General features: G+C 68.6%; 41 protein-coding genes (1 of these 41 running past the window's edge). 17 read left to right on the top strand and 24 right to left on the bottom strand.

Annotation, left to right across the window (positions count from 1 at the left end; genetic code table 11):
* Positions 1-34: 34 nt before the first annotated feature.
* The 5 genes from ACP93_RS07470 to ACP93_RS07450 all read left to right on the top strand — a co-directional run bounded on the left by ACP93_RS07470 (position 35) and on the right by ACP93_RS07450 (position 7,222).
* Positions 35-1,225, top strand: a complete 1,191-nt coding sequence (locus ACP93_RS07470; protein ID WP_048490081.1) for an MFS transporter — start codon at positions 35-37, stop codon at positions 1,223-1,225.
* Positions 1,222-2,520 carry an SGNH/GDSL hydrolase family protein gene (locus ACP93_RS07465; protein WP_048490080.1) on the top strand — a complete coding sequence of 433 codons (1,299 nt, stop codon included), beginning with the start codon at positions 1,222-1,224 and terminating at the stop codon, positions 2,518-2,520. The genes ACP93_RS07470 and ACP93_RS07465 overlap by 4 nt, the downstream gene beginning before the upstream one ends.
* Before the next feature lie 45 nt (positions 2,521-2,565).
* The gene (locus ACP93_RS07460; protein WP_048490079.1) at positions 2,566-3,600 is read left to right on the top strand and encodes an aldo/keto reductase; all 1,035 of its coding nucleotides are present in this window, start codon (positions 2,566-2,568) and stop codon (positions 3,598-3,600) included.
* Between the two features lie 42 nt (positions 3,601-3,642).
* A complete protein-coding gene (locus ACP93_RS07455; protein ID WP_048490078.1) occupies positions 3,643-4,665 on the top strand; it encodes a zinc-binding alcohol dehydrogenase family protein in 1,023 nt (340 codons plus the stop codon).
* Positions 4,666-5,173: 508 nt separating this feature from the next.
* A complete protein-coding gene (locus ACP93_RS07450) occupies positions 5,174-7,222 on the top strand; it encodes an NADPH-dependent 2,4-dienoyl-CoA reductase (protein ID WP_048490077.1) in 2,049 nt (682 codons plus the stop codon).
* A gap of 153 nt (positions 7,223-7,375) precedes the next feature.
* Here the strand turns inward: ACP93_RS07450 and ACP93_RS07445 are convergent, their stop codons facing one another.
* Entirely contained in the window at positions 7,376-7,786 is a 411-nt protein-coding gene (locus ACP93_RS07445; protein WP_157862429.1) for a Rap1a/Tai family immunity protein, read from the bottom strand.
* A gap of 98 nt (positions 7,787-7,884) precedes the next feature.
* On the opposite strand from ACP93_RS07445, the gene ACP93_RS07440 reads away from it, so the two are divergent.
* Positions 7,885-9,216, top strand: a complete 1,332-nt coding sequence (locus ACP93_RS07440) for an MFS transporter (RefSeq protein ID WP_048490075.1) — start codon at positions 7,885-7,887, stop codon at positions 9,214-9,216.
* A 138-nt stretch (positions 9,217-9,354) separates the two neighbouring features.
* Here ACP93_RS07440 and ACP93_RS07435 read toward each other — a convergent pair whose 3' ends face one another.
* Positions 9,355-10,476 carry an ROK family protein gene (locus ACP93_RS07435; RefSeq protein ID WP_048490074.1) on the bottom strand — a complete coding sequence of 374 codons (1,122 nt, stop codon included), beginning with the start codon at positions 10,474-10,476 and terminating at the stop codon, positions 9,355-9,357.
* A 112-nt stretch (positions 10,477-10,588) separates the two neighbouring features.
* Between ACP93_RS07435 and ACP93_RS07430 the strand changes: the two genes are divergently transcribed.
* The 6 genes from ACP93_RS07430 to ACP93_RS07405 all read left to right on the top strand — a co-directional run bounded on the left by ACP93_RS07430 (position 10,589) and on the right by ACP93_RS07405 (position 18,455).
* Complete coding sequence (locus ACP93_RS07430; protein ID WP_048490073.1) at positions 10,589-13,087, top strand: TonB-dependent receptor; 2,499 nt, start codon at positions 10,589-10,591, stop codon at positions 13,085-13,087.
* Between the two features lie 23 nt (positions 13,088-13,110).
* Positions 13,111-14,007, top strand: coding sequence for a glycerophosphodiester phosphodiesterase family protein (locus ACP93_RS07425; RefSeq protein ID WP_048490072.1), 897 nt, complete (start codon positions 13,111-13,113; stop codon positions 14,005-14,007).
* 209 nt (positions 14,008-14,216) lie between these two features.
* Positions 14,217-15,374 (top strand): glycerophosphodiester phosphodiesterase family protein, encoded by a 1,158-nt coding sequence (locus ACP93_RS07420; RefSeq protein ID WP_048490071.1) that lies wholly within the window; start codon positions 14,217-14,219, stop codon positions 15,372-15,374.
* Between the two features lie 291 nt (positions 15,375-15,665).
* On the top strand, positions 15,666-16,961 hold the full coding sequence (locus ACP93_RS07415) for a hypothetical protein (RefSeq protein WP_048490094.1): 1,296 nt from the start codon (positions 15,666-15,668) through the stop codon (positions 16,959-16,961).
* A gap of 300 nt (positions 16,962-17,261) precedes the next feature.
* On the top strand, positions 17,262-17,723 hold the full coding sequence (locus tag ACP93_RS07410) for a cell wall hydrolase (RefSeq protein WP_019797714.1): 462 nt from the start codon (positions 17,262-17,264) through the stop codon (positions 17,721-17,723).
* 123 nt (positions 17,724-17,846) lie between these two features.
* Complete coding sequence (locus tag ACP93_RS07405) at positions 17,847-18,455, top strand: glutathione binding-like protein (protein WP_048490070.1); 609 nt, start codon at positions 17,847-17,849, stop codon at positions 18,453-18,455.
* 48 nt (positions 18,456-18,503) lie between these two features.
* Here the strand turns inward: ACP93_RS07405 and prpE are convergent, their stop codons facing one another.
* The 9 genes from prpE to ACP93_RS07365 form a co-directional block, all read right to left on the bottom strand.
* Positions 18,504-20,375, bottom strand: a complete 1,872-nt coding sequence (gene prpE, locus ACP93_RS07400) for a propionate--CoA ligase (protein ID WP_048490069.1) — start codon at positions 20,373-20,375, stop codon at positions 18,504-18,506.
* A gap of 148 nt (positions 20,376-20,523) precedes the next feature.
* Complete coding sequence (locus ACP93_RS21705) at positions 20,524-21,444, bottom strand: AbiTii domain-containing protein (protein ID WP_131721596.1); 921 nt, start codon at positions 21,442-21,444, stop codon at positions 20,524-20,526.
* Between the two features lie 65 nt (positions 21,445-21,509).
* Positions 21,510-21,818, bottom strand: a complete 309-nt coding sequence (locus ACP93_RS07395) for a hypothetical protein (RefSeq protein WP_048490068.1) — start codon at positions 21,816-21,818, stop codon at positions 21,510-21,512.
* A 22-nt stretch (positions 21,819-21,840) separates the two neighbouring features.
* On the bottom strand, positions 21,841-24,351 hold the full coding sequence (locus ACP93_RS07390; RefSeq protein ID WP_048490067.1) for a S9 family peptidase: 2,511 nt from the start codon (positions 24,349-24,351) through the stop codon (positions 21,841-21,843).
* Positions 24,352-24,447: 96 nt separating this feature from the next.
* Entirely contained in the window at positions 24,448-25,074 is a 627-nt protein-coding gene (gene gstA / locus ACP93_RS07385; RefSeq protein ID WP_048490066.1) for a glutathione transferase GstA, read from the bottom strand.
* Between the two features lie 80 nt (positions 25,075-25,154).
* Positions 25,155-26,033: a LysR family transcriptional regulator gene (locus ACP93_RS07380; protein WP_048490065.1), complete on the bottom strand. Its 879-nt coding sequence runs from the start codon at positions 26,031-26,033 to the stop codon at positions 25,155-25,157.
* Between the two features lie 70 nt (positions 26,034-26,103).
* The gene (locus ACP93_RS07375) at positions 26,104-27,090 is read right to left on the bottom strand and encodes a malate dehydrogenase (protein WP_048490064.1); all 987 of its coding nucleotides are present in this window, start codon (positions 27,088-27,090) and stop codon (positions 26,104-26,106) included.
* A 36-nt stretch (positions 27,091-27,126) separates the two neighbouring features.
* Positions 27,127-27,504, bottom strand: a complete 378-nt coding sequence (locus ACP93_RS07370) for a thioredoxin domain-containing protein (RefSeq protein ID WP_082143392.1) — start codon at positions 27,502-27,504, stop codon at positions 27,127-27,129.
* A gap of 91 nt (positions 27,505-27,595) precedes the next feature.
* Positions 27,596-28,090: a peptidylprolyl isomerase gene (locus ACP93_RS07365; RefSeq protein WP_048490063.1), complete on the bottom strand. Its 495-nt coding sequence runs from the start codon at positions 28,088-28,090 to the stop codon at positions 27,596-27,598.
* 199 nt (positions 28,091-28,289) lie between these two features.
* On the opposite strand from ACP93_RS07365, the gene typA reads away from it, so the two are divergent.
* The 3 genes from typA to ACP93_RS07350 all read left to right on the top strand — a co-directional run bounded on the left by typA (position 28,290) and on the right by ACP93_RS07350 (position 33,120).
* On the top strand, positions 28,290-30,119 hold the full coding sequence (typA, locus tag ACP93_RS07360; protein ID WP_048490062.1) for a translational GTPase TypA: 1,830 nt from the start codon (positions 28,290-28,292) through the stop codon (positions 30,117-30,119).
* Between the two features lie 16 nt (positions 30,120-30,135).
* The gene (locus tag ACP93_RS07355) at positions 30,136-30,618 is read left to right on the top strand and encodes a DUF2127 domain-containing protein (RefSeq protein ID WP_048490061.1); all 483 of its coding nucleotides are present in this window, start codon (positions 30,136-30,138) and stop codon (positions 30,616-30,618) included.
* Between the two features lie 306 nt (positions 30,619-30,924).
* Positions 30,925-33,120 (top strand): ricin-type beta-trefoil lectin domain protein, encoded by a 2,196-nt coding sequence (locus ACP93_RS07350; RefSeq protein ID WP_228135973.1) that lies wholly within the window; start codon positions 30,925-30,927, stop codon positions 33,118-33,120.
* Between the two features lie 87 nt (positions 33,121-33,207).
* Here the strand turns inward: ACP93_RS07350 and ACP93_RS07345 are convergent, their stop codons facing one another.
* Together ACP93_RS07345 and ACP93_RS07340 are read right to left on the bottom strand one after the other, a co-directional pair.
* Positions 33,208-34,365, bottom strand: a complete 1,158-nt coding sequence (locus ACP93_RS07345; RefSeq protein ID WP_048490059.1) for a mechanosensitive ion channel family protein — start codon at positions 34,363-34,365, stop codon at positions 33,208-33,210.
* A gap of 267 nt (positions 34,366-34,632) precedes the next feature.
* Positions 34,633-36,027 carry a class II 3-deoxy-7-phosphoheptulonate synthase gene (locus tag ACP93_RS07340; RefSeq protein ID WP_048490058.1) on the bottom strand — a complete coding sequence of 465 codons (1,395 nt, stop codon included), beginning with the start codon at positions 36,025-36,027 and terminating at the stop codon, positions 34,633-34,635.
* 200 nt (positions 36,028-36,227) lie between these two features.
* Between ACP93_RS07340 and ACP93_RS07335 the strand changes: the two genes are divergently transcribed.
* Entirely contained in the window at positions 36,228-38,369 is a 2,142-nt protein-coding gene (locus tag ACP93_RS07335; RefSeq protein WP_048490057.1) for a TonB-dependent receptor, read from the top strand.
* 440 nt (positions 38,370-38,809) lie between these two features.
* Positions 38,810-39,700, top strand: a complete 891-nt coding sequence (locus ACP93_RS07330) for an alpha/beta hydrolase family protein (RefSeq protein WP_048490056.1) — start codon at positions 38,810-38,812, stop codon at positions 39,698-39,700.
* A gap of 187 nt (positions 39,701-39,887) precedes the next feature.
* Here ACP93_RS07330 and ACP93_RS07325 read toward each other — a convergent pair whose 3' ends face one another.
* The 11 genes from ACP93_RS07325 to rplR form a co-directional block, all read right to left on the bottom strand.
* Positions 39,888-40,400, bottom strand: a complete 513-nt coding sequence (locus tag ACP93_RS07325; RefSeq protein WP_048490055.1) for a disulfide bond formation protein B — start codon at positions 40,398-40,400, stop codon at positions 39,888-39,890.
* 202 nt (positions 40,401-40,602) lie between these two features.
* Complete coding sequence (rplQ, locus tag ACP93_RS07320) at positions 40,603-40,986, bottom strand: 50S ribosomal protein L17 (RefSeq protein WP_010340456.1); 384 nt, start codon at positions 40,984-40,986, stop codon at positions 40,603-40,605.
* A gap of 200 nt (positions 40,987-41,186) precedes the next feature.
* A complete protein-coding gene (rpoA, locus tag ACP93_RS07315) occupies positions 41,187-42,185 on the bottom strand; it encodes a DNA-directed RNA polymerase subunit alpha (RefSeq protein WP_010340455.1) in 999 nt (332 codons plus the stop codon).
* A 51-nt stretch (positions 42,186-42,236) separates the two neighbouring features.
* Positions 42,237-42,866 (bottom strand): 30S ribosomal protein S4, encoded by a 630-nt coding sequence (gene rpsD / locus ACP93_RS07310; RefSeq protein ID WP_010340454.1) that lies wholly within the window; start codon positions 42,864-42,866, stop codon positions 42,237-42,239.
* A gap of 14 nt (positions 42,867-42,880) precedes the next feature.
* On the bottom strand, positions 42,881-43,273 hold the full coding sequence (gene rpsK, locus ACP93_RS07305) for a 30S ribosomal protein S11 (RefSeq protein WP_003470632.1): 393 nt from the start codon (positions 43,271-43,273) through the stop codon (positions 42,881-42,883).
* A 9-nt stretch (positions 43,274-43,282) separates the two neighbouring features.
* On the bottom strand, positions 43,283-43,639 hold the full coding sequence (gene rpsM / locus ACP93_RS07300) for a 30S ribosomal protein S13 (RefSeq protein WP_010340453.1): 357 nt from the start codon (positions 43,637-43,639) through the stop codon (positions 43,283-43,285).
* A 340-nt stretch (positions 43,640-43,979) separates the two neighbouring features.
* Positions 43,980-45,350, bottom strand: coding sequence for a preprotein translocase subunit SecY (gene secY / locus ACP93_RS07295; RefSeq protein WP_048490054.1), 1,371 nt, complete (start codon positions 45,348-45,350; stop codon positions 43,980-43,982).
* 7 nt (positions 45,351-45,357) lie between these two features.
* Entirely contained in the window at positions 45,358-45,801 is a 444-nt protein-coding gene (rplO, locus tag ACP93_RS07290) for a 50S ribosomal protein L15 (RefSeq protein ID WP_048490053.1), read from the bottom strand.
* Between the two features lie 6 nt (positions 45,802-45,807).
* Positions 45,808-45,999 (bottom strand): 50S ribosomal protein L30, encoded by a 192-nt coding sequence (gene rpmD / locus ACP93_RS07285; RefSeq protein ID WP_010340450.1) that lies wholly within the window; start codon positions 45,997-45,999, stop codon positions 45,808-45,810.
* Complete coding sequence (gene rpsE, locus ACP93_RS07280) at positions 45,992-46,537, bottom strand: 30S ribosomal protein S5 (RefSeq protein ID WP_010340449.1); 546 nt, start codon at positions 46,535-46,537, stop codon at positions 45,992-45,994. The genes rpmD and rpsE overlap by 8 nt, the downstream gene beginning before the upstream one ends.
* A 155-nt stretch (positions 46,538-46,692) precedes the next feature.
* Positions 46,693-46,882, bottom strand: partial view of a 50S ribosomal protein L18 gene (gene rplR, locus ACP93_RS07275; RefSeq protein WP_010340448.1) — the 3' portion only. 170 nt of this gene lie beyond the right edge of the window; 190 of the gene's 360 nt are visible here — the last part of the coding sequence; its start codon lies beyond the right edge, outside the window — the gene reads right to left on this strand; it ends in the stop codon at positions 46,693-46,695.

Below are 46,882 nucleotides of genomic sequence, written 5' to 3'. Positions count from 1 at the left end.
CCACCCACCCGCTGCCGGGCGCACGCCGCTCGCATTGTTCGCGCTGACCGCCGGCGCCTTCGGCATCGGCACCACCGAGTTCGTGATCATGGGCCTGCTGCTGCAGGTCGCCGCCGACCTGCGGGTCAGCGTCCCCGCCGCGGGGCTGCTGATCTCCGGCTATGCGCTGGGCGTGTTCCTCGGCGCGCCGCTGCTGACCGTGGCCAGCCGGCGCTGGCCGCGCAAGCGCGTGCTGCTGGCGCTGATGCTGGTGTTCACCGCCGGCAACCTGGCCTGCGCGCTGGCGCCGACCTACGCGGCGCTGATGGCGGCGCGGGTGGTCACCTCGCTGGCGCACGGCACTTTCTTCGGCGTCGGCGCGGTGGTCGCCACCACCCTGGTGCCGCCGCAGCGCCAGGCCTCGGCGATCTCGACCATGTTCACCGGCCTCACCGTCGCCACCCTGCTCGGGGTGCCGGCCGGCGCCTGGCTGGGCCTGCAGTACGGCTGGCGCGCCACGTTCTGGGCGGTGGCGGCGATCGGCGCCCTGGCCACCGTGGTGATCGCCGCGCTGGTGCCGGCCGACCGCGACGCCCCGCCGGCGCCGCCGCTGCGCGAGGAACTGCGCGCGGTCGGTCGCGCCCCGGTGCTGCTGGGTCTGGCGACAACGGTGCTGGGCTATGCGGGCGTGTTCGCCGTGTACACCTACGTGCAGCCGCTGCTGACCCGGGTCACCGGGGTGACCGATAGCGCGGTGTCGCCGCTGCTGCCGGTGTTCGGCGTGGGCATGATCGTCGGCAATGTGCTCGGCGGACGCCTGGCCGACCGCCGCCCGCGGCAGGCGCTGCCGCTGAGCCTGGGCGCACTGGCCGTGGTGCTGGCGGCGCTGACCCTCGCCTTGCCGTCGGCGCCGGCGATGGCGCTGGGCATCGGCCTGCTGGGCGTGGCCGCCTTCGCCACGGTGGCGCCGCTGCAGGTGTGGGTGCTGGGCAAGGCCGGCGAGGCCGGCCGGCATCTGGCCTCGAGCCTGAACATCGGCGCGTTCAACCTGGGCAACGCGCTGGGCGCCTGGCTCGGCGGCCTGGTGCTCGGCCATGGCGGCAGCCTGTCGCAACTGCCGTGGGTGGCGGCGCTGCTGACCCTGGCCGGACTGGCGGTGGCGCTGGGCGCGCTGCGGCTGTCGCCGGCCACCACCCCATCCGCGGCCAGCACCGGCGCGGGCTGCGCCGCCGGCGGTGCGGCATGAGCCGGGCGATGGCAACGGCGGCGCTGGCGACGGCGCTGCTGGGCACCCTCGCGCTGCCGGCCGAGGCGGCGCCGCGCGACTGGGTCGCGACCTGGCAGGCCAGCCCGCAACCGCTGTGGGCCGCTGACTTCCCGTTCCCCACACAGACGCCGTTCCACCTGTGGCGGCAGACCGTGCGCCAGGTGGCGCGGGTCAGCCTGGGCGGCAGCGAGGTGCGGGTGGAGCTTAGCAACGCCTATGGCGACACGCCGCTGCACATCGGCGCCGCGTCGCTGGCACTGGCCGGCGACGGCGCCGCGACCCTGCCCGGCTCGCAACGGCCACTGCGCTTCGGCGGCAAGACCGAGGTGACGGTGCCGCCGGGCGCGCCGGTGCTCAGCGACCCGGTGGCGCTGCCCGTGCCGGACCTGGCCCGGCTCAGCATCAGCCTGTACCTGCCGCAGCCGACCGCGCCGTCCACCTTCCACTGGGAAGGCCTGCAGAGCGCGTGGCTGGCCGAGGGCGAACGCACCGCCGACGCCACGCTGGCCGACGCGACCGCGCTACCGGTGCGGCTGTTCGTCAGCGGCGTCCAGGTGCGCCGCGCCGACGCCGCCGGTGCGGTGGTGGCGCTGGGCGACTCGATCACCGACGGCGCCGCCTCCACGCCGGGGCAGGACCGGCGCTGGCCGGACCAGTTGGCCACGCGGCTGGCGGCGCAGCGGGTGGCGGTGCTCAACGCCGGCATCTCCGGCGGCCGCGTGCTGCGCGACCGCATGGGCCAGAACGCGCTGGCGCGGCTGGACCGCGACGTGCTGGCGCAACCCGGCGTGCACACCCTGATCCTGCTGATGGGCATCAACGACATCAGTTGGTACGCCACGCCGTTCGCGCCGGACGATGCGCCAGTGTCGGCCGAGGAACTGATCGCCGGCTATCGGCAGGTGCTGCAGCGCGCGCAGGCGCGCGGCCTGCGGGTGATCGGCGCCACCCTCACCCCGTTCGAGGGCGCGTTGCCGAACTCGCCGATCCCCGGCTACTACAGCCCGCAGAAAGAGGCCGTGCGCCAGCAGGTCAATGCCTGGCTGCGCGCGGGCAACGGCTTCGACGCGATCCTGGATTTCGACGCGCTGCTGCGCGACCCCGCGCACCCCACGCGGATGCGCGCGGATTTCGACTCGGGCGATCACCTGCATCCCGGCGACGCCGGTTACGCGGCCATGGCCGAGGCCGCCGCGCAGTTGCTCGGTACCGCCGCACCCGCCTCCACCTCCGCTGCGCCCGACGCCGTCGACACCGACGCCGCGGGGCGCTGACGGCTTTCCTCACATCCCTCCCCCTTCCCTCATCAGGAGTTCTCCATGGAATACCGTCATCTCGGCGCGTCCGGCTTCAAGGTCCCCGTACTCAGCTTCGGCACCGGCACCTTCGCCGGTACCGATCCCTTCTTCGCCACCTGGGGCAACTCGGACGTGGACCAGGCGCGGCGCCTGATCGACATCTGCCTGGAGGCCGGCGTCACCCTGTTCGACAGCGCCGACGTCTACTCCGGTGGCGCCGCCGAATCGGTGCTGGGCGCGGCGATCAAGGGCCGCCGCGACCAGGTGCTGCTGTCGACCAAGGCCGGCTTCCGCTTCGACCGCGCCGCAGCCAACAGCGTCGGTTCCTCGCGCTTCCACCTGGTGCGCGCGGTGGAAGCGGCACTGACCCGCCTGGGCACCGACTACCTCGACCTGTTCCAGTTGCACGGCTTCGATGCGCATACGCCGGTGGAGGAAACCCTGTCCACGCTCGACGACCTGGTGCGTGCCGGCAAGATCCGCTACCTGGGCGTGTCCAACTTCTCCGGCTGGCAGTTGATGAAGTCGCTGGCGGTGGCCGACCGTTACGGCTGGTCGCGCTATGTCGCGCACCAGGCCTATTACTCGCTGATCGGGCGCGACTACGAAGAGGAACTGATGCCGCTGGGCCTGGACCAAGGCGTGGGCGCGCTGGTGTGGAGCCCGCTGGGCTGGGGCCGGCTGACCGGCAAGCTGCGCCGCGGCCAGCCGCTGCCGGACAGCAGCCGCCTGCACGACAAGGCGGTCACCGAGGCCGGTCCGCCGGTGCAGGAAGAGCGCCTGTACCGGGTGATCGACGCGCTGGAGGCCATCGCCGTCGAGACCGGCCGCAGCGTGCCGCAGATCGCACTGAACTGGCTGTTGCAGCGACCGACGGTCAGCAGCGTGATCATTGGCGCACGGACCGAAGACCAGTTGCGGCAGAATCTGGGGGCGGTCGGCTGGACCCTCGATGCCGCCCACGTGCAACAGCTGGATGCGGCCAGCGCCGCGGTACCGGCGTATCCGTACTGGCACCAGCGCGGCTTCGCCGAGCGCAACCCGCGGCCGGTCTGAGCCGCGGCCGTGCCCTCCTTTCCTTCACGCCCAGGAGCCTCCATGAAAGCGGTCGCCACCCTCCAACCCCTGCCGATCGACGATCCGCAGTCGCTGCACGACCTCGACCTGCCGACGCCGCCCGCGCCCGCCGGCCACGACCTGCTGGTGCGGGTGGAGGCGGTGTCGGTCAATCCGGTGGACACCAAGGTCCGCGGCAACGCGTCGCGCGACGCCCAGCCCAAGGTGCTGGGCTACGACGCCGCCGGCGTGGTCGAGGCGGTCGGGCCCGAAGTCGACGGCTTCGAACCGGGCGACGAGGTCTACTACGCCGGCGACATCACCCGCGCCGGCAGCAACGCCCAGTACCAGTTGGTGGACGCGCGCATCGTCGCGCGCAAGCCGGCCACGCTGGACTTCGCCCAGGCCGCGGCGCTGCCGCTGACCACCCTGACCGCCTGGGAGCTGCTGTTCCAGCGCATGCCGTTCGACTTCGACGACGCGCGCAACCGCGGCCGCCGCCTGCTGGTGATCGGCGGCGCCGGCGGGGTCGGCTCGATCGCGATCCAGTTGGCGCGGCATGCCGGCTTCGAGGTGATCGCCACCGCCTCACGGCCGCAGACCCGCGACTGGTGCCTGCAGCTCGGCGCGCACCACGTGATCGACCATCGCCAGCCGCTGGCGCCGCAATTGCAGGCGCTGGGCATCGACCAGGTGGAGGCGGCACTGAACCTCGCCGACACCGACCGCTACTGGCAGGCGCTGGGCGAACTGCTGGCACCGCAGGGCCACGTCGGGCTGATCGTCGAGCCGAGCGGCCCGCTGCATATCGGCGACCCGTACAAGGCCAAGTGCATCGGCATCCACTGGGAAATGATGTTCGCACGCGCCCGGTTCCGCACCGAGGACATAATCGAACAGCACCGCATCCTGGCGCGAACCGCCAGCCTGGTGGACGCGGGGGAACTGCGCACCACCCTGACCGAGACGCTGCACCCGATCAACGCCGCCACCCTGCGCGAGGCACACCGGCGCCTGGAGTCGGGCAGCACCATCGGCAAACTGGCCCTGGTCGGCTGGGGCTGAGCGGGGGGCCAGCGTTCGGGACATTGGCGCGATCGCCCCGCTTTGCGTATGGCGGTCGTCGGCTGTGACCGACCCGTGACCGGTAGTTCTGCTGTTGCTGTTGCATCGGCCTTTGCTGTGCTTTTGATCTACCGGGCCCCCTCGGCGCGGCAGACACGGCGGGGAAAAACCCGAAGGGCGGCGCACATGGATGTGCGCCGTTCGCGGCAGGGGCAGGATGCCCCTTCCGCGAATCCCCGTCGTGGCTGCGAACCCGGAGCGCGATAGCGCGGAGGGCGCGCTGCGGGGTGTGCTTTCTTTTGGTTACTTTTCTTTGCACAAGCAAAGAAAAGTAACCCGCGCCAGCGGAAGCTGTTGCCGTTGCTCTGCTTCGAAAGCTCCAAGCTCCAAAAATGCCAGTACCAGAACCAGGGCAAACGTCCCCGTCGACGTAAAAGCAACGCCCCTCTTGCCGCCAGCCAGGTTTCACGGCACCCTGCGCCCTTCCGTACGCCTGCGTATCCACGCCATGTCGCCCGCCCCCGGCCAGCCCGATTCCGCCTCCACCGCCTACCCGCACCTGTTCGCCCCACTGGATCTGGGCTTCACCCAGTTGCGCAACCGCATCCTGATGGGCTCCATGCACACCGGCCTGGAGGACCGCGCCCGCGACTTCCCCAAGCTGGCCGCGTACTTCGCCGAGCGCGCTGCTGGCGGCGTCGGACTGATCGTCACCGGCGGCTTCGCGCCGAACGTGGTCGGCTGGCTGAAGCCGTTCGGCGGCAAGCTATCCTGGCCGTGGGAGGTGCGCCCGCACCGGCAGGTCACCACCGCGGTGCACGCGCACGGCGCCAAGATCTGCCTGCAACTGCTGCACGCCGGGCGCTACGCCTATCACCCCCTGTCGGTGGCGCCATCGAAACTGAAGGCGCCGATCAACCCGTTCACCCCGCGCGCACTGTCGGCGCGCGGCGTCGAACGCCAGATCGATGCCTATGCGCACGCCGCGAAGCTGGCGCGCGAGGCCGGCTACGACGGCGTCGAGGTGATGGGCTCGGAAGGCTATCTGATCAACGAGTTCATCGCCCCGCGCAGCAACCGCCGCAGCGATGCCTGGGGCGGCGATGCCGCCAAGCGCATGCGCTTCGCGGTGGAGATCGTGCGCCGCATCCGCGCCGCCTGCGGGCCGGACTTCATCATCGTCTACCGGCTGTCGCTGGTGGATCTGGTCGAGGACGGCAGCGACTGGCAGGAGATCGTGATGCAGGCGCAGGCGATCGAGGCGGCCGGCGCGACCCTCATCAATTCCGGCATCGGCTGGCACGAAGCACGCGTGCCGACCATCGCCACCTCGGTGCCGCGCGCCGCCTTCGCCGCGGTCACCGCCAAGCTCAAGCCGCACGTGCGGCTGCCGCTGATCGCCACCAACCGCATCAACATGCCCGACGTGGCCGAGCGCATCCTCGCCGGCGGCGGCGCCGACATGGTGTCGCTGGCGCGGCCGTTGCTGGCCGACCCGGAATGGGCGAACAAGGCGCAGCGCGGCCAGGCGCAGGCGATCAACACCTGCATCGCCTGCAACCAGGCCTGCCTGGATCACGTGTTCGAGAACAAGACCGCCAGTTGCCTGGTCAATCCGCGCGCGGCCGCCGAGACCGAACTGAACTACCTGCCGACCCGCGCGCCCAAGCGCATCGCCGTGGTCGGTGCCGGCCCGGCCGGCCTAGCCTGCGCCACCGTGGCCGCGTTGCGCGGCCACCGCGTCACCCTGTTCGACAGCGCCAGCGAGATCGGCGGCCAGTTCAACGTGGCCAAGCGCATTCCCGGCAAGGAGGAATTCCACGAGACGCTGCGCTACTTCCGCCACCAACTCGAGGCCACCGGCGTGGAGCTGCGCCTGCAGACCACCGCCGATGCGGCGCTGCTGGCCGACTTCGACGAGGTGGTGCTGGCCACCGGCATCGTGCCGCGCACGGTGGACTTCCCCGGCGCCGACCATCCCAGCGTGGTCAGCTATCTGGACGTGCTGCAGGGCCGGGTGCAGGCGGCGGACAAGGTCGCGATCATCGGCGCCGGCGGCATCGGTTTCGATGTCGGCGAGTTCTTGGTGCACGCAGGTGAGTCGACCGCGCTGGACCCGGCGCGGTGGATGGCCGAATGGGGCGTGGACCCGCAGTTCGAAGGCCGCGGCGCGCTGTGCAAGCCGCGCCCGGAGCCGTCGGCGCGCAGCGTGTGGCTGCTGCAGCGCAGCCCTGGCCGGCCCGGCGCGCGGCTGGGCAAGACCACCGGCTGGATCCATCGCGCCACGCTCAAGGCCAAGGGCGTGACCATGCTCGGCGGCGTCGAATACCTGGGCGTGGACGACAGCGGCCTGCGCATCCGCGTGGATGGCACCGAGCAACTGTTGCCGGTCGGCACCGTGGTGGTCTGTGCCGGCCAGGAACCGCGCCGCGACCTGCAGGCGGCGCTGCAGGCCGCCGGCCGCAGCGCGCACCTGATCGGCGGCGCAGACGTCGCCGCCGAACTGGACGCCAAGCGCGCCATCGCCCAGGGCAGCAAGCTGGCGGCGCAACTCTAGAGCATGCACTGACCGAGTCGGCATCGGCGACTACCGCGGGCAACGCCGCGTCACGCATGCGGCGTTCTGTCCGGCGCAGTCGGCAATGTCCTCGACCCCAGCATGTGCAAGCAGCCGTCAGGTCCGGCGACGCCAGCGACGCGCCTGCAACGCTCAACGTGCCGCGCAGGGGAACGCCGCGTGCAGCGCCTGCCCCACCGGAATCGCCGCGCGCTGCCGCAACTGCGCCGGCGGCAGCGCGGCCAGCGCGGTGAATACACGATCGACCAGTTCGTGCGCCAGCACGCCCTGGGCGCCGGCGCACCACTGCGTGCCTTCGCTGGCATCGGCGACGCCGGCGATGTACTGCCGCGCCATCGCGCTGGCCTGCGCGCGGCGTTGCTCGGCGCTGCCCGCGAGCGGCGTCGCCGCGGCCTGCGCATCGCCGCGCAGCAGCCGCAGCAGATCGGCGGCGGACAGCTGATACACCGCCTCCGGGCGCGCGGCCACAGACGCGGCGGCAGGCGCGCTGCAGGCGGCCAGACACAGGCACAGCAGCCGGGGCAATGACGATGACAGCGACATCGGCGGACTCCTTGAACGACTGGGACCAGCGCCCTCGATCCTAGCAAGCCGGCGCGGCGGACTTGGTGCTGTCGCATCGTGCGGCTATAAGCCTGGGCATGCCGCGCCCCTCGCCCCTGCCCGCCCTGTCCCGCCTGCCGCAAGCGGCCCTGGCAGCGTATGCCGGCGCGCATTTCGGCAAGAGCCTGCTGTGGTACGCCGGCGAACTGCTGCTGATCTACTCGCTGACCGAACACGCCGGCCTGCACGCGATCACGGCCGGGCTGGTGCTGGCGCTGGGCCTGCTGCTCAGCGCCGCGATCGGCCTCGGCGCCGGCTGGGGCCTGCGCCGGCGCCTGCGCGACGTACGCAGCGCAGGGCGCCTGCAATGGCACGGCCTGGCCGCCGCGGCGCTGGCGCTGCTGCTGGTGTTCGCCACGCCGTTGCTGCCGCCGCCGTGGCGGCTGGGCTACGTGCTGGCGGTGAGCCTGCTGTTCCGGCTGGCCTATGCCGCCTGCGATGTGGCCCAGAACACCTTGCTGAGCCTGGCGCAGTGGCCGTGGCGCGGCCACGACGGCGCCAGCGCGCTGCGCCTGGCCGGCAGTGGCGTCGCGGCGCTGCTGATCAGCAGCGTGGTCGGCGCGGTACTGGCGCGCGGCGCCGATGGCGGCGGCCTGGCGCTGCAGGCCAGCGCGGTGCTGGCGGCGGTGGCGATGCTGTGCGCCTGGCAGTTGCAGCAGGTGCTGCGCCGCCATGCCGCTGCGCACCCGACACCCGTCGGCACCACGGTCGTGGCCGCGACCGACACGGCGCCCTCCTGGCGCGCGATCCCCTGGCAGCCGCTGGCGCTGATCGCAGCGGTCTCGCTGACCCTGCCCGCGTTCACCAAACTCGCCCCATACGTGGCCGCCTACGGCCTGCTCTCGCCCGGCTGGGGCAGTGCGGTCCTGATCGCCTATGCGCTCGGCACAGTGCTGGTGCAGCCGCTGGCCGCGGGCTGGGGCCGGCAGCGCACGCCGACACAACGGCTGGCCTGGCTCGGCAGCGCCCTGCTGTTGTGCGCGCCGCTGTTCGCGCTGGCGCTACCGGGGCAGCCACTGCTGAGCCTGGCGGCGGCGGCCTGCATCGGCGCCCTCGGCGGCAGCGCCGGACAATTGGTGTGGGCCTGGCATGCGCAGTGCACCGCCACCCGCGCCGTCGCCGAGCACGCGCTGAGCTTCGCCGCGCTGACCGCCGCCGCGCAGGTCGCGCTGGCTGCCGGGGTGGTGCTGATCGGCCTTTTGCTGGATGCGCTGGACTACCGCGACGGGCACTGCCTGCTGCTGTGCTGGGCGATGGCAGCCGGCCCGCTGCTGTGCGGTGCGCTGTGCCTGCTGCTGGCGCTGTTCACGGGACGCCGCCGATCGCTCCCGCTCGGTGCCGACCTGGCGACGAGCGCCAGCAGCGGCTGAGGCGTCGGACACGGGGCGCTCACCCAGCCGACGCCACTGCGCCGCAACGCCGGAAGAGGCTGGACAGGATCGCGCGCAGCGCGCGCCATGCCGTTGGCTTGAATGCGGCCCGGCGCACAGCGCAAGGCGGCGCATGCCTCAGGCGAAGAACGCCCGCTGCAGCGGCATCAACGCCGCACCCAGGGTCACCGCGTCGCCGACGGTGCGGGCGATGCACAGTTGCGGCAGCGGCGGCGCCAGGCCGTGCCGGTTGGGCGCGCGCGGGATACGGATGCGTTCGATCAGGCGCGCGCCGATCGCGGCCGGCAGGCGCCCGCCGATCACGATCGCCTGCGGATCCAGCGCATAGGCCAGGTAGGCGCACAGCTGCGCGAACGGCGCCTCGGCCATGTCCAGCCAGGCGTCCACGCCCGGCGTGTGCGCGTCGATCGCGCCGAGCATCTGCTCGACCCCGGCATAGTCCTGGCCGGCGGCACGCACCAGGGACAGCAGCGCGTCCAGATTCGGATAGGCCATGCCGCCGACGGTCCAGATGCCACCGAACTCGCCGGCATTGCCGCGGTGGCCGCGGAACAGCCGGCCATCGGCGATGATGCCGCCGCCGAAACCGTTGGTCAGATGCAGGTAGACGAAGTCGCGGCAGTCGCGGCCGACGCCGTACAGGCTCTCGGCCACCGCCGCCGCCGCGCCATCGTTCTCGACGGTGACCGCGCAGCCCAGCGCCTCTTCCAGGATCGGCACCAGGTCGACCTGGGTCCAGTCCTCCAGCGCCGGCGGCCCGGCCATCTGCCGGCCCTGCCCGGTGAAGAACGCCGAGATCGCCATGCCGATGCCGACCACCCGCGCCGGATCCACGCCGCTTTCGGCCAGCAACTCGGCACGGAACCGCTGCAGTTGCGCCAGCACCGGCGCACGGCGCATGTCGGCCAGGCCGATGCGGCGCTGGCCGCGCACGTTGCCGGCGAAATCCACCAGCGCCAGCGCCACCACGTCGCCCATCAGGCCGATGCCGAAGGCGTAGGCGTAATCCGGCGCCAGCCGCACGTCGACGCTGGGATTGCCGCGGCCCTCGGCGGCGCGGGCGCCGAGCTGGACCATGCGGTCCTGCACGAAACCCTGCAGCAGGCGCGCCACGGTGGGCTGCGACAGGTCCAGGTCACGGCTCAGCGCCGCCTGGGTCTGCACCCCGGTCTTGAACACACGGTCGAGCAATTGGCGGCCGCCGGCGCTGACGCGCGGCGGGAAATCGGGATGCGGCATAGGCGGGCGCAAAGCGTGATGAATGCACGAACGGCTACAACCTAGCATGTGGACACACAAGTTTCATACATGGTAAATAGTATTACCCCCACATTCTTTTACTGGGGGTCTCATGCGTAACGTTCATCCACACCCGAGCCTGCTGGCACTGGCGCTCGCGTCCATCCTCGGCGCCGCCACCGCCGTCCACGCCGAGGACGCGCCGGCGCCGCCGGCCGACGCCACCACCACGCTGGACCAGATCGTGGTCACCGGCACCCCGCAGGGCCAGTCGCAGAAGGACGCCCCGTTCGCGATCAGCGTGGTGTCCAAGGAACGCCTGGAGCGCAGCACCCCGAGCAGCAACGTGGACATGCTGCGCGCGGTCCCAGGTTTCTCCGCCGAACCCTCCGGCGGCCAGGGCGGCGGCCAGAACCTCTACGTGCGCGGCCTGCCGGCAGGCGGCTGGTATTACGTGCAGTACCAGGAAGACGGCCTGACCCTGTTCGACGAGCCGCAGGAAAGCTTCTTCAACGTCGACACCCTGTTCGCGCTGGACATGATGACCGAGCGCCTGGAAGTGGTGCGCGGCGGCACCTCGCCGCTGTTCGCGACCAACGCGCCGGGCGGCACGGTCAACGCCATCACCCGCCACGGCACCGCCACGCCCGAAGGCGCGGTGCGCATGACCGTCGGCAGCGACGGCCTGCGCCGCGAGGACGCCTACAGCGCCGGCCCGCTCAGCGAGAACGTGCTGTACAGCATCGGCGGCTACCACCGCAGCGACGACGGCCTGCGTCGCACCGGCTACACCGCCGACCAGGGCGGCCAATTGCGCGGCAACCTGACCTTCCTGATGGGCGATGCGGTGCTCGACGTCGACGCCAAGTACCTCAACGACCGCACCGCCTTCTACAACCCGATCCCGCTCGCCGACCCGCGCAATCCGTCCCAATCGCTGTCGTCGCTGATCGACCCGCTGGACGGCACGCTGCTGTCCGACGACCTGCGCCACACCACCGCGCTCACCTTCGACGGCAACGGACCGCTGGCGCGCAACCTGGACCTGGCCGACGGCATCCACAACAAGGTCAAGCAACTCGGCACGCACCTGGAATGGGATCTGGGCGACGGCCTGAGCCTCAACAACCGCATGCGCTTCGTCGATGCCGAAGTGGACTACACCGCGCTGTTCTCCGGCGCCGCGCCCTACGACGCCGGCGCCTACCTCAACACGCAGCTCGGCCGCGCGCGCAGCGGCTTCGGCGCGCGCGTGGCGCGGGTCGGCTACGTCACCACCCGCAACGGCGCCGCCTACGATCCGGCCGCGGCCGACGGCCTGGTGCTGGAGAGCGGCCTGTGGAATGCGCGCACCCATCTGCGCACGCTGTCCGACGACCTGCGCCTGAGCAAGGCGTTCGACGACACGGCGCTGGGCAAGCACACGCTCACCGCCGGCCTCAACGTGCAGCACGTCGAATTCCGCCAGGACCGGCTGCAGAACACCGTGCTGACCACGCTGCAGAACAACGCGCAGCGCCTGGACGTGCTGGCCTACGACGCCGCCGGCAACGTGGTCGGTTCGGTCACCCAGAACGGCTTCGTGCGCTACGGCAACGGCGTCACCAGCGGCTTCGCCAACGCCACCTACCTGTCGCCCTACCTGTGGGATTCGGTGCGCTTCGGCCGCCTCGGCCTGGATGCCGGCGTGCGCTACACCCGCTACAACGCCAACGGCGGTGTGTACGCCAACACCACGCGCAATCTGGGCGATCCGACCACGCTGGCCGACGACAACGTCGGCGGCCTCAGCGGCGCGTTCAGTCCGCGCACCGATCACCGCCGCGCCACGCAGTGGACGCTGGGCGCGGAGTTCGCCCTGACCCCGCAGTTGCAGACCTTCGCCCGCTACACCCAATCGCAGCGCCTGCCGCGGCTGCAGAATGTCTACCAGACCCAGAACGCGGACGTCACCGACATCGACCAGGCCGAGGCCGGCCTGCGCGGCAGCTTCGGCGACACCTTCTCGTTCTCCACGGTCGGCTTCTGGAGCCGCTTCAACGACCTGTCGATCAGCGCCATCGTGCTCGACGGCAGCGGCGCGGTGCAGAGCCTGGCGCTGGTCGGCAAGACCCGCACCCTGGGCCTGGAATCGGAATTCACCTGGCGGCCGTCGCCGCTGTTCGGCATTACCGGCTCGGCCACGCTGCAGGACCCGCAGACGCGCGGCCTGAGCAACGCGACCACCGGCCTCAGCTACGGCGGCCTGGACGGCAAGCAGATCTCGCGCATCCCCAAGTTCATGGCGTCGATCAGCCCGACCCTGTACTTCGACATCGACGGCCGGCCGCTGGAACTGTCGGCCACCGCCTATCGCATGGGCCAGCGCTACGTCGACTACACCAACGCCACCGCCCTGCCCGCCTACACCACCTACGACCTGGGCCTGTTCGCGCGGCTGAGCACGCACCTGGAGTTGCAACTGCACGCGGCCAATGTCAGCAACGCGCTCGGCCTGACCGAAGGCAATGCACGCGTGGACACGCTGTCCGGCCAGGGCACCGCCGACGCGATCTACGCGCGGCCGATCTTCGGCCGCAACTACAACGCATCGCTGACCTGGAGGTGGTGAGCATGCGCTGCCGGAGATTGCTGATGAGCGCAGTGCTGTCGCTGCCGATCCTGGCCCTGGCGGCGACGCCGAGCCTGCCCGAGCGCCTGCGCGACCCGCATGGGCCGGCGCTGGTGGTGTCGCACCGCGCCTGCTGGAAGTTCGCCTCGGAGAACACCCTGGACGGCATCGCCGCGTGCATCGCGCGCGGCGTGGACATGGTCGAGATCGACGTGCGTACCACCCGCGACGGTGCATTGGTGCTGATGCACGACGAAACCGTGGACCGCACCACCGACGGCCACGGCGCGGTGGCCGATCTGACGGCCGCACAGATCGCCGCCTTGCGCGTGCGCAGCCAGGGCGGCGGACGCAGCAGCACGCTCACCGCGCGGCATCCGCCGACGCTGGCGCAGGCGCTTGCGCTGGCGCGCGGCAAGGTGCTGGTGAACCTGGACGTCAAGGCGGCGTCGCTGGACCAGGTGATGGATGTGGTCGAGGCTGCCGGCGCGCAACGCGACGTGCTGCTCAACGTACCGCTGGACGTGCCCGTAGCGGTGCTGCAGCGCGCACGCAAGGCAGATATCGCGGTGCAGGCGCTGTACCTGCAGCGCGAGTCGGCGCTGCCGCCCGAGCAGGCCTTGCGCCGCGCCGCGGACTTGCAGCCAGCGGTGGTGCAACTGATGTTCGACGACCCGGCGGTGCTGGACATCGCGCAACGCGAACTGGCGCCGCGCGCGCGCCTGTTCGTCAACACCATGACCAACGACATCGCCAGCGGCAGGCCGATGCGACTGTCGGCCAACTACACCGACCAGCGCGCGCTGCGCGATCCGGCCGCGGTCTGGGGCGGGCTGCGCCAACACGGCGTGAGCATGATCCAAACCGACGAACCGTTGGCATTGCAACGCTACCTGCACGGCACGGACACGCCACGGTAGCCGATCTCGGTCCCAATCCTGGCGACGCCGCGCGATGGCCACGTGCGGCGCCGCCAGGAGTCCGGTTTCAGACGGGCGGCACGCAGCACCAGGACGATGCCCGTCGCTTCGAGCACTGCGCGGCAAACGACAACGCCCATGCGCACGTCGGTTGCGGTGCGCTGCGTTTGCTTCACTTCATTCCATCAACCCCGAACGGAAGAGAGCACATGAAACTGCCCAAGAAACCCACCAAGGTCCTCGCCCTGGCGCTCGCCTGCGCGTCGCTGGCCTCGCTGTCCGGCATGGCGTCGGCCGCCAACAACTGGAACCCGCAGCACATCCTCAACGCGATGAAGAGTCCTTACGAGGGTAACCGTGCCGACGTGGCGGTGATCGCGCATCGCGGCGTGGTCGGCAACGGCTGCCCGGAGAACTCCACCTGCTCGATCCTCAACACCTACAACAACAACATCGAAGCGATCGAACTGGACGTCAAGCAGGACGCCGACGGCCTGTTGTGGCTCTTCCACGACCAGAACGCCGGCCGTGTGGTCGACCACGATCCGGGCTTCTACATTTTCCAGAACGCGACCAATCCCTCCGGCTGGAATCCGGACATCCGCACCCTGACCGGCCATGAGCTGATCAATTCGTTCCTGCGCGACAAGAACTTCGCCAAGACCAACTACCGTCCGACTTCACTGGCCTCGGCATTGAACACCGTGGTCACCAATGCCAATCACATGGTGGTGGTGTTGGACCTGAAGACCCTGGACGCGGTCTCGCGCGCGGCCGATCAGGTGCATGCCTTCCGCATGCAGAACCAGGTGGTGCTGAAGTTCAGCGCGTCGCTGCTGCCCAAGACCCCCAGTGACATCACCCGCTTCACCAAGGGCGTGCCGTTCGCGCCGACCGTCTACGCCGGCGACATGGACAACCTCGCCGACGGCGGCTACGTGGGCCTGTGCGGCTCGATCAGTCCCAACACGCCGTTCTGCCGGGTCAACGCCTGGATCAGCGAAGTGCGCGGCCAGAGCGGCTTCGCCTGGCTGGAAATCGGCAACAAGCAGCCGCGCCGCAGCGACCCGACCGCTGAGTTGCTCGCCGACAACCAGGCGCAGAAGCGCGCGATCGGCGCATTCTCGCCGGTGCCGGAGTACCGCCTGAGCAGCCACGACGGCCAGCACTACGTGCGCAGCAACGGCACCTGCTGCGCGTCGCTGGACAACTACCTGACGCGCACCAAGTACTTCGGTAACGAGACTGCCGACGACCGTCCGGATTTCCGTGGGCAGGTGACCGCCGGCTTCACCAGCATCATCACCGACGATCCGCTCAGCGTGATCCGCGCGAACGTGCCGCGCGACACCACGCGCTACAACTGACCCTCGCAGGTCGCGCCGGGGAGCGCGCTCCCCGGCACTGCACGGCGCCCGCGCGCCGTGCAGCATGCCCTCCTCCTTCAGGAGTTTTCCATGCGTTCCGCTCCCCGTCCTCGACACCTGCTTCTCGCCCTGTTGGTCGCCGGCGCATGCCTGCCGTTGCTGCAACACGCAGCGACCGCACATGGCGCAAAAGCGGCGGCGCCCGCTTCCCCCGCCACGCGTCCGCATGCTGGCAACGCCAGCGCGCAGACAACGCTGCCGATAGGCGCCGCGCCGGCCACCGGCACCGCCATGCCCGGACCGCCCGCAAGTGCGGTACTGACCGCGGCGCAGGCGCTACCGGCAGATTTCCAGGCCGATGTGCTGCTGCGTCTGGCCACGTCCACGGATTTACCGACCAATGGCGACGGCGATCGCGCTGCCGCCGCGCAACGCCTGACCCGGCAAGCCGCCGCACTGGCCGAACACGCGCAACGGCGCATGCCCGGCCTGGCTCGCGTCGGCAACGTCGACGAAGAGCGCGACGACGAATTGCGCGCCCCGCGCACCGCCGGCCTGGACCGGCTGACGCTGCAGACACGCGCCGCGCAGCACGCAACGCCTGCACGGGCGCAGGCGTTGCTCGCGACGCTGCCGACACCGCAAGCGGGCAGTTGCGATGCGGACTATCTCGACGATCCCAGCCCGGCTTATGCGTTGGCCAGCGCATTGCAGCCGGCGCAACCGGCAGCGCGCGCCAATACGTTCGCCGCACGCGTGGACGCGGCGCGACACGAAACCGACACCGCGCCGGCATTGAAGATGGCGCTCGCCGCTGCGCCGCTGGACAGCGCAGGACAGGTACAGCTCGCCGACAGCCTGGCGCGCATGTTCGAACGCATCCGCGGCGACGATGCCGGCTTCACCGCCACCGAGCTGAGCGTGGCCGGCGACATGCCGCTGGTGCTGCAGCAACTGTCCGAGAGCGCGCTGCGCGAACAGCTGCACGCAGCCTATCGCGGCTACGTCGCCGCACACCTGGCGCAGACGCGCTGTCCGTCGAGCTTGCTCGGCAATCACTGGCTGCTGGAGCAGCGCTTCGTCGCCGAAGCGCCGGCCGACCGCATCGTGCCGGCGCCGCCGGTGCCCGCGATGACGGTCGATGCGGATGCGATCTCGCTGATCCGCCAGGCCGGCTACAACATCCGCACGCAGTTGCTGCATCCCTCCGCCAGTGCGGGCGATCCCGCCACGGAAAAAGCGTCGATGGAATTCCTCGACCAGCTCGACCACGGCGTGCTGCAGCAAACGGCGGCCAGCGACGACAGCGGCCGCGTGCAGCGCGCGCGCCTACGCGAGCTGCTGCGCTATCTCGAGTATGCGCCGGCGGGCGCAGCACGCGACCGCGGCATGGGCCTGCTCGCCACGCTGTTGAGCGGCCCGTACTACGCGCGCGATCACGACACCTGGTTCGGCGATCTGCGCGTGCTCGCCGAGCAGGCGCAACGCTGGCCCGATCGAGAACAGCGCCTGGCGCAACTGAGCGGACATGCCGATCCGGTGGTCAAGGTGTACGCGATGCTGATGCAGCGCAAGCAGTTTCCCTGAGCCTGATGCGCCGCAGTGCGGCGCTGCACCATGGCTGTCGTGCGCAAGGCACGACGGCATTCGCGAAATGGCGAGTTGTGAACCCTGTCAAGACTCGGGGTTCAGTTGCGATTCGGGAAGCGGCGCCTATTGTGCGCCCCTCTTCCGATCCGCCCATCTTGGCGGGTCCCGCCGGACTTCAGATTGCCGGCACCCGGGCGGCCCGTGACAGGCCGCCTCCCCATGACGCCAAGCCGCATCGCTTGCCGCGCCACTCCGGCGCAGCGCCTCGACGACGGCCCATACGGAGCAAGGAGTACGATGAAACTGGCCTGGATCCTCTGGCTATCGCAGTTGTTGCCGCAACCCGCCGCCGATTCGCTTTGCCTCAGCACCACCGTGTATCTGGAAGCGCGCGACCAGACGCTGCGCGGGCAGCAGGCTGTCGCCGAAGTCGCATTGCGGCGCCTGGACAGCGGCCTGTGGGGCGATTCCATGTGCCAGGTGGTCACCGCGCGCAAGCAGTTCGCGCCGGGCCTGGTGAAGCCGGGTACCGAGTTGAAGAACGACGACGCCTGGGCCGACGCAGTCAAGGTCGCCTTCGCCGCCGAACGCAACTGGGCGTTGCCGCAGGGCCAGCGCAAGGAGATCGTGCCCGGCGCCAGTCACTTCGCCGCGCATGCCATCGCCAGCCCGAGTTGGCGCAATGCCTATCAGGTCGCGACCATCGGCGACCACACGTTCTATCGCGTGCAGAAGCTGCGTCCGCGCAACGCGTCCTGATCGTTCGCCGCGCAGGTACGTCCTGACGCAGGCTCCCGCGCGCCGCGCACGGCGCGTCCGATCGCCAAGCGCACCGTGCAGCAGGTACGCTCTGCCGTCCTGACTGATGCGGAGCCGCCTGCCATGAAACTCTATTCCAAGCCCGGCGCCTGTTCGCTGGCCGATCACATCGCGCTGCGCTGGGCGGGATTGCCGTTCGAACTGAAGCTGCTCGATGCGGCCGCGATGAAGGCGCCCGCGTATCTGGCGATCAATCCGGCCGGCGCAGTGCCCGCGCTGCAGATGGACGACTGGGTGCTCACCCAGAACTCGGCGATCCTCAACTACATCGCCGATCTCGCGCCCGACGCGCACCTGGCTGGCGACGGCAGCCCACGCGGCCGCGCCGAGGTGCAGCGTTGGCTGGCCTTCCTCAACGCCGACCTGCATCCAGCCTTCCATCCGCTGTTCGGCAGCACGCGTTATCTCGATGACGCCGCGGTGATCGCGCGCACCCAGGAGCACGCACGCGAGCGCGTGCGCACGCTGTACGCGCGCGTGGAAGCTGCGCTGGAACAGCAGACCTGGCTGGGCGGCGCGCGCCGTTCCATCGCCGATGCCTACCTGTTCGTCACCCTGCGCTGGGCGCGCGCGCAGCAGATCGCGCTCGGCCCCAATCTGCAGCTACATTTCGAACGCATGTCCGCCGATCCGCAGGTGCAGGCGGCGCTGCAGGCCGAAGGCCTCGGCTGAAATACGTGCGAGCGCCGGCGTATTAGCGCCGGCGTCGTCCATGTCGCATCAGCCGCGCAGCGCGCGGCGGATCTCCTCCAGCGCGGCGGGATCGTCCAGCGTCGACAGATCGCCGGGATCGCGCTGTTCGGCCAGCGCCTGCAACGAGCGCCGCAGCAATTTGCCCGACCGCGTCTTCGGCAGTGCCTGCACCAGATACACCTGCGCCGGCCGCGCCACCGCGCCAAGACGCTCCACCACGCACTGACGCAGTTCCTCGACCACCGCCGCCGCATCCGGCGCGGCCTGCTTCAGCGTCGCGAACACCACCGGCACCTGGCCCTTGAGTTCGTCGTGCATGCCGATCACCGCGACTTCGGCCACATCGGCATGGCCGGCGATGGCCTCCTCGATCTCGCGCGTGCCCAGGCGATGCCCGGCGACGTTGATCACGTCGTCGGTGCGGCCGAGGATGAAGGTGTAGCCGTCCTCGTCGCGGATCGCCCAGTCCAGTGAGCTGTACAGCAACGTGTCGAAATGGCTGAAGTAGCTGCGCAGGAAGCGCGCATCGTCGTTCCAGACCGTGGTCATGCAGCCCGGCGGCAACGGCGGCTCGATCACCAGCACGCCCTTGCGCCCGGCTGGCACCTCCACACCATGCTCGTCGACGATGCGCGTGCGGTACCCAAGATTGGGAAGGCCCGGCGACCCCGGCTTGACCGGCCGCAGTTCGACACCCGGCAACAGGGTCAGCACCGGCCAGCCGGTTTCGGTCTGCCAGTAGTTGTCGATCACCGGCTTGCCCAGCGCTTCGCCGATCCACAGCGCGGTCGGCTCGTCCAGCGGTTCGCCGGCCAGGAACAGATAGCGCAGCGCGCTCAGGTCGCGCTCGCGCAGGTAGCGCGCCGGATGCTTCTTCAGCACGCGGATCGCCGTCGGCGAGGAGAACATCGTGCGCACCCGGTACTTCTCGCACAGCGCCCACCACACGCCCGGATCCGGCTGCACCGGCAGGCCTTCGTACAACAGCGAGGTCGCACCGACGATCAGCGGGCCATACACGTTGTACGAATGCCCCACCGCCCAGCCCACGTCGGAGGTGGAGAACATGGTCTGCCCCGGGCCGCAGTCGAACACCGTGCGCATCGACAGCGCCAGCGCCACCGCATGCCCGCCGACATCGCGCTGCACACCCTTGGGCTTGCCGGTGGTGCCGGAGGTGTACAGCAGGTAGCTCGGCTCGTTGGATTCCAGCCATACCACCGGCACCTGCGCATCGCCGACCTCGGCGCGCAGCGCGGCGTAGTCGACGTCGCGCCCGGGCACGCGCAGCTGCGCCGGATCCAGCCCACGCGAGACGATCAGCACCGTCGGCGGCGGCGCGCTGGCCTCCGCGCAGGCGGCATCGACCAGTGGCTTATAGGGGATGCGCTTGCCGCCGCGGCTGCCGGCATCGGCGGCGATCAGCAGCTTGGGCCGCGCATCGTCGATGCGCAGCGCCAGGTTGTGCGCGGCGAAGCCGCCGAATACCACCGAGTGCACCGCGCCGATGCGCGCACAGGCCAGCATCGCGTACACCGCTTCGGCCATGTTCGGCATGTAGATGACCACGCGGTCGCCGCGCTGCACGTCCAGCCGCTGCAGCACCGCCGCGAAGGCGTTGACCTCGCGGTGCAGCTGCGCATAGGTGACCTCTTGGGTCCGCCCGGTTTCGCTGGACACCGCGACCAGCGCCAGCTGCGCGGCGCGTGCCGGCAGGTGCCGGTCGACCGCGTTGTGGCACAGGTTGGTCAGCCCGCCGACGAACCAGCGCCGGAACGGCGGCGTGTCGTATTCCAGGATCGCCTGCGGCGGGCGCTCCCAGTGGATCGCCTGGGCCTGCTCGGCCCAGAATTCCTCGGGCCGCTCGATCGAACGTCGGTACAGCGTCGCGTAGTCCATGCCGCCCCTCCCAAGGCCGGTGCACCGGCTCCGAGCATAGTCCCTTGGCGGGGAGGGCGTCGTTCAGACCTTGGTCGAAGGGGGATGAGTCAGCAGCCGCATCAAGAACCGCTGCCAAAGAGAGCCTTAGCTGACTAATTTTTAGCCGTCACTTCAGACCGTAGTACTTCAGAAGCGCTTCTTTAATTAAGTCAGTACCTACTGCCAATCCGACCTTCCACGCCCCTGACGCAGCTTTCTTTAAATTCCTCCCAAGCCATTCACGCACCTTTGGCCCCATCGGTTCGGCAACACTTTCTGGCTCCTCCGAGGCAGCCAACCGAGCAAGCTCCTCCGCATCGGCCTTTGAAATTCCAGCATGAGTCAGGAATGCCGCGAGAGTTGACAGATCTCCTTCGACGACATTTACCACTACATTTGAACCCGTACCAGCTGAAACAGTCGTAACGTTGCCATAAATGATCTGTTGCGCGATTTGGGTGGTGACGTGCGCAGAGTTGACCGGCAATTCAGAAGCCTTCCCAACCAGTACATCAGATGCTTCCGGAACTGAACGCTCAAGTTCTAATGTCAGCTCCAATATGCGACTAAGTACCGCGTGACGAATGGCAGCAACTGACCCACGAGCAATCGCGCCATTCACCGCGTTACATGCGTACTCTGGGTACACCTTACCTTGAAGCATTAGCATGAGATTGGACGCCTCGATGGTAAAGACGCCCGCATCATTTGAGCCCGACAGGAGGTCATCCACGGCTGCAATGCTTGAGCGCATTTCGTAGTGTGTCCATCTCTTGCTTGCGAACTTTTCGATCAAAAAAGGCGCAATGGGAGCGTTGCTAATACCAGAGCCAAGTGGGCCAAAGAACGTTCCTGTATAGCTAACCGGCAGAACCCGATAGCTTGGCACTTCTACTTCCGCGGGATACCCCTCCGACTCATGCCTAACCCAATCAGCTAATGGCTGACTGCCAAGGCGAGCAGCAAGTAGACGCAACTTCAGAAGGATCGGACCGATCTCGGAAGACGAATCGAGAACAGCGGACTGAATTTCTGACAGGATCCCCATATTCGCTCTCCATGATCCTAGCTACCATCTCTGCACACCCGCCTTAATCGCGCCGGCTTCATACTTTACTGCCCCGGCACCGTAAACATCACCACCACATTCCCCGGCGCCTGCTCGAAGCGCGTCGCCACCGAATCCTTGCTGAGCTGCACGATCTGCTCCAGCGGCTTGTGCGGCACGCCCTGGAAATTGACCGTGACCTGGACCAGCGAACCATTGGCCCAGTTGAAGCCGACCATCGGCTTGCTGCCGACGGATTTCTCCAGGTCGGCCGCTACCTCCTGCGAATGCGCGTACGCATTCTTCATCGTGTCGACCGCACCGCATGCGGTGAGCGCCAGCAGCACTGGCGCGCAAAGAAAACGCCATTTCATCGTGCGCTCCCAGGTCGGCCGATTATTGCGTCTTCGCCTTGTCCGCCGACGCCGCACGCGGCGGCGCCTGCTTCACGTAGCGGTCGAACCACTCCAGCATTTCCGCCACCACGTCCTCGTTGGATTCGCGCGCGGTGTACCAGTGCGGTTCGAACGGCAGCAGCACCAGCCGCGCGGTGCCGCCGAGGCCGCGGATGGCCTGGAACATGCGCGGAGCCTGGGTGGTCTCGGTGCCGGGGTTGGCGTCGTCCATGCCGTGCACCAGCAGCAGCGGCTCGTTGATCTTGTCGGCGTGGAAGAACGCCGAGGCCTGCGCATACACCTCCGGCGCGGCCCAGAACGAGCGCCGCTCGTTCTGGAAGCCGAACGGGGTCAGGGTCTTGTTGTAGCTGCCGCTGGTGGCCACGCCGGCGCGGAACAGGTCGGTGTGCGCCAGCAGGTTGGCCGCCATCAGCGCGCCGTGGCTGTGGCCGGTGACGCCGATGCGGTCGCGGTCGACCACACCCAGCGCCACCGCCTTGTCCACCGCCGCCTGGGCGTTGTCGACCAGCTGTTGCAGGTAGGTGTCGTAGGCGGTCTTGGGATCGCCGACGATCGGGAACGCGGCATCGTCGATGATCGCGTAGCCGGCCAGCAGCAGCAGTTGGTAGGAATGCAGGCGGGTGAAGTCGCGGTCGTTGGCGCCGCTGACCTGGCCGGCCTTGGAGGCATCGGCGTAGTCCAGCGGATAGGCATAGAGGATCGCCGGCACCCGCGTGCCTTCCTTGTAGCCGGGCGGCGTGTACAGGGTGAAGGACAGCTCCACGCCATCCTTGCGCTTGTAGGTCACCAGGCGCTTCTTGATCTGCCGCACCACCGGGGTCGGATCGGGGAAGCGGGTCACCGGCGCCAGGGTGGAGGCGAGCACCGCCTCGCCGGCCGCCGCCGCCGGTTGCGGCTGGCCCAGGGTGCGCAGGTACACGTTCGGCGGGTCGCTCGGCGACTGCCGCCAGGTCAGCAGGCGGGTGGTGTCGTCGCCGGCGAACCCGGCGAAGGCCTCGTCGACGTCGGCGCCGCTGCGGAACAGGCGCTGGGTCTTGCCGCTGTCCAGTTCGTAGCGGTCCAGGAACGGCCGATCGCCGGCCGGGGTGGCGCCCTGCCCGCTCAGGAACAGTGCGCCGTTGTCCTCGCGCAGCACGTATTCGCCGTTGGCCAGGCGACGCAGCTCGGGCGTGCCGGGATCGGCGTAGAGGTCGTCGGTGGACAGGTCGAAGAGCACCCGCCCGGCGCTGCCGGGGCGGTCCGCGTCCAGCAGCGTGGTGCGGCGCCAGTGGCGGTTCTCGTCGTACTCGTCCAGCAGCGCCTGCCCGCCCTGCGCGAACCAGCTCAGGCCGGCGTAGCGCTGGGTCACCTTGGCCAGTTCGCGCGGCTTGCCGGTGAAGGGTGCCGACAGGGTCAGCAGCTTGTCGCGGGCAGGAACGCTCGTCTTCCAGTCGCCGCCGTCCAGCGCCTCGGCCCAGACCAGGGTGGCCGGCTGGTTGGCGCGCCAGCCGTAGGCGCGTGGCCCGGTGGGCACGCCATGCACCGGCACCCGGTCGGCCACCGGCAGGTTCGCCAGCACACGCTCGCTGCCGTCGGCCAGTTCCAGCACCGCCACGTCGTGGGCGAAGCGGCCGTAGGTGGTGACGTAGGAGTACGGACGCTGCAGGCGCTCCACCCGCACGTGGCGGCCGTCCGGCGCACCGTCGACCACCGAGTACACCGCCGGCTTGCCGATGGTGCGCAGTTTGCCGCTGGCGGCATCCACGGTGACCAGCTGCGCCGTGGCGTAGTAGGTGAACTGGGCCTCGTCCTCGGGGCTGGACAGGGTGTCGCGGGCCTCGTAGGTGCTGCTCTCGCCCTTGCCGCGGATCGCTTCCTTGACCTCCGGCCCCGGCGGCACCGCCGCCTTCACCGGCGCCGGGCCCAGATCCTGCGGCACCGTGCGCACCAGCAGCGTGTCGCTGCCGCCCAGCCACTGGATCTCGCCGCCCAGCACCGGGTTGAGCTGCACGCCGTCGATGCGGCGCACCGCGCCGGTGGCGACGTCGCCCAGCCACAGCTCGACGCGGTCGGCTGCGGTGTTGTTGAAGGCGAAGCGGCGCCCGTCCGGCGACCACACCGGCTGCGCCGGGCAGGCGCCGGCCGGCAGGGTCACCGGGGTCTGCTTGCCGCTGGCCACGTCGACCAGGCTGAAGCCGTCCAGGCAGGCGCGGATGCCGTAGCCGTTGGACATGTCGTGGCGGGCATGGGTGCGCGGCTCCACCCGCACCCCGGCCAGCTTCAGGTAAGGCTCGGCGACGCGCGCGATCGGCGGGTAGGCCTGGCGCTCCACCAGCAGCAGGGTGCGCCCGGTCGGGTCCAGCCGCGGCGACGGATTGAGCGGGGCGCGCATCACCCCGAGCAGCGGCTCGGGCGGTTGCCGATACCCGCTGTCGGCGGCGGCGGCGTGGGCGGCGACGGGCAACGCACTGGCGAGCGCCAGCGCGCCGATCCAGCGGAACGGCATGAGCATGGTCGAAATCCCCTTTCGAATGGCCCCGGCAACCTAGCACGGCCGCCGCACCGCGGCCGAGCGCCGAAGGTCATGCCTGTCACGCGTGCGCCGCGCTCAGGCCAGGTGCAGTCCCTGCTCGGCGGCCAGCGCCGCCACTACGCTGGGACGCTGCGCGATGCGCGCCGTGTAGGCGGCCAACGCCGGATGCGCGGCCAGCGACAGGCCGAACCGCGGCAGCCAGCCGAGCACGGTGAACAGGTAGGCATCGGCCACGCCGAAGCGCTCGCCGAACAGGTACGGCCGCGCGCTTAGCGCGGTCTCGGCATGGCCATAGCGCTGCAGCAGGCGGGCGGCGACCGCGGCGCGCCGCTCCGGCGCCAGCCCGGCATCGAACAGCGGCACACTGCCGGCATGCAGTTCGCTGTTGATGAAGGCCAGCCACTCGTACAGGCGATAGCGCGGCAAGGCATCCGCATCCGCGTCCGCGGGCGGCGCCAGTGCCGCCCGCGGGCAGCGATCGGCCAGGTACAGCAGGATCGCCGGGCCCTCGGTCAGTACCTGGCCGTCGTCCAGTTGCAGCGCGGCCACGTAACCCTTGGGATTGATCGCGCGGAAATCCTCGCCATCGGCGGTGCGCTTGCTGCGGTTGTCCACGTGCACCAGCCGGAACGGCAGCTGCAGTTCGCGCAGCACGATGTGCGGCGCCAGGGAACAGGCGCCAGGAGCGGCATAGAGGTGCATCGGAATGGTCTCGCAGGGGGCGCCGGAGAGTCGGCGCGCGCAGTGTGCGTGGCACGGGGGCCTGGCGAGAAACAAGAATGTCAGCGCGCGCCAGTAGCGCCGCTAATGGCCTCGTCCAGGAACCTGCGCAGTTGCCGCGCGGCCGGCGCCGGATGCTCGGCGGCGACGAGCGCGAAGCGGCGCTGCAGCCGCGGCTGCAACGGCAGCACCTGCACGCCGTCGCGCTCGGCCGGCAACACCGACGCCGGCAGCAGGCTGGCGCCCGCGCCGTCGCGCACCAGCGCCCAGGCGCTGGACCAGTCGCGCACCTGCAGCCGCAGGTCGGCGATCGCCAGCCCCGCACGCTCGGCCAGGCGCTGCGCATGCAGCCAGCAACCGCCGGTGGCGAGCACGAACGGCAGCGCCAGCAACTCCGCCAGGGCGATGTCGCGCGCCTGCGGACGCGCCAGCGCCGGCGGCAGTACCGCCAGCCATTCGTCCTCGCCGAACACTGTGGCATCGAGCTCCGGCGCCGGATCCAGCACCACGCCCAGGTCCACCGTGCCCGCCGCCAGCCAGGCCTCGACCTCCTCGTCGCCGCCTTCCAGCCACACCACCCCCGTGTCCGGATGCGCCCGCTCGAACGCGCGCAGGCGTGGCGCCAGCCATGGCCGCGACGAGGCGAACCCGGCCACCCGCAGCGACGGCGCGGCGGGCGCACGCTGCGCCCTGGCCAGCGCCTGCAGCTGCCCCAGCTCGGCCAGCATCGCCCGCGCATGCTCCAGCGCCCGCGCGCCGAACGGCGTCGGACTAATCCGCCCGCGCTCACGCAGCAGCAGCGCCGCGCCCAGCACGTGCTCCATCTGCGCGATGGCCTGGCTGGCGCCGGACTGGGTGATGCCGCAGCGCGCGGCGCCCGCGCTGATGCTGCCGCACTCGACGATGGCGACGTACAGCCGCCAGTGGATCAGATTCATCATGTCGGGTTCCCCAGAACGCGAAACGCCGGGCGAGGCCCGGCGTTCCGTGACGACGCGATCGCGTTGGCGATCAGCCCAGCAGGTGGGCCACGCCGCTGCGCTCTTCTTCCAGCTCGGCCAGGGTCTTGTCGACGTACTTCTTGCTGAAGTCGTCGATCGGCAGGTCCTTGACGATGGTGTAGGTGCCGTTCTCGGTGGTGACCGGGAAACCGAAGATCACGCCTTCCGGGATACCGTAGGAACCGTCGGACGGCACGCCCATCGTCACCCACTTGCCGTTGCTGCCCAGCACCCAGTCGCGCACGTGGTCGATGGCGGCGTTGGCGGCAGAGGCGGCCGAGGACAGGCCGCGCGCTTCGATGATCGCCGCGCCGCGCTTGCCCACGGTCGGGATGAAGGTGCCGGCATTCCATTCCTGGTCGTTGATCGCGTCGGCGATGGAGGCGCCATCGGCGGTGGCGAAGCGGTAGTCCGGGTACATGGTCGGGCTGTGGTTGCCCCACACCACCAGCTTCTCGATGCCGCCGACCGGCTTGCCGAGCTTGAGCGACAGCTGGCTCAGCGCGCGGTTGTGGTCCAGGCGCAGCATGGCGGTGAAGTTCTTCGGGTTCAGGTCAGGCGCCGACTTCATGGCGATGTAGGCGTTGGTGTTGGCCGGGTTGCCCACCACCAGCACCTTGACGTCGCGCTTGGCCACCTTGTTCAGCGCCGCGCCCTGCGCGGTGAAGATCTTGGCGTTCTCCAGCAGCAGGTCCTTGCGCTCCATGCCCGGGCCGCGCGGACGCGCGCCGACCAGCAGGGCGATGTCGGCGTCCTTGAACGCCACTTCGGCGTCGTCGGTGCCGACCATGCCGGCCAGCAGCGGGAACGCGCAGTCTTCCAGCTCCATCATCACGCCCTTCAGCGCGGCCTGGGCCTTCTCCATCGGCAGTTCCAGCAACTGCAGGATCACCGGCTGGTCCTTGCCGAGCATTTCGCCGGAGGCGATGCGGAACAGCAGGGCATAACCGATCTGGCCGGCGGCGCCGGTCACGGCAACACGAACAGGTGCTTTCATGGGGGATTCCTCTGCTAAGAAAGTGGGTGGGGTGGATCAGTAGACGCGGTAGCCCAGCGGCTGCAGGTGCAGGTCCAGGGCGGCGGTGTCGTAGCCTTCGACCACGTGCTGGCCGATCACGGTGATCGGCACGCCTTCCAGGCCGAGCGCGGCGGCGGCCTGGCGGCCGGCCTCCTGCTCCACGTCCAGGACCGTGTAGCGGACCTGGGCGCGGGCGAAATCGGCCTGTTGCCGGCGGCAGTAGCCGCACCAGTCGGCGGCGAGCATGACGATGCCGTCGTCGCCGGTCAGCAGGCGCGGGTCGCCGGCGGCCAGTGCGGCCGACGGTGCCGAGTCCGCACTGCGCCACCAGGCATGCACGCCGCCGCCGATGGCGAGCAGCAGCAGGCACAACACAAGGGGGCGCATCGTCATCGGCGGTCGGGTGCGGCAATCAACCAGGAAAATGGTAGCACGCAGGCTCCGCGCGCCCGGCCGCAGGGCCGGGTGCACGGACAGCGCCGGATCAGGCGTCGAGGGTGCGGTTCCACTCGGCGACGCGGTCGGCCTTGGCCGCCAGCACCGCGTCGGCGTCGCCTTCGATGGTGATCTTGTTGATCACGTCGCCCTGGGCGACGCTGTCGACCACGTCCAGGCCCTCGAGCACCTTGCCGAACACGGTGTGCTTGCCGTCCAGCCACGGGGTGGCGGTGTGGGTGATGAAGAACTGGCTGCCGTTGGTGCTGGGGCCGGCATTGGCCATGGACAGCACGCCACGGTCGTGGCGCACGCCGTTGTTGGTCTCGTCCTCGAAGCGGTAGCCCGGGCCGCCGCGGCCGGAGCCTTCCGGGCAACCGCCCTGGATCATGAAGTCGGCAATCACGCGGTGGAAGTTCAGCCCGTCGTAGAAGCCGCGCTTGGCCAGGTTCACGAAGTTGGCCACGGTCAGCGGGGCCTTGTCGGGATACAGCTCGATCTTGATCGGGCCGCGGGCGGTGTCGAAATGGGCGATCAGGGACATGGGATTCCTTGGAAACGGGGGCGTCATGAGGGGCGCATAGGATACACGGCGCCTCGTTCAGGCTTCGCCCGCGCCCGCCGCCGGCGCCTGAACGGGCCTGCCCAGCCCACCGCCGCCGGGCGCCGGCAGGCGTCACGGGATCCGGGTATACTAGGTGGCTTCCTTTCCTTCCTTCTGGCGCCGGCTGGCCCCCTTTCGCATGTCCATCGAAAATCTTCGCAATATCGCCATCGTCGCCCACGTCGACCACGGTAAGACCACCCTCGTCGACTGCCTGCTGAAGCAGTCCGGCACCCTGTCCGAGCGTACGGTGCTGGCCGAGCGCGTGATGGACAGCAACGACCAGGAAAAGGAACGCGGCATCACCATCCTGGCCAAGAACACCGCCATCACCTGGCAGGGCAACCGCATCAACATCGTCGACACCCCCGGACACGCCGACTTCGGCGGCGAGGTGGAGCGCGTGCTGTCGATGGTGGACACCGTGCTGATCCTGGTCGACGCGATGGACGGCCCGATGCCGCAGACCCGCTTCGTGACCCAGAAGGCGTTCGCGATGGGCTTCAAGCCGATCGTGGTGGTCAACAAGATCGACCGCCCCGGCGCGCGCCCGGACTGGGTGATCGACCAGGTGTTCGACCTGTTCGACAAGCTCGGCGCCACCAACGAGCAGCTCGACTTCCCGATCGTCTACACCTCGGCGCTGAACGGCTACGCCTCGCTGGACGACAGCGTGCGCGACGGCGACATGACCCCGCTGTACGAAGCGATCATGCAGCACGCGCCGAAGCCGGACGTGGACCCGGACGGCCCGTTCCAGATGCGCATCAGCCAGCTGGACTACAACAACTTCGTCGGCGTGATCGGCATCGGCCGCATCCAGCGCGGCGTGCTGAAGAAGAACATGCCGGTGGCGGTGATCGACCGCGAAGGCAAGAAGCGCCAGGGCAAGGTGCTGCAGGTGCTGGGCTTCCTGGGCCTGGAGCGGATCGAGCAGGACAGCGCGCAGGCCGGCGACATCGTCGCCATCTCCGGCATCCAGGAGCTGACCATCTCCGACACCGTGTGCGCGCTGGAAACCCCCGAAGCGCTGCCGCCGCTGACCGTGGATGAGCCGACCATCTCGATGACCTTCCAGGTCAACAACTCGCCGTTCGCCGGCAACAAGGACCTGTCCGGCGGCAAGTTCCTGACCAGCCGCCAGCTCAAGGACCGGCTGGAGCGCGAGACCGTGCACAACGTGGCGCTGAAGGTGCAGCAGCTGGAAGACGCCGACAAGTTCCTGGTCTCCGGCCGCGGCGAACTGCACCTGTCGGTGTTGATCGAGAACATGCGCCGTGAGGGCTTCGAGCTGGCGGTGTCGCGTCCGGAAGTCATCATCAAGGAGATCGACGGCAAGTTGATGGAGCCGGTCGAGCAGCTGGTGGTGGACATCGAGGAGCAGCACCAGGGCGGCGTCATGGAGAAGCTGGGCACCCGCAAGGGCCAGCTGAAGAACATGGAGCCGGACGGCAAGGGCCGCGTGCGCCTGGACTACATGATCCCGGCGCGTGGCCTGATCGGCTTCCAGAACGAGTTCCGCACCCTGACCCAGGGTTCGGGCCTGCTGTTCCACGTGTTCGACCACTACGGTCCGAAGGAACAGGGCGCCATCGCCAAGCGCCAGAACGGCGTGATGATCGCCAACGCGCCGGGCGCCACCCCCGCCTACGCGCTGGGCCCGCTGGAAGAGCGCGGCCGCCTGTTTGCCGCCGAAGGCGACAACGTGTATGAAGGGCAGCTGGTCGGCATCCACTCCAAGGACAACGACCTGACCGTCAACGCGATCAAGACCAAGCCGCTGACCAACATGCGTGCCTCGGGCAAGGACGATGCGATCAAGCTGACCCCGGCGATCAAGTACACGCTGGAGCAGGCGCTGGACTTCATCGAGGACGACGAACTGGTCGAAGTCACCCCGAAGGAGATCCGCTTGCGCAAGAAGCACCTGACCGAAAACGAGCGCAAGCGCGCTGGCCGCGCGGGCTAAGGGATAGCGCACGCCCATGGCCGCCGACAAGGCGTACAACCCGGATCCGCACGCGCATCCGGGCCTGCACCTGATCGCACTGCTGGAGGCCGGCAAGGGCCTGCTCGCGGTGCTGGCGGCCACGGGGCTGGAACTGATGGGTCCGGCCCCGCTGCGCGCGGGGGTGGACAAATTGATCGTGCGTTTCAGCCTGGACCCGGACCATGGTGCCCTGCCCTCGCTGCTGACCATGATCAGCCCCGGCGCGGTGCACCTGGCCGCCGCCGGCATGCTCGCCTACGGCGTGCTGCACATCATCGAGGCCTGGGGTCTGTGGCGCGCCAAGGCCTGGGCCTCGCTGCTGGGCTGCATCTCCGCGGCGATCTACCTGCCGTTCGACGTCTACGCCATCGTGCGCCATCCCGGCTGGGCTTCCTGGGCGGTGCTGGCGATCAACCTCGCGGTGGTCGGCATTCTCGCCCGCGACCTGGTGCGGCGCCGGCGGCATCGCCCGGCCTGAGCTGCGCCGCATCCCTGTCACGGCGGCCATCACCGTGACGCCCCACTGTACATCCTCCTGATGACCGGCCTCGCCACACCACGGGTTGGCGGACATGCCGTTTCGTAACGCTCTCATCCTGCTGGGCAGAACGCGTTAGCCGATATGCCGCCGGATGGATTTGTGATGTCATCCACGGGACTTCTGGGCACAATCCCCGCAACGCGATCATTCCGCAAAAATGTCTACAGAATTGTCCAGACCGGTCGATCCTGACCCTTGACAAGTTCCGGGGCATCCGGAAACCGCGCCATCTTCAATAGTCCGATGGCGAAGATCACCACAGGGGAATCGACGATGCGAATCGCGAAAGCGATGGGTTGGAGTGTGGCGGCGTTACTTTGCACTGGCCTGAGCGCCTGCGGCGGCGCCATCGATCACAAACACAGCGCAACCTCGGACGACAAGCACGCGTCCGCTGCGGCCACCACCGCGCTGCCCATGGCAGCCGCACAGCGCGCATCCCTGTTCGACGCGAAGGACAGCGGCGCACTGATCCGCTACACCAGCCGCACCCCGACCGGACACGACGGCGCGTTCGCCCTGTACCCGATCACCATCAGCGAGGCGCATGCGATCAAGGCCAGCGTCGACGGCACGATGACGGTGCCGACGCCGGACGGGAAGAACCTGCAAATCACCTATCAGAGCCGGCGCGATGCCAGGCGCGGCGTCTGGACGTGGGTCGGCCGTGTGGATGGCCAACCGATGGGCAACGAGACGGTCATCAGTTTCGGCAAGGACGCGGTGTTCGGATCACTGGGCACCATCGATGGCATGACCTACCAGCTCACCACCATCGAAGGGAAGCCCTACATCATGGCTGCCGCCAGCGCTGACCTGCATTCCGCTGGAAGCCACGCGGATGGGCGGCGACTGGCCGATTCTGTCATCCAACTCCGCGCGGGTGATACCGCCCAAGGCTATATCGCCGGGTACAGCAGCCTGGCGCAGGTCAACGCGCAGGCGGGCAGCACCTCGACCAACACGATCGACGTACTGCTCGGCTATACGCCCGGTTATCGGGACTATCGCGGCGGCATCACGGCAATCGACACCGTACTCACCAACATGGTGGAAACGGCGAACCAATCCTTCGCCAACGCCAACATCAATGTGCGCTATCGCCTGGTCGGGACCGTGCAGGTCAGCTACCCGGACAACACCTTGAACGACAATACCCTCGACGAACTCACCGGTGTCGGCCAGGCCACCGCCGCGGCGCTGGTGCCGCTGCATGATGCCCGCGACCGCCTCGGTGCCGACATGGTAGGTCTGGTCAGGCGCTTCAACAACGGCCAGCAGAGCTGCGGCGTCGCCTGGCAATCGGGCGGCACCGATTCGCGCTGGGGATACGCGGTGATCTCCGACGGCGTGGACGGCGGCTACTACTGCACCCGCGGCACCCTCGCCCACGAATTCGGCCATCTCCTCGGCTCCGGCCACCAGCACGAGACCGGCCAGGAGCCGGGCTTCAATTTCGGCCATCGCAGCGACACCGGCAGCTTCCACACCACGATGGCGTACGCGGTCAATGGACAGAGCGAGATCCTGGTGTATTCGTCGCCGGCGATCAGCAGTTGCAACGGGCAAGCCTGCGGCGTGCCGGACCAAGCGGACAATGCCCGCGCCTTCCTCACCACGGTGCCCAATGTCGTCCAGTACCGGCAGACCGTGGTGCCGCTGGACGATTCCAGTTCGCCCGGACAGGTCATGGGGCCCTCCGGGAAATGCCTCGACGTCGCCGGCGGAGCGACCAGCAACGCCGCCGCCGTCCAGGTCTGGAACTGCAATGGTTTCCGCCAACAGAAGTGGTCGTTCCAGCGCGGCAGTCGCAGCCTGCGCGGCGAAGGCACCGACAAGGTCCTCGACATCAGCGGCGTGAGCCGCGCCAATGGTGCACCGATCCAGCTCTATCAATCGCTGAACACGGAGAACCAGGGCTGGCGCTTCACCAATGCCTCGCTCATCGCCACCGGCGGCAAGGTGTTGGACGTCGTGTCTGCCGGATCCGGCAACGGCGCACGGCTGCAGCTCTGGGACAATCTCGGCGGCGCCAATCAGCGCTGGTCGTACATTCCCGCAACGGGTGAAATCCGCGTCTCGACCGGGCGCTGCCTGGACGTGGCGGAATTCGGCGTAGCCACCGGGACACCGGTGCAGATCTGGGACTGCACCGGCACCAAGAATCAGGCTTGGCAACTTGGTAAGAACGGTGCGATCGTCGGCTATGGCGGCAACTGCCTGGAAGCAGTGAACACGGCCCAGAACGGCACCGTCGTTCGGATGGCCGCCTGCACCGGCACGAGCGCGCAAGCATGGCGGATCCGCGGCGAGATCCGCAGCGACTTGAACGGCAAATGCCTGGACGACTCGGCCGGCGGCACCCGCAACGGCGCCATCGCGCAGATGTGGGAATGCCTGGGCAACGTCAATCAGCTCTGGGAAGTGCAACCGAACTGACGCGCCTGCCAGCCTGGCAATACCGTCGCCGGCACCGCATCGCGTGCCGGCGACGTGCGTTTCGGCGGACCTGCGTCGCGGCGCCTCTTACGCAGTGCCGCGCTGCGCGGGAGCAGGTGCGGCCGTTACGCCATCCTCAGCACCAGGCGAACGCATCGCCTCCGAGTCGCTGGCACGCACTGGCGGGTGCGACAGCCTCACCGGTTCTGGCGCCACTTCCGCACGCAGCAACGGCAAGGCGTACGGGTGCTCGCGTACCAGGAAATCCAGCATGCGTTCGCGCACGATGCAGCGCAGGTCGAAGGCATCGCCGGAGTTGCGCGCGCTGACCAGCAGGCGCACCTGGATCGTGCGCTCGCTGGTATCGGTCACCTGGGTCACGCAGACCCGCCCGTCCCACAGCGGCTCGCTCTTGCAGATGCGCTCCAGCTCGGCGCGCACCTGCGCGATCGGCGTGCGGTAGTCCAGCCACAGGAACGCGGTGCCGAGCAGGTCGGCGCTGCTGCGCGTCCAGTTCTGGAACGGGTTCTCGATGAACCAGGTCAACGGCACCACCATGCGCCGCTCGTCCCAGATCCGCACCACCACGTAGGAACTGCCGATCTCCTCGATGCGGCCCCACTCGCCTTCGACGATGACCACGTCGTCGAGCCGGATCGGCTGGGTCAGCGCGATCTGCAGGCCGGCGATCAGGTTGCCGAACACCGGCTTGGCGGCGATACCGGCGACCAGGCCGATGATGCCGGCCGAGGCCAGCAAGGTGGTGCCGATCTGCCGCACCGCTGGGAAGGTCAGCAGCACGATCGAGGTCCCGAACAGGATGATCGTGCCCATCGCCACCCGCGCCAGCACCCGGGTCTGGGTCTGCACGCGGCGCGCGGTGAGGTTGTCCGCCACCTCGATCGGGTGGCTGCGCAGGATCGCCGTTTCCAGCGCCGCCACGCCACGCACCAGCAGCCAGGTGACGCAACCGATCATGCCGATGTGCAGCAGATGCTGCAGGTCGGTCAGCGCCGCCTCGTCCAGCGGCGTGGATTCGAGCGCGAAGCTGAGCATCAGCATCGGCAGCAGGAAGGCGACCGGCACGCTGACCACGCGTACGATGCGCGCGCGCCGGTAGTCGCGGCCGCGCATGCGCTGGGCGATGCGCAACAGCAGCCACCAGGCCAGGAAACCGAGAATCAGTGCAGCGCCGAGCGGCACCGTGTAGGCACGCCAGGGCACCCAGTGGAGATCGAGGGTCAAGTTGCGCTCCTTTGTTGGGGGGAGGAGTCGCGACAGTGTGGCAGCGCGCGGATTAGCGCGATGTCGAGCACGCACGGTGCGGCGCCAAGCGACGGTAGCCGTAACGTGCGTCGGCGCGTGTGCACGCGCTGCTGCAAAAGCAATTGAAGCGGCAGCGATGCCAGCTCGCCGTATGGCGACACGTGCAGAGGCAACGGCACCGCACAGGCCACTGCACAGCGCCAGCGCCGACGCGCACGCTGCACGCCGGCACATGACACCAACCAGTTACGCGAGCGGCGTGGCGACGTTACGCCCGTTCTGCTTGCGCACGATCGCCATCGCGATCTCCAGCGACTGCTCGTAGTTCAGGCGCGGGTCGACGCTGGAGCGGTAGGCGCGCTCCAGATCGCGCTCGGTCAGTTCGCGCGCGCCGCCGGTGCACTCGGTGACGTCCTCGCCGGTCAGTTCCAGATGCACGCCGCCCAGGCGGGTCCCGGCCGCGGCATGGATGTCGAACGACTGCTCCACTTCGCCGAGGACGTTCTGGTAGCGCCGGGTCTTGTAGCCGTTGCTGGTGCTCTCGGTGTTGCCGTGCATCGCATCGCACACCCACAGCACGCGGCGGCCGTCGCGCTTCACCGCGTCCAGCAGCGGCGGCAGCTTCTCGGCGATCTGTGCCGCGCCCATGCGGTGGATGAAGGTCAGCCGGCCCGGCTCGTCCTCCGGATTGAGCACGTCGATCAGGCGCAACAACTGGTCCGGCTGCGCCGACGGCCCGACCTTGATCGCGATCGGATTGCGGATGCCGCGGAAATACTCCACGTGCGCGCCGTCCAGCGCAGCGGTGCGCATGCCGATCCACGGATAGTGCGTACTGAGGTTGAACCAGCCCCATTGCCGCGGCACCTCGCGGGTCAGCGCCTCTTCGTAGGGCAGCAGCAAGGCCTCGTGCGAGGTGTAGAAATCGACGCGGTTGAGGTTGTACAGCTGCGCGCCGGAGAGGGTCTCCATGAAGCGCACCGCATCGCCGATCGAGGACACCATCTTCTGGTAGTCGTCGGCCAGCGGCGAATAGCCGACCCAGCTCAGGTTCCAGTATTCGGGATGGTGCAGGTCGGCGAAGCCGCCGTCGATCAGCGCGCGCACGAAGTTCATGGTCATCGCCGAACGCGAGTGCGCGGTGATCATGCGCCGAGGGTCCGGCACCCGCGCCTGCGCGGTGAACTCCGGGCCGTTGACCACGTCGCCGCGGTAGCTGGGCAGGGTCACACCGTCACGGGTCTCGGTATCGGCCGAGCGCGGCTTGGCGTACTGCCCGGCGTAGCGACCGACCCGCACCACCGGCAGGCGCAGCCCGTGCACCAGCACCAGGCTCATCTGCAACAGCACCTTGAGCCGGTTGGAGATGGTGCCGGATTCGCAATCGCTGAAGTTCTCCGCGCAATCGCCGCCCTGCAGCAGGAAGCGCTTGCCTTCCTGCGCTTCGGCCAGCTGCTTCTTCAGCGCGAAGATCTCCCAGGAGGTCACCAGCGGCGGCAACTGCCGCAGTTCGGTCAACGCGGCTTCCAGCGCCTGCGGGTCCGGATACACCGGCATCTGCAGCGCCGGCCGCTCACGCCAACTGGCAGGTGACCAGGGCGACGAGGCGGAAGCGGACACGGCGGCGGCGGACAGATTCATGAAAGGACTCCTTGGCAGTGTGCGATGTTCGCAGAGCCGGGGCGCGCCGCATAGCGCCGCACGCCGGTCACGCTGGCAGCGCCAGGACATGAACGGCAAGCAACACCGCGATGCCACCATGACTTCCGGCCTACGCCGGCGTTTTTGCGAAAGCACACTGTTATTAAGTAACAATTCCTTTCCATTCGGTCCGCCTCGCCATGACACGTCGCCCCCTCTCCTCCGCCATCGCCCTGATCCTCCTGGTCGCCCCCGGCCTTGCCCTCGCCGCAGACGCCGTCGCGGACAGCACCGCCGCCGCCGAACCGACCGTCGATCTGGATCCGGTCACCGTCACCGCCAAGCTGGAAGCCGCGCGCAACGCGCTGTCGCCGGACATCGGCAGCAGCCAGTACGCCATCACTGCCGAGGACATCGCGCGCCTGCCGCTGGGCGCCTCCACCCCGCTCAACCAGGTGCTGCTGCAGGCGCCGGGCGTGGTCCAGGATTCCTACGGCGGCATCCATGTGCGTGGCGACCATGCCAATCTGCAGTACCGCATCAACGGCGTGATGATCCCCGAGTCCATCTCCGGCTTCGGCCAGACCCTGGATCCGCGCACGATCAAGAACATCCGCCTGCTCGACGGCGCGCTGCCGGCGCAGTTCGGCGACCGCACCGCGGCCGTGGTCGACATCACCACCAAGAACGGCGTGGAACTGGGCAACGGCGGCAGCGTCGGCATCACCGGCGGCTCCTACGGCACGCTCAATCCCAATGCGTCGTGGTGGGGCAGCGACGGCCGTTTCAGCTGGTTCGCCAGCGGCAACTACCTGCAGAACCGCATCGGCATGGAGAACCCGACCGACAGCGACAACCCGATCCACGACAAGACCCACCAGGGCAAGGGCTTCGCCGACCTCAGCTACCTGCTGAACGAGAACACCCGGCTCAGCCTGCTGGTCGGCTACGCCAACAACCGCTTCCAGATCCCCAACAACCCGGGGCAGACGCCGGCGTTCACCTACCTGGGCAACAACAGCTTCGATTCGGCGCAGCTCGACGAGAACCAGCGCGAGAACACCCGCTTCGGCACCCTGGTGCTGCAGGGCGCGCTCGGCGACACCAGCTACCAGTTGTCGGCCGGCCAGCGCTACAGCAGCTTCGCGTTCTCCCCGGACATCGCCGGCGACCTGATCTTCAACGGCATCGCCTCGCAGGTGCAGCGCGCCAACCGCGCCAGCACCCTGCAGGCCGACTTCTCCACGCCGTGGGGCAGCACGCACACCTTGCGCTATGGCGTGTACGGCAACTTCGAACACGCCAACGCCAGCAACAATGCCTACGTGTTCCCGGCCAACGACGACGGCAGCCAGAGCAGCGACGTGCCGCTGTTCATCCCCGACGGCAGCCGCTTCCACGCCAGCACCTATGCGGTGTACCTGCAGGACGAATGGCAGCCGAGCGACGCCTGGACCATCAACTACGGTGTGCGTGGCGATCGCTACAAGGCCTTCGGCACCACCGAGGGCCAGCTCAGCCCGCGCCTGGGCGTGGTCTGGCACGCCAGCGACAGCACCACCCTGCACGCCGGCTATGCCCGCTACTTCACCCCGCCGGCCACCGAGCTGATCTCCACCAGCGACATCGCCCTGTACGACGGCACCACCAACCAGCAGTCGGCGGCGGGCGGCCCGACCAAGCCGCTGAGCGAGCGCAGCGACTACTACGACCTGGGCATCTCGCAAATGGTCGGCGACCACCTGACCCTGGGCCTGGACACCTACTACCGCAAGGCCGACCGCCTGCAGGACGAAGGCCAGTTCGGCGCCGCCTACGTCTATTCCACCTTCAACTACCGCTACGGCCGCATCCGCGGCGCCGAGTTCAGCGCCGACTACAGCAACGGCCCGATCAACGCCTACTTCAACGCGGCCTACAGCAAGGCCATGGGCAAGCGGGTGATGACCAGCCTGTACAACTTCGACCCGGATGCGCTGGCCTACGCCTACGACCATTGGATTCACCTGGACCACGACCAGAAGCTGACCTCCTCCGGCGGCATCAACTACGCCCTGGCCGACGACAGCCGCGTCGGCGCCGACTACCTGTTCGGCAGCGGCCTGCGCACCGACGCCAACGGCGTGCCCAATGGCGGCGAACTGCCGGCGTACTTCCAGCTCAACCTCAGCGCCGGCCACGACTTCGCCCTGGCCAGCAACCACCCGCTGCACGCGCAGTTGGCGGTGCTCAACGTGCTCGACCGCCACTACCAGTTGCGCGACGGCGGCGGCATCGGCGTGTTCGCGCCGCAGTGGGCGCCGCGCCGCGGCGTCTACCTGAGCCTGCAGCAGGACTTCTGAGCAAGCTTGCGGACACGGCTGGTGGTGCGCCGACCGGGCGCATCGCCAGCCGCACAGCGAACCATGGCGGGCAAGGCAGGTTCGCGCCTGCGCACTGCCCAGGCAGGAGCGAATTCAGGGCGCCTGGCTTTTGCCACGACACACCGATGTTCGTTGCAGGAGCGGCTTCAGCCGCGACGGGCGTTCCCAGTCTGGTCGCGGCTGAAGCCGCTCCTACAGCGGACATGGCGCTGATTGCAGCGATCAGAGGTTTCTTTCAGACGCGATAGGGGTCCGTGGGGAACTCTTTACGGTGGAAGCCAGGCCGGCAACACAACCAAGCGACGCGCCGCGTCGTGGCCGTAGCTTCGGTCCGCAGCGGGAGACGCACTGCCGCCCCCCGATCGCGCATTGGAACGCTACGACGCGTGCACGCATCCCGTCCAGGCCAGGCCCTTCCCATGCGCAAACAGCTCCTCGCCGCAACGCTCACGGCTACGTTCCTCACCTTCGCCGCGCCGGCGTTCGCGCAACCTCCGACCGTCGCGGATTTCCGCATGCCGGTGGTCGTGCAAGGCGTCGATTACGCTCTCGCCGCACGTGTGTATCGCCCCACCGGCCCCGGCCCGTTCCCGCTGATCGTCATCCATCACGGCACCCCGGCGGACAAGCACAAACTCGCCGACACTCGCCTCGGCTTCGCCCGCGCCGCGCGCTGGTTCGTCGCCCGCGGCTACATGGTGGTGCTGGCACTGCGGCCCGGCTACGGCAGCTCCAGCGGCAGCTATCTGGAAGGCGCAGGCAATTGCCACGACGTCGATTTCGTCGTCGCCGGGCGCAAGATCGCCGCGGCCGAGACGGCGATCGTCGACGCCGCCGCTCGTCTTCCCGGCGTGGATCCGCAGCGCATCGTCGTGGTCGGCCAGTCCGCCGGCGGCCTCGGCGCGGTGGCGCTGGCCGATGCGCCGCCGCCGGGCGTGCGTGGCGTCATCAGCTTCGCCGGCGGGCGCGGCAGCAACGGCAAGGAGGTCATCTGCGCCGGCGAGGACCGCCTGGTCGATGCGGAGAAGACTTTGGGTGCAGCCAACACGCTGCCGCAGCTGTGGCTGTACGCCGAGAACGATCACTTCTTCCGGCGCGCGCTGGCGCACCGCATGTATGCGGCCTACCGCGCCGGCTCGACGCCGCCGGTGGCTTTCGTCGACCTGCCGCCGTTCGGCGACGACGGCCACAAGACCTTCGCCCAGGCCGATCCGTCGGTGTGGGCGAGACCGGTGGCCGCGTTCCTCGCCCAGGTCGTCCGGCAGGCTGTCAGCACGCAGGTGCCGCCACAGGCCAGCACGGCGCAGTGAGGCAGACAGACGCAGGTGGGATTTCGTATCGCCAGCGGGGAACTGCAGACAAGGCGCTGGCCAAAGCGGATGGACAGCGTCGGGGCGCGGCGGCGTGCGCCCGCGCTGCCCGCATCGGCCCTACCAGCATCCAGCGGCGCTGCCGCCAGCCATCAGGCAGGGCAATCGGCGCGCAGCAAGAGCACCATCAGATCAGCGTGCGCCGCCGGCTCTTGAAGCCCGCATACAGCGCGAATACGGCCAGCAGCACGAAGCAGATCAGGCACCACATCGGCATCGACAGGCCGAGGAAGCGCCAGTCGATGTTGCCGCAGTCGCCGGTGCCGGTCAGCACCCGGCGCAGCACCTCGAACGGCCCCATGGTCTCGCGCAGGAAGCTCAGCGGCGGGCCGCAGGAGGCCATCGGGTCCGGGAACAGCTGCACCGAAACGTGCTTGGTGGAGATGCCGGCGCCCACCAGCGCGGCCAGGAACGCCAGGACGCCGTAGAGCTTGCGCCCACCGGCGCTGCGCGGTCCGTGCAGGGCGCCGAGCAGGAACAGCACGCCCAGCGCGGCGAACGCGATGCGTTGGAAGATGCACAGCGGGCAGGGCTCGATGCCCAGCTGCAGCTGCACGAAGATCGCATAGCCCAGCAAGCCGGCGCAGATCAGAAAGCCGAGCAGGAACTGCGCGCGGAAACCCCAGCGGAACGGATTCATCGGACTCGGACTCGCAACGACGATCCGCGCATTATCCGCGATCGTGCGCTCCATCACCATGCGCCATGCCGCTGTTGGCCGCCCCTCGCCAACTCGGCGACAGCCGCTCTACCAATCCCGAATCCCCACTTGCGAATCCCCGCCCCACAAACAAAAAAGCCCGGACAGGCCGGGCTTCTTGCTGCTGCAGGTGCGGACCCGATTACTCGGCCACTTCCTCGGCCACGGCCGGGCGGTCGACCAGCTCGACGTAGGCCATCGGCGCGTTGTCGCCGGCGCGGAAGCCGCACTTGAGGATGCGCAGGTAGCCACCCGGGCGCGCTTGGTAGCGCGGGCCCAGCGTGGTGAACAGGGTGCCCACGGCTTCCTTGTCGCGCAGGCGCGCGAACGCCAGGCGGCGGTTGGCGACGTTGTCGACCTTGGCCAGGGTGATCAGCGGCTCGGCGACGCGGCGCAGTTCCTTGGCCTTCGGCAGGGTGGTCTTGATCAGTTCGTGCTTGATCAGCGAGGCCGCCATGTTCTTGAACATCGCTTCGCGGTGGGCGCTGGTGCGGCTGAACTTGCGGCCGGATTTCTGGTGACGCATGGGTTGGGATTCCTATGGAAGAGTGTGACTGTTGGAGATCGCTGTCGCCGTCCTGGCGTTGAAAGTGGACTGCGGATGGTCCGTGCCGGCCATCCCTGACCGGGCGACGCCGCGGGCTTGGCGACCCGTCGACGTGGTGGTGCGGATGAAGCGGACAACGCACGGCCGGTGCCTTGCGGCACCGGCCGGATATGCAGGACTCAGCCGAGCATGCCGTGCTGGGCGACACCGGCCGGCGGCCAGTTCTCCAGCTTCATGCCGAGCGACAGGCCACGCTGGGCCAGCACTTCCTTGATCTCGGTGAGCGACTTCTTGCCCAGGTTCGGGGTCTTGAGCAGCTCGACTTCGGTCTTCTGGATCAGATCGCCGATGTAGTAGATGCTCTCGGCCTTCAGGCAGTTGGCCGAACGCACAGTCAGTTCCAGATCGTCGATCGGACGCAGCAGCACCGGATCCACGCCGTTGCTGGCCGGCTTGGCCGCGCCACGGTCGCGATGGGTGAAGTCGCCGAACACCGACAGCTGGTCGCTGAGGATGTCGGCGGCGGTGCGCACGGCTTCCTCGGCATCGATCGTGCCGTTGGTCTCGATGTCCAGGACCAGCTTGTCCAGGTCGGTACGCTGCTCGACGCGGGCCGACTCGACCGCGTAGGCGACGCGGCGCACCGGCGAGAACGAGGCGTCCAGGACCAGGCGACCGATGGTGCGGGTCTCTTCGTCCGGACGGCGACGCGCGGCGGCCGGCTGGTAGCCGAAGCCACGCTCGATCTTCAGACGCATGTTGATCGCCGTGTCCTTGGTCAGGTGGCAGATCACGTGGTCGTTGTTGAGGATCTCGACGTTGTGGTCGGTCTTGATATCGGCGGCAGTGACCGTGCCCGGACCCTGCTTGGACAGCGACAGCGTGGCGCTGTCACCGGTATGCATGCGGATGGCCACGTCCTTGAGGTTCAGCAGGACTTCCAGCACGTCCTCCTGCAGCCCTTCGACCGTGGTGTACTCGTGCAGCACGCCGTCGATCTCGACTTCGGTGATCGCGAAGCCGGGAATCGAGGACAGCAGCACGCGACGCAGGGCGTTGCCCAGCGTATGCCCATACCCGCGCTCCAAGGGCTCGATCACGACCTTGGCGCGGTTGTCGGTAAGGCGTTCGATCTGCGGCCCACGCGGGCGCAGAACCTGGTTGGCGGTAACCGTCATGTTGCGGGTTCTCCTGACGAGCCTCCGTGGACCGGAGGCTCTCCGATGTGATTACTTCGAATACAACTCGACGATCAGCGCTTCGTTGATGTCGGCAGGCAGGTCCGCACGGTCCGGCACGGCCTTGAAGATGCCGCTGAACTTCTTCGAATCGACCTCGACCCACGACGGGTTCAGGTCATGCGTTTCGGCAACGGTCAGCGCTTCCTGCACGCGAAGCTGCTTCTGCGCCTTTTCCGACAGGGCGATCGCGTCGCCGGCCTTGACCTGGTACGAGGCCAGGTTCACCGACTTGCCGTTGACCAGCACGCCACGGTGCGACACCAGCTGGCGCGCGGCCGGACGGGTGACGGCGAAGCCCATGCGGTAGACGACGTTGTCCAGGCGGGTTTCCAGCAGCTGCAGCAGGTTCTCGCCGGTGTTGCCCTTCTTGGTCGAGGCCTTCTTATAGTAGTTGCGGAACTGACGCTCCAGCAGACCGTAGATACGCTTGACCTTCTGCTTCTCGCGCAGCTGGGTGGCGTAGTCGGACAGCTTGCCCTTGCGGGCGGTCGCGCCGTGCTGGCCGGGCTTCTGCTCCAGCTTGCACTTGGAGTCCAGCGCACGCGCCGGGCTCTTGAGGGAAAGATCGGCGCCTTCGCGGCGCGCGAGCTTACAGGTAGGACCGATATAACGAGCCATTTCTTATCGCTCCTTTAGACGCGACGCTTCTTCGGCGGACGGCACCCGTTGTGCGGGATCGGCGTCACGTCGATGATGTTGGTGATCTTGTATCCGACGTTGTTCAACGAACGGACGGCGGACTCGCGACCCGGACCCGGGCCCTTGATGCGCACTTCCAGCGACTTCACGCCGTAGTCGAGCGCAGCGCGCCCGGCCTTCTCGGCGGCCACCTGCGCCGCGAACGGCGTGGACTTGCGCGAACCGCGGAAACCGGCGCCACCGGAGGTCGCCCAGGACAATGCATTGCCCTGACGGTCGGTGATGGTCACGATGGTGTTGTTGAAGGAAGCGTGGACGTGGGCGACACCGTCGGTGACGACGCGCTTGATCTTCTTCTTGGTCTTTGCTGCTGCGGGCTTAGCCATGTCGGTCCCTTACTTCTTGATCGCCTTGCGCGGACCCTTGCGGGTGCGGGCGTTGGTACGGGTGCGCTGACCGCGCAGGGGCAGGCCACGACGGTGACGCAGGCCGCGGTAGCAGCCCAGGTCCATCAGTCGCTTGATGGCGATGCCGATTTCGCGACGCAGGTCGCCTTCGACGATGTACTTGCCGACTTCGAGACGCAGGCGCTCGATTTCCGGCTCGGACAGGTCGCGGATCTTGGTGGTCGAGGTCACGCCTGCGGCTTCGCAGACCTTCTTCGAACGGGTACGGCCGATGCCGTAGATGCTTTGCAACCCGACCCAGACGTGCTTCTGGGCTGGCAGGTTGACGCCTGCAATACGCGCCATGACGCGGTTCTCCAACTGAGTGATGGCCCGACGGCGCACCACGGCGCCATCCGGCAGGATGGATCAAAAAGTGAACTTGTAAGTCTAGCAAGGTCTCGGGTTACATGGAAGCCCGCGGAACCGCAAGGTTCCGCAAGCCCGGCATGGGGAGTGTGCCCATGCTCCGGCGCCGGACATCGTTGGCAGGGAGAAACCTCCGCCCTGCCGCCCGCGCTACTCCAGCGCAGGACCACCACGTCTCACCCGCGCACGAGACCGCTGCACGGGCCGCCCTTCAAGTCGGAAGACTGCGCCCGGGAACCGGGGGCGTCTTCGCGGAAGGATTCAAACAGTATAGCAATCAACCGCGGGCAAAACCGCCGCCGCGCGAGCCGCCCTTGAGGTTGGCCTTCTTCAACAGGCTTTCGTACTGGTGCGACATCAGGTGCGCCTGGATCTGCGCGATGAAGTCCATCACCACCACGACCGCGATCAGCAGCGAGGTGCCGCCGAAGTGGAACGAGGTGCCGAGCTGGGCACGCATCACTTCCGGCAGCAGACACACGATCACCAGGTACACCGAGCCGGCCGCGGTCAGGCGGGTCAGCACGCCGTCGACGTAGTCGGCGGTGGCCTTGCCCGGACGGATGCCCGGGATCAGCGCGCCGGACTTCTTCAGGTTGTCCGCGGTTTCCTGCGAGTTGAACACCAGCGCCGTGTAGAAGAACGCGAAGCCGATGATCAACGCGGCGAACACGATCATGTGCACCGGCTCGCCGGGGCCGAGCGCATTGGCGATGCGCTGCAGCACGCTGCCGAAGGTGCTGTTGGAGGCGGCCTGACCCGACCACATCGACAGCGTCGCCGGGAAGGCGAGGATGCTCGAGGCGAAGATCGGCGGAATCACGCCAGCCATGTTGAGCTTCAGCGGCAGGAACGAGGTCTGGTTCATGTACGCATTGCGGCCACCCTGGCGGCGCGCGTAGTTCACCGTGATCCGTCGTTGTCCGCGCTCGACGAACACCACGAACAGGGTGAAGGCGAGGATGGTCAGAACGATCAACAGCAGCGCGATGAAGCTCATGTTGCCGTCGCGGAAGGCCTCCACGGTCTGGATCGCCGCCGCCGGCAGGCCGGCGACGATGCCGGCGAAGATGATCAGCGAGACGCCGTTGCCGATGCCACGCTCGGTGACCTGCTCGCCGACCCACATCAGGAAGATGGTGCCCGCGGTCAACGCGATCACCGCGGTGAGCACGAAGCCCATGCCGGGGGCGTACACCACCGGCGCGCCGCCCGGTGCGGTCTGGTTCTGCAGCGCCAGGGCGATACTGCCGCCCTGCACCACCGCCAGCAGCACCGCGCCGATGCGCGAATACTGGGTGATCTTGCGCCGGCCCGACTCGCCTTCCTTCTGCATCGCCTTCAGCGACGGAAAGATGTGCGTGGCCAGCTGGATCACGATCGATGCCGAGATGTACGGCATCACGTTCAGCGCGAAGATGCTGAAACGGTGCAGGGCGCCGCCCGAGAACATGTTGAACATGTCCACGATGCCGCCGCCCTGCGCCTGCATCAGCGCAAGCATGGCTTCGGGATTGACGCCCGGCACCGGCACATAGCAGCCGATGCGATAGACGATCAATGCACCGAGAACGAACAACAGGCGCTGGCGAAGTTCCGTGAACTTGCCGAGCCCGCCGCCGAGGTTACCCATGCCAGCCTGCGCCATCTGCGTGTTACTCCTGCACGCTGCCGCCGGCAGCTTCGATTGCCGCCTTGGCACCGGCGGTCGCGGCGACGCCCTTCAGCACGAACTTCTTGGTCAGTTCGCCCTTCAGGACCACCTTGGCCTTCTTCGCGGTGCTCGGGACCAGCTTCGCGGCGCGCAGCGCGGCGAAATCGATCTCGCCCGCCGGCAGGTTGTCGAGCTGGTAGGACAGCACTTCGGCAGTGTCCTTGGCCATCTTCGAACGGAAGCCGATCTTCGGCAGACGACGCTGCATGGGGGTCTGGCCGCCTTCGAAGCCGGCCTTGATCTTGCCGCCGCCCTTGCGCGCGAACGAACCCTTGTGGCCGCGGCCAGCGGTCTTGGCCCGGCCGGAGCCGATGCCGCGACCGACGCGGGTGCGCTCGGTGCGCGCGCCCGGCGCGGGCTTCAGATCATTCAGATGCAAAGTCATGGTCGATTACTCCTCAACCTGGACGAGGTACTGAACCTTGTTGATCAGGCCGCGCACTTGCGGGCTGTCCTTCAGTTCGCGCACATCGTTGAGCTTGTTCAGGCCCAGAGCACGCACCGACAGGCGGTGACGCGACTGGGTGCCACGCAGGCCGCGCACCAGGCGCACCTTGACGGTCTTGGTGGATTCATTAGCCATGGGTCAGATCCTCCACCTTCTTGCCGCGCTTGGCCGCGATGCGGGCCGGCGACTGCATGTCTTCCAGGCCGCGCAGGGTGGCGCGCACCAGGTTGATCGGGTTGCGCGAACCGACGGCCTTGGCCAGCACGTTCTTCACGCCCACCGCTTCCAGCACGGCGCGCATCGCGCCGCCGGCGATCACGCCGGTACCTTCCGACGCCGGCATCATGAACACGCGCGCCGCGCCGTGGCCGGACTTCACCGGGTGCCACAGGGTGCCGTTGTTCAGATCGATGTTGAGCATGCCCTTGCGCGCATACTCCATCGACTTCTGGATCGCGACCGGCACTTCGCGCGCCTTGCCGTAACCGAAGCCGATCTTGCCGTTGCCGTCGCCGACCACGGTCAGCGCGGTGAAGGTGAACTGGCGACCGCCCTTGACCGTCTTGCTGACGCGGTTGACCGCGACCAGCTTCTCGATCATGCCGTCGTCGACTTTCTCTTCGCGGTTGCGGTCGCGATCACGACCCCGCGGTGCACGCTGTTCTTCAGCCATTGTGATGCCCTTGATAGAGGAAAAGATTTACGGCTTTGTTGCCGCTTGTGGTTGTGGTCTGAAGCCGTGTTCCCCGGACGCGCGCAGAAGGCGCGCCAAGGTCCGATGCAACCCGCATCGGCGGGACGGGCGCGGCATCGCCGCGCCCGCAAGGATCAGAACTGCAGGCCGCCTTCGCGCGCGGCGTCGGCCAGCGCCTTGATGCGGCCGTGGTAGCGGTAGCCCGAGCGGTCGAACGCGACCTTCTCGACGCCCGCAGCCTTGGCGCGCTCGGCGATCAGCTTGCCGACCTTGGCGGCGGCGTCGCTGTTCTTGCCGTTCTTCAGGCCATCCTTGACGTCGGCC

This window comes from Xanthomonas sp. NCPPB 1128 (genome assembly GCF_001043115.1).
In the GTDB taxonomy this organism is placed as follows: Bacteria; Pseudomonadota; Gammaproteobacteria; order Xanthomonadales; family Xanthomonadaceae; genus Xanthomonas_A.
Note: the sequence above shows the minus strand (reverse complement) of the source record. Positions and strands in the feature narration are given on the sequence as shown.

Coding starts and splice junctions, on each gene's coding strand:
- ACP93_RS07465 (WP_048490080.1), top strand. CDS start 1,222: ATGAGCCGGGCGATGGCAACGGCGGCGCTGGCGACGGCGCTGCTGGGC.
- ACP93_RS07460 (WP_048490079.1), top strand. CDS start 2,566: ATGGAATACCGTCATCTCGGCGCGTCCGGCTTCAAGGTCCCCGTACTC.
- ACP93_RS07455 (WP_048490078.1), top strand. CDS start 3,643: ATGAAAGCGGTCGCCACCCTCCAACCCCTGCCGATCGACGATCCGCAG.
- ACP93_RS07450 (WP_048490077.1), top strand. CDS start 5,174: ATGTCGCCCGCCCCCGGCCAGCCCGATTCCGCCTCCACCGCCTACCCG.
- ACP93_RS07445 (WP_157862429.1), bottom strand. CDS start 7,786: ATGTCGCTGTCATCGTCATTGCCCCGGCTGCTGTGCCTGTGTCTGGCC.
- ACP93_RS07440 (WP_048490075.1), top strand. CDS start 7,885: ATGCCGCGCCCCTCGCCCCTGCCCGCCCTGTCCCGCCTGCCGCAAGCG.
- ACP93_RS07435 (WP_048490074.1), bottom strand. CDS start 10,476: ATGCCGCATCCCGATTTCCCGCCGCGCGTCAGCGCCGGCGGCCGCCAA.
- ACP93_RS07430 (WP_048490073.1), top strand. CDS start 10,589: ATGCGTAACGTTCATCCACACCCGAGCCTGCTGGCACTGGCGCTCGCG.
- ACP93_RS07425 (WP_048490072.1), top strand. CDS start 13,111: ATGAGCGCAGTGCTGTCGCTGCCGATCCTGGCCCTGGCGGCGACGCCG.
- ACP93_RS07420 (WP_048490071.1), top strand. CDS start 14,217: ATGAAACTGCCCAAGAAACCCACCAAGGTCCTCGCCCTGGCGCTCGCC.
- ACP93_RS07415 (WP_048490094.1), top strand. CDS start 15,666: ATGCCCGGACCGCCCGCAAGTGCGGTACTGACCGCGGCGCAGGCGCTA.
- ACP93_RS07410 (WP_019797714.1), top strand. CDS start 17,262: ATGAAACTGGCCTGGATCCTCTGGCTATCGCAGTTGTTGCCGCAACCC.
- ACP93_RS07405 (WP_048490070.1), top strand. CDS start 17,847: ATGAAACTCTATTCCAAGCCCGGCGCCTGTTCGCTGGCCGATCACATC.
- prpE (WP_048490069.1), bottom strand. CDS start 20,375: ATGGACTACGCGACGCTGTACCGACGTTCGATCGAGCGGCCCGAGGAA.
- ACP93_RS21705 (WP_131721596.1), bottom strand. CDS start 21,444: ATGGGGATCCTGTCAGAAATTCAGTCCGCTGTTCTCGATTCGTCTTCC.
- ACP93_RS07395 (WP_048490068.1), bottom strand. CDS start 21,818: ATGAAATGGCGTTTTCTTTGCGCGCCAGTGCTGCTGGCGCTCACCGCA.
- ACP93_RS07390 (WP_048490067.1), bottom strand. CDS start 24,351: ATGCTCATGCCGTTCCGCTGGATCGGCGCGCTGGCGCTCGCCAGTGCG.
- gstA (WP_048490066.1), bottom strand. CDS start 25,074: ATGCACCTCTATGCCGCTCCTGGCGCCTGTTCCCTGGCGCCGCACATC.
- ACP93_RS07380 (WP_048490065.1), bottom strand. CDS start 26,033: ATGATGAATCTGATCCACTGGCGGCTGTACGTCGCCATCGTCGAGTGC.
- ACP93_RS07375 (WP_048490064.1), bottom strand. CDS start 27,090: ATGAAAGCACCTGTTCGTGTTGCCGTGACCGGCGCCGCCGGCCAGATC.
- ACP93_RS07370 (WP_082143392.1), bottom strand. CDS start 27,504: ATGACGATGCGCCCCCTTGTGTTGTGCCTGCTGCTGCTCGCCATCGGC.
- ACP93_RS07365 (WP_048490063.1), bottom strand. CDS start 28,090: ATGTCCCTGATCGCCCATTTCGACACCGCCCGCGGCCCGATCAAGATC.
- typA (WP_048490062.1), top strand. CDS start 28,290: ATGTCCATCGAAAATCTTCGCAATATCGCCATCGTCGCCCACGTCGAC.
- ACP93_RS07355 (WP_048490061.1), top strand. CDS start 30,136: ATGGCCGCCGACAAGGCGTACAACCCGGATCCGCACGCGCATCCGGGC.
- ACP93_RS07350 (WP_228135973.1), top strand. CDS start 30,925: ATGGCGAAGATCACCACAGGGGAATCGACGATGCGAATCGCGAAAGCG.
- ACP93_RS07340 (WP_048490058.1), bottom strand. CDS start 36,027: ATGAATCTGTCCGCCGCCGCCGTGTCCGCTTCCGCCTCGTCGCCCTGG.
- ACP93_RS07335 (WP_048490057.1), top strand. CDS start 36,228: ATGACACGTCGCCCCCTCTCCTCCGCCATCGCCCTGATCCTCCTGGTC.
- ACP93_RS07330 (WP_048490056.1), top strand. CDS start 38,810: ATGCGCAAACAGCTCCTCGCCGCAACGCTCACGGCTACGTTCCTCACC.
- ACP93_RS07325 (WP_048490055.1), bottom strand. CDS start 40,400: ATGAATCCGTTCCGCTGGGGTTTCCGCGCGCAGTTCCTGCTCGGCTTT.
- rplQ (WP_010340456.1), bottom strand. CDS start 40,986: ATGCGTCACCAGAAATCCGGCCGCAAGTTCAGCCGCACCAGCGCCCAC.
- rpoA (WP_010340455.1), bottom strand. CDS start 42,185: ATGACGGTTACCGCCAACCAGGTTCTGCGCCCGCGTGGGCCGCAGATC.
- rpsD (WP_010340454.1), bottom strand. CDS start 42,866: ATGGCTCGTTATATCGGTCCTACCTGTAAGCTCGCGCGCCGCGAAGGC.
- rpsK (WP_003470632.1), bottom strand. CDS start 43,273: ATGGCTAAGCCCGCAGCAGCAAAGACCAAGAAGAAGATCAAGCGCGTC.
- rpsM (WP_010340453.1), bottom strand. CDS start 43,639: ATGGCGCGTATTGCAGGCGTCAACCTGCCAGCCCAGAAGCACGTCTGG.
- secY (WP_048490054.1), bottom strand. CDS start 45,350: ATGGCGCAGGCTGGCATGGGTAACCTCGGCGGCGGGCTCGGCAAGTTC.
- rplO (WP_048490053.1), bottom strand. CDS start 45,801: ATGACTTTGCATCTGAATGATCTGAAGCCCGCGCCGGGCGCGCGCACC.
- rpmD (WP_010340450.1), bottom strand. CDS start 45,999: ATGGCTAATGAATCCACCAAGACCGTCAAGGTGCGCCTGGTGCGCGGC.
- rpsE (WP_010340449.1), bottom strand. CDS start 46,537: ATGGCTGAAGAACAGCGTGCACCGCGGGGTCGTGATCGCGACCGCAAC.